Origin of the sequence: Pantoea sp. EABMAA-21 (assembly GCF_030053335.1) — a bacterium.
Classification (GTDB): Bacteria; Pseudomonadota; Gammaproteobacteria; order Enterobacterales; family Enterobacteriaceae; genus Pantoea; species Pantoea communis.
The window spans coordinates 173015-228315 of record NZ_JASGBX010000009.1; the positions used below are offsets into that span (position 1 = coordinate 173015).

Consider the following 55301-nt stretch of genomic DNA (forward strand, 5'->3'; position numbering starts at 1 on the left):
CACCTGGCTGGCGGATGAGCCGATTGCGCTGAAACAGCCGAACGGTTCCATCTGGAAACCGATGAACGACGACAAGCGTTTCAGCGGCAAAGTGATGCTGGTGGATGCCTTAACCAACTCCATGAACGTACCTACCGTAAATCTGGGGATGACATTGGGTCTGCCTTCGGTGGTGGATACCTGGACGAAGCTGGGCGTGCCGAAAGATCAGCTTAATCCGGTGCCAGCGATGTTACTGGGAGCACTTAACCTGACACCGATCGAAGCGGCACAGGCGTTCCAGTCGATCGCCAGCGGCGGTAACCGCGCCGACCTGTCGGCGGTACGTTCGGTGATTGCTGAAGATGGCACGGTGTTGTACCAGAGCTTCCCGCAGGCGCAACGCGTTGAACCGGCGCAGGCTGCTTATATGACCTTGTACACCATGCAGCAAGTTGCCGATCACGGCACCGCCCGTGCGCTGGGCGCGCGTTACCCGAATGCCCATCTGGCGGGTAAAACCGGTACCACCAATGATCTGATCGATAGCTGGTTTGCGGGTATTGATGGCAAAGAGGTCGCGATCACCTGGGTTGGCCGCGACAACAACCAGACGTCGAAGCTGTACGGTGCGAGCGGTGCGATGCAGATTTATCGCCGTTATCTCGACAACCAGGCGCCGATGCCGCTGGTGCTGACACCGCCAGAAGATATCACGCAGATGAACGTCGACTCTGCCGGTAACTTCGTGTGTGGTTCTGGTAGCAGCACCTGGCGTTCACTGCCGGTGTGGACGTTAGATCCTAACGCGCTGTGCCAGCAACAGCAGCAACAGATCCAGCAACAGCAGCAGATCCAACAGCAGCAAGAGTCGCAACCTCAGCAGCAGTCACCTCAGCAGCAGCAGGGTGAGCAGAAAGATGCTGACGGCGTGGCGGGCTGGATCAAGGATATGTTCGGCAGCAAATAGTTAGCTGCAGAAAACTGAGGGCGCTACGGCGCCCTTTTTCATGCCTGTGATTTGTTAATCGCGATCATGGACATGCACGATCTGGTGGCAAACGCACCGCCATCAGGCATTACATCTTGCGGATCTCGCCAAACTTCGCCTAAAATCCGTGCGTCTAATAATCATTCTCGTTTGTATTCACCTGCGTCGTTTTCTTTCCGAGAGATCCTTTTATGAATACGCGAATTTCAAATCCTTGTTCTGCCCGTGCTGCGACTTCCCGCCGTACGCTCGCTTTATTAATTTCTTTAACTCTGGGTACGCTGAACGCACAGGCGCTGGCAGAAGATACCGTGGTGGTGACCGCCAATGGCGGCAACACCGTCGCGCAGGAAAGCGCATGGGGTCCGGCTCCTACCATTGCCGCGAAACACAGTGCTACCGGCACCAAAACCGATACGCCGATTGAGAAAAACCCACAGTCGGTTTCGGTGGTGACGCAGGAAGAGATGGCGATGCACGCTGTAACCAGCGTAAAAGGTGCGTTTAACTACACGGCTGGCGTGCTGACGGGTAACCGCGGCAGCTCAAGCGTAATCGATGCGCTTTCAATTCGTGGCTTTAGCGAAACCAACACTAACCAATATCTTGATGGCCTGAAGCTGCAGGGGGATAACTACTCCGAGTTCGCTATTGATCCTTACTTCCTTGAGCGTGCGGAACTGCTGCGTGGCCCGGTTTCCGTGCTGTACGGCAAAAGCAACCCAGGCGGCGTGGTGTCACTGGTGAGCAAGCGCCCGACGCAGGAAACACTGCGTGAAGTGCAGTTCCAGATGGGCACCGATAACCTGTACTCAACGGGCTTCGATTTTGGCGGTTCGCTGGATGATGACGGTGTATATAGCTATCGCCTGACGGGTCTGGCTCGCAGCGCCGACGCGCAGCAGGAGATGAACAAAGAGAAGCGCTACACCATCGCGCCTTCGTTCAGCTGGCGTCCTGATGCCAATACCCGCTTTGACCTGCTGACCTACTTCCAGAATGAACCGGAAACCGGTTATTACGGCTGGTTGCCGCGTCAGGGCACCGTGGTAGGCATTACCCGCCCGGACGGTAGCAGCTATAAACTGCCAACCAACTTTGATGAAGGCGAAGACAGCAACAAGATCTCGCGCAACACCAAGATGGTGGGTTACAACTTCGAGCACAGCTTTAACGATACCTGGACGGTGCGCCAGAATCTGCGTTATGCGGATTTGAGAACCAATTACCGCAGTATTTATGGTAATGGCTTCAACGCTGCCACCAATGAAATTACCCGTGGTTCGGCGGTGTCAGATGAGAAGTTAAATCAGTTTGCGGTAGATACGCAGGCACAGGCCAAATTTGGCACTGGCGCAGTGGATCATACTTTGCTGATGGGTGTGGATTACCAGCGCACCCGTAATGATATTGATGCGGCGTTTGGATCAGCATTCCCAATTAGTGCGTTCAATCCTCAGTATGGTAACGATGCGCTAGATGGTGCTGCGTTCCCTTACCAATATCTGAATCGCCAAGAGCAAACCGGTCTGTACTCTCAAGATCAGATGGAATGGAACCGTTGGGTGCTGACCTTAGGTGGACGTTACGATTATGCGATGACTTCAGCACTGAATCGTAACGGCAATACCGAAGTGAAAAATCACGATCAGGCCTTCACCTGGCGTGGTGGTCTGAACTATGTGTTTGATAACGGCATTGCGCCGTACTTTAGCTACAGTGAGTCCTTTATTCCGAATTCTGGGACTACCGCCTCGGGCCAGCCGTTTGATCCATCGCGTGCTAAGCAGTATGAAGCCGGTGTGAAGTATGTTCCTAAAGATCGTCCGGTTGTCGTAACTGCTGCGGTGTATGAGCTGACCAAAACCAAAAACCTTACCGCCGATCCAAACAACCTTAACTTCAGCGTACAGAGCGGTGAAATCCGTTCTCGCGGTGTTGAATTGGAAGCCAAGGCAGCACTGAACGCCAACATCAACATGACTGCGTCTTACACCTATACCGATGCCGAATACACTGAAGACACAGTGCTGAAAGGTAGAACACCAGTGCAGGTGCCGAAGCATATGGCATCGCTGTGGGGGGATTACACCTTCCACGAAACGGCATTGTCAGGTGTGACACTGGGTGCGGGTGTGCGTTATGTAGGTGAAAGCAAAGGGTTATATGCAGAGAATACGCAGAATGGCAGTAACTCAAACCAAAACTTCGACGTAGCGGGTTACACCACCGTCGACGCAGCGCTGAAATATGACCTCGGCCGTTTCGGTCTGCCGGGCTCTTCTGTGGGTGTTAATATCAACAACCTGTTCGATCGTGAATACGTTGCCAGCTGCTATCGTGATTACGCCTGCTACTGGGGTGCTGAACGTCAAATCGTTGGTACCGCCACCTTCCGCTTCTGATTCGTCAGGGCGAATATGTTGTGATTTTGGGCGGCCTCAGGGCCGCCCCCTTCAGAATCAGATCGGTTTTGTGCTAATTAACCAGGGATCACCATGCAGCATCCGCACCACGAAGAAACCACCTTCACGCTGGATAATGTCAGCTTTCGCGTACCTGGACGCACGTTGCTGCATCCACTTTCACTCACCTTTGCGCCGGGTAAAGTGACGGCGCTGATTGGCCACAACGGCTCGGGTAAATCCACCTTGCTGAAAATGCTGGGGCGTCACCATGCGGCAAGTGAAGGTCAGGTGCTGTTGAACCGCGATGCGGTGGAGAACTGGGGCAGCAAAGATTTTGCGCGCCAGGTGGCCTATTTGCCGCAGCAGTTACCGGCGGCAGAAGGGATGACGGTGCGTGAGCTGGTGGCGATTGGTCGTTATCCGTGGCACGGTGCGCTTGGGCGCTACGGCCAGGAAGATCACGATCGCGTGGAAGAAGCGATTACGCTGGTGGGCTTGAAACCGTTCGCCGGGCGTCTGGTGGATAGCCTGTCAGGCGGCGAACGCCAGCGCGCGTGGTTAGCGATGCTGGTGGCGCAGAACAGCCGATGCCTGCTGCTGGATGAACCCACTTCCGCACTGGATATTGCGCATCAGGTGGATGTGCTAGCTCTGATTCAACGTCTCAGCCGCGAGCGTGGCTTGACGGTGATTGCGGTACTGCACGACATCAACATGGCGGCGCGCTATTGCGATCGCCTGGTGGCGCTGCGCGGCGGCGAAATGATTGCGGAAGGCGGGCCTGATGTCATCATGCAGGCCGATGTGCTGGGCAATATCTACGGTATTCCGATGGGCATCTTGCCCCATCCACAAGGCGGTGCTCCCGTCAGTTTTGTTTACTGAGGCCTCGCCATGTTCGACATTTCACGCCGTCGCTTGCTGACGGCGCTGGCACTGACGCCACTGATGAACGTTGCCCCATTGCGTGCGGCAACACCCGATCTGCAGCGCATCCTGGCGCTGGAATGGCTACCTGTTGAGCTACTGATGGCGCTCGGTGTATCGCCGCTCGGTGTGGCTGATTTGCGTAACTACCACATCTGGGTTGGCGAGCCGCAGCTGCCTGCCAGCACCATCGATCTCGGTTTACGCACCGAACCCAATCTGGAGTTGATGACGCAACTCGAACCTTCGCTGATCCTGCACTCCAACGGCTATGGCCCAGGATTGGATAAGCTCGCACGTATCGCGCCCACCATGGGCTTTGATCTGAATAGCGGGGACGGTAAACCGTTAAGTACTGCCCGTAAATCACTGCATGCGCTCGGTGCCCGGCTGGGCCGGGAAGCGCAGGCGGTACAGCATCTGCAATTCCTGGATGAGCAGCTAGCGGCAGCGCGCGAACGTCTCAAACCCTGGGCAGATCGTCCGGTGCTGCTGATGTCATTGATGGACAGCCGTCACGCCATCACGTTTGGCACCAACAGTCTGTTCCTCGAAGTGATGGAAATCCTTGGCCTGAGTAACGCCTGGCAGGGTGAAACCAATTTCTGGGGCAGTGCCGTGGTTGGGCTTGAGCGGTTAGCCGATGTCGGCGATGTGCAGGTGATCTGTTTTGATCACGATAACGATCGTGACATGCAGCAGGTGATGAAAACTGCGCTGTGGCAGGCGCTGCCGTTTATCCGCGCGGGCCGCTTCAAGCGTGTGCCTGCCGTCTGGTATTACGGCGCGACCTATTCAGCGCTGAAATTTGTTCGCGTGCTGGAACACGCGCTGGAGTCGCACTGATGCGCCATCGTCTCTTTCCTGTGATGCTGCTAAGCAGCATGTTTTTACTGGCGCTGGCGCTGACCTTTATCAATCTGCGTGACGCGCTGCCAACGGCGCAGTGGTCACAAGCCTTCTTTGCGCCGGACATCAACAGTATCCAACAGGTGGTGTTCCATCACAGCCTGTTATCGCGTCTGGCGCTGGCGCTGTTGGTGGGGGCGGGTCTCGGATTGGCCGGTTTACTGTTTCAGCAGGTGCTGCGTAATCCGCTGGCGGAACCGACCACGTTGGGTGTGTCATCCGGTGCACAGCTCGGTATTACGGTCGCCACGCTCTGGCATTTACCGGGTGGTGAGCTGACACAGCAATTTGCTGCGATGGCGGGCGCAGTGCTGGTGGGCATCCTGGTATTTGGCGTGGCCTGGGGCAAACGGCTGTCACCCGTGACACTGATCCTCGCCGGGCTGGTCCTGAGCCTGTATGCCGGTTCGGTGAATCAAATCTTTGCCATCTTCAATCATGATCAGCTGCTGAATATGTTCTTGTGGAGCACCGGCACACTGAATCAGATGGATGGGCACAACGTCGCCATGCTGTGGCCGCGTCTGCTGTTGGCTTTTGTCGTGGCGCTGGCATTGCTGCGCCCCTTGACGCTCATGGGGCTTGATGACGGCGTAGCAAAAAATCTCGGTCTGGCACTGTCTGCTGCGCGTGTCGGCGCACTCGCTCTGACGATTCTGTTAAGTGCGCAATTGGTGAACGTCGCCGGGATTATCGGTTTTATCGGGCTGTTTGCACCACTGCTGGCGAAAATGCTCGGGGGGCGTCGCTTACTCAGCCGTATGCTGCTGGCTCCGCTGATTGGTGCCTTACTGCTGTGGCTGGCCGATCAGTGCGTATTGTGGCTGACCAGCCACTGGCGCGAGGTTTCCACCGGCACAGCGACCGCGTTAATTGGCGTACCGATTCTGCTGTGGCTGTTGCCGCGTTTACGTACCGGCTCGGTTCCACCGGCGATGAATATGGGCGACAAGGTGCCGGCAGAGCGCCAGAAGGTGGTGCTGTGGTGTGGCATTGGCCTTGGGGTGCTGGCGCTGCTGAGCGTTATCGGCATCTCCTTTGGTCGTGATGCACACAGCTGGACGTGGGTGAGTGGTGAGATGCTGCATCAACTGCTGCCGTGGCGTGCACCTCGCGTGCTGGCGGCGTTAGTCGTGGGGATGATGCTGGGTGTTGCAGGTGCGTTGATTCAGCGCCTCACTGGCAACCCGATGGCCAGTCCGGAAGTGTTAGGCATCAGTTCCGGCGCGGCCTGTGGTGTGGTTGTGATGATGTTCTTTGTGCCGGGTGACGCCGTGGCGTGGTTGCTGCCCGCTGGCGCATTAGGCGCGGCGCTGACGCTGCTGGTCATTATGCTGGTCGCCAGTCGCGGAGGTTTCTCACCGGAGCGTATGTTGCTGGCGGGCATGGCGCTTAACAGTGCGTTTGTCACCTTACTGATGGTGTTAATGGCGAGTGGCGATCCGCGCATGGGCGGCCTGCTAAGCTGGATTTCCGGTTCGACGTACAACATCAATATGCCGCAGGCAGTGCAAAGCGCCGTGGTGGGTATCGTATTTATTGCGCTCGCGCCACTGGCGAGCCGCTGGCTCACACTGCTGCCGCTGGGTAGTGCGACGGCACGTTCAGCGGGTATGGCATTAACAGGTTCGCGTCTGGCCCTGCTGCTGCTGGCGGCGGCGTTAACGGCTACGGCGACCTTGACCATCGGCCCGTTGAGTTTTGTCGGTTTGATGGCGCCGCATATCGTGCGCATGCTGGGCTTCAGGCGCGCATTACCGCAGGTGTTGATGGCGGGATTATTAGGCGGCGGATTGATGGTGTTTGCAGACTGGTGCGGCAGGATGCTGGCCTTCCCGGATCAGATCCCTGCAGGTTTAATGGCGACCTTCTTCGGCGCGCCGTATTTTATCTGGCTGTTGCGTCGCGCATAAACGCGCAACCTACGTCAATCGGCGCTTACAGGGCAGCTGCGCATAATTGTGCAACCTAACGGAAATGGGTGTATGCGTGTAGCTGAGCATAACGATGTGCCTTTAGGGGACGTTGTGCCTCAAGGGACAGCCGGGCACATCAATGAAGGGGCGCCATTCCTGGCGCCCGCTAATGGCTTACAGCTTCGCAAAGCTGCGGCGTGCCGCATCAATGGTGCGCTGAATATCTTCCTGGCTGTGTGCCAGCGACATAAAGCCCGCTTCAAAAGCAGAAGGTGCGAGGTAAACACCTTCTTCCAGCATCAGGTGGAAGAAGCGCTTAAAGCGCTCAACGTCGCATTTTGTCACGTCGGCATAGCAGGTTACGCTTTCGGCATCGGTAAAGAAGATACCGAACATGCCGCCAACGTGGTTGATCACCAGCGGAATGTTTTCTGCTTTTGCCGCTGCCAGCAAGCCTTCAGACAGTTGGGTGGTGAGGTCGGTCAGAGTGCTGTGCGTGCCCGGTTGAGCAATCTGCGTCAGGCAAGCAAAACCGGCCGCCATGGCAATCGGGTTACCGGAAAGCGTGCCCGCCTGGTAAACCGGACCCGTTGGTGCCAGTGCAGCCATCACATCACGACGACCACCAAATGCGCCCACCGGCATGCCGCCACCGATGATTTTGCCGAGACAGGTCAGATCCGGCGTGACATCGTAATAAGCCTGAGCACCGCCCAGCGCCACACGGAAGCCGGTCATCACTTCATCGATGATCAGCAGCGCACCAAACTCATCACAGAGTGCACGCAGGCCCGGCAGGAAGTCCGGTTGCGGTGGGATGCAGTTCATATTGCCCGCAACGGGTTCAACGATGATACAGGCGATATCTTCTGGATATTGCTCGAAGGCTTCGCGTACTGACGCCAGATCGTTGAAAGTGCAGGTCAGGGTGTGTTTAGCGAAATCAGCCGGAACACCCGGCGAGTTCGGTTGGCCCAGGGTCAATGCGCCGGAACCCGCTTTCACCAGCAGACAGTCGGCGTGGCCGTGGTAGCAGCCTTCAAATTTGACGATCTTGTCACGATGGGTAAAGCCACGAGCCAGACGAATCGCGCTCATGGTGGCTTCGGTGCCGGAGTTCACCATGCGCACCATATCCATACTTGGCACCAGCTCACACACCAGCTCGGCCATTTTCACTTCCATTTCGGTTGGGGCACCGAAACTCAAACCACGAGATGCCGCTTCAATCACCGCATTGCGGATATTGGCGTTGTTATGCCCCAGCACCATTGGGCCCCATGAACCGACATAGTCGATGTAGGCTTTGCCATCGGCGTCATACAGATAAGCGCCGTCGGCGCGTTCGATGAACAGCGGCACGCCGCCCACACCGGTAAAAGCACGTACCGGGGAGTTCACACCGCCAGGGATCAGGCGTTGCGCTTCGGCATACAGGTTTTCAGACTTACTCATTGCTCGGCTCCTGCTGTTCTGGAAAAAAATTCTGGCGCCATTCTAAGGGAAGAGTCGCCCGATTAGAAAGGCAAGCGGGTGCGAAAGCCTTTTAAAGCTATACTTTAGCGCAGCGCAGGCGGCACACAGTGTCAAGCGCAGTACTTGATTGCACTGGGCGGCTGGCAGATAATAGTGAAATTAAGGTCGTTTTCTGACCTGGACGTTTACCCGGAGTAAAACATGAGTGACGACGTAGCAGCGCTGCCTTTGCAATTCACTGAAGCAGCAGCGAAAAAAGTGAAAAATTTGATCGCGGATGAAGAGAATCCTGAGCTGAAACTGCGCGTGTACATCACCGGTGGCGGTTGCAGTGGTTTCCAGTACGGTTTTACTTTTGACGATCAAATGAATGACGGCGACATGACCATTGAAAAGCAAGGCGTGGCGCTGGTGGTTGATCCAATGAGCCTGCAGTATCTGGTGGGCGGTTCGGTTGATTATACCGAAGGTCTTGAGGGTTCACGTTTTATCGTGACAAACCCGAACGCGAAAACGACTTGCGGTTGTGGTTCTTCCTTCAGCATCTGATCCCCTTTTCTGACCGCCGTTCTGGCGGTCAGAACGTTACCACTCTACGGTCACTAATCGTGACGACTCACGACGCTTCGCATCGCGCTTTAACACGCTTTCGGTCACGCGCGGCTGTGCACTGAAGTGACGTCCACAATCAATCGATGGCAATGTTTGTTCGCTTTGCCGTGAGATATCGCAGCGGGAAAATATGGTCAACGTGACGGCAATAGAGCCGGTGGAGGTCGCCGCGCCAATTGGCGCAGCCATCGCAAGCCCTATGGCCAGGAGCAGTGCTCTGGTCATTGATAATTCCTGGTGAAGTCAAAAGTTGCGCGGTGCGCAAAAAGGGCACTGAGCATACGTGGCCGCAGTGCCTTGTATTTTGATTTTCGACAATTTTTGCCGAATCTTTAATCTTTTTTGGTGCTATTTTTCGCCGGATGTAAATCTGCACACAGCTGTTTGGCTGCCAGCAAGATACGTGGACCCGGTCGACTCAGCCAGTCATCGTTAATGGCAATCACCGGCACCGTCAGTTGTGGCTGCCAGAATTTCACGATATTCGCGGCTTGCGCGGGGCCACCGCCGATCACAATCGCCTGAGGATGACGTGCTAATACTTGCTCACGACTCACCTGCGGCCAGCTGACACGGCTGTCGGCAAAGATATTTTTGCCACCGCACAGGGTGATTACCTCGTTTTGCAACGTATTACGCGATGCAGTAAACAGCGGCTGTTGACCAAACTGCAAAAACAGAGGGATCGGCGTGCGTTGTTGATACTGTTTACGCAGATCATCCTCTTGCTGGCGCAGCGCCTGTGCGGCAGCCGCCGCCTGCTGAGGTTGTGGACTCCACGGTTTGAGCGCTGCTAACGCATCAATCATCTGATCAATGGTCTGCGGATCAATCCATTCGACTTTAATGCCCAGACGTTGCAGTTGGTCGATCTGCCGCTGTGGATTACCACCGCGCCAGGCCAGCACCACATCCGGTTTCAGTTGCAGGATGCGCTCGACTTTGATGCCCTGCCAGTTTGCCACCTGCTCCAGCTGATTGGCCTGCGCCGGGAAATCCGAATAAGCACTCACCGCCACCGGCGTAATGCCCGCTGCAAAAGCCAGTTCGGTCAGATGGGGCGATAGCGTGATAACGCGTGGGGCAGCAGCAAACAGGCTATTGCCGATCAGCAATAGCCCCAGCAGCAGATATTTAGCCACGCGCCAGCTGTGCCAGCAGGTTTTCAACCATCAGTGACGATTGTTTAGCGGCAACGACGAGGAACTCATCAAAGCTCAGGTGGGATTCTTTATCTGCGACATCGGAAATCGCGCGCACCACCACAAACGGCACTTTGAACTGATGGCAAACATGACCGATGGCGGTGGCTTCCATCTCCACGGCGATCGCCTGTGGGAAGGTGGTGCGAATGCGTGCCAGAGGTTCAGCACCGTTGATGAAGGCATCACCGCTGACCACTAAGCCGCGCACCGCGTTGAGATCCAGCTGCTTAATCACTTGCTCCGCAGCGGCGATCAGTTTTTCATCCGCCACAAAGGCTGCCGGGCAACCGGCCATCTGGCCAGGTTCGTAACCAAAAGCGGTGACGTCGGCATCGTGATAGCGCACTTCATCGGAAACCACGATATCGCCCACTTTCAGTGAAGCGGCCAGACCACCCGCAGAGCCGGTATTGATCACCAGGTCGGGTTTGCACAGCTCCAGCAACAGGGTCGTGCCGAGCGCCGCCGCGGTTTTACCAATGCCTGATTTCAGCAGAGCAACCTCAACACCGTTCAGCGTGCCGGTATAAATTTCACAACCAGCCAGCGTCAGCGTCTGACGGTTTTCGATTTTGTCACGCAGCAGGGTGACTTCCTGCTCCATCGCGCCAATAATGCCTGCTTTCATAAAGAATCTCGCTGTAGTTATGGATGTAAAGCTTAAAAGTGAGGCATAGTCTACCATGGCTGGCAGAGGATGAATTCACCAAAAAATAAGGGGTAATGATGGCGCCGATCAATTTCAAAAATAAGATCAGTTTCACCCGCCCTTATACCAGCCGCAAAGATCCAGAGGGCGAATACTTTATTACACGGCACTTTGAGAGTGACCGTGGCCGCATCATCAATTCTGCCGCGATCCGCCGCCTGCAACAAAAGACTCAGGTTTTTCCTCTGGAGCGTAATGCAGCGGTGCGTTCACGTTTGACCCACTCGCTGGAAGTGCAGCAAACCGGGCGCTATATCACCAAAGAGATCCTGCAATACCTGAAAACGCAGGGCGGTGGACTGGCAAATTACGGGCTGGAGGAGTTTGAAGGCGCGTTTGAGAGTCTGATTGAGATGGCCTGCCTGCTGCATGATGTGGGTAATCCGCCGTTTGGTCACTTTGGTGAAGCCGCGATCAATGACTGGTTTGACGACAATCTGCCTCTTGAACTCGTGGACCCGCTGGTGGCGGGCGTGGCAGATGAGCATCAGCGCACTGATTTTGACCAGCTAAATGCAATGATTCGTCAGGATTTGTGCCACTTCGAAGGCAATGCGCAGGCGATTCGCCTGGTGCATACGCTGCTGCAGCTTAATCTTAGCTATGCGCAGGTGGCCTGTATTTTAAAATATACCGCCCCCGCATGGTGGCAGGGCGATAAGCCGGCAGAATTTAGCGTGCTGATGAAGAAGCCGGGCTTTTATTTGTCCGAGCGTGAATATGTCGCTGACTTACGCGCAGCCACCGATATTAAAGAGCATCATCGCTATCCACTCACCTGGATTATGGAAGCCGCTGACGATATCTCATACTGTATTGCCGATTTAGATGATGCGGTCGAAAAAGACATTTTTGATGTTGAGACCTTGTATAAGTCTCTGCTCAAAGCCTGGGGGACGGTAAATAGTGGTGATGCGTTCAGTCGCACAGTGAGCGAGGCATGGAAAGAAGCCAACCAGAAAAAACGCCGTAGCCTGAGCGATCAATTTTTCATGTCATTACGGGTTAACGTGCAAAATGTGTTGGTTAGCCATGCCGTGCGCCGTTTTGTCGATAATCTCCCGGCTATTTTTGAAGGAAACTTCAATCATGCGCTGCTGGAAGATGACGGTGATGAAGGCCGTCTGTTGAAATTATTTAAAACCGTGGCGCGCCAGCAGGTATTTAATCATCCGGAAGTTGAGCAACTCGAATTACAAGGTTATCGGGTAATAAAAGGGTTGCTGGAAATCTATCAGTCATTAATGTTGCTGGATTATGAACAATTTACTACGCTGATGAACGACGATTTTCTGCCGAAATATCCGATAGAAACGCGACTGTTCCATAAGCTTTCAGGAAAACATCGCAAAGCTTATCAGCAGCAGATGCGTACACTGATTGTCGAGCATAAATATCAACGTTTGTTGTGGGAGCGTTATTACCGTTCGCGCTTGATTCAGGACTATATCAGCGGAATGACAGACAATTATGCGTGGGATGAGTATCGTCGTTTGATGGCCGTGGAATAAGCCGAGTTTTGTAAAGATGAAGAATAAATTTTTACCTTTGCCCAAAACTTTATTAGGAACTTCGCGCTAAAAACTTAATCTCACCATCACGACCACAGCAATGGTCTGGCCGTAAATCTTAGAGAGACACAGACAAATGAAAAAAAGCACATTAATGTTAAGTGCGCTGGCGCTTAGTCTGGGCATGGCATTGAGCCCTGTCAGTTTCGCGGCGGAAAGTGCTTCCTCCTCGAACCAACAGTTGCCAAGCCTGGCGCCGATGCTGGAAAAAGTGATGCCTTCCGTGGTGAGTATTAGCGTTGAAGGCAGCACCACGGTGAAAACCCCGCGCATGCCGCAGCAATTCCAGCAATTCTTTGGTGATAACTCGCCATTCTGTCAGGACGGTTCGCCATTCCAAAGCTCGCCAATGTGCCAGGGCGGCGGTGATGGTAGCCAGGGCGGTGACAACGGCGGCGCCAATACTCAACAGCAAAAATTCCGTGCACTCGGTTCGGGTGTCGTGATTAATGCCGATAAAGGCTATGTCGTCACCAACAACCATGTGGTAGATAACGCCACCAAAATTCAGGTGCAGCTGAGCGATGGTCGTCGCTATGACGCCAAAGTGATTGGCAAAGATCCACAGTCTGATATCGCTCTGATTCAATTGCAGGACGCGAAAAACCTGACGGCAATTAAGATCGCGGACTCCGATGACCTGCGCGTCGGTGATTACACTGTCGCAATCGGTAACCCGTACGGACTCGGTGAAACAGTAACCTCCGGTATCGTTTCAGCGTTGGGCCGCAGCGGCTTGAACGTCGAGAACTACGAAAACTTCATCCAGACCGATGCTGCCATCAACCGCGGTAACTCCGGTGGTGCGCTGGTGAACCTGAACGGTGAACTGATCGGGATTAACACCGCGATTCTGGCGCCAGACGGCGGCAATATCGGTATCGGCTTTGCTATCCCAAGCGCGATGGTGAAAAACCTGACGGCGCAGATGATCGAGTATGGTCAGGTGAAGCGTGGCGAGCTGGGCATTATGGGTACCGAGCTTAACTCTGAGCTGGCGAAAGCGATGAAAGTCGATGCCCAGCGCGGTGCCTTTGTGAGCCAGGTCCTGCCTAACTCGGCAGCGGCAAAAGCGGGTGTGAAAGCCGGCGATGTCGTGGTGTCGATGAATGGCAAACCGCTGACCAGTTTTGCCGCGCTGCGTGCAGAAGTGGGTTCACTGCCGGTAGGCACTAAACTGCAGCTGGGTCTGTTACGTGACGGTAAACCGGTGACGATTACGGTTGAACTGCAGCAGAGCTCGCAGGAAAAAGTGCAGTCCGCCACGATCTACACCGGCATTGAAGGTGCCGACCTGAGCAACATCGACAGCAACGGCCAGAAAGGCGTGCGCGTGGATAATGTGAAGGCAGGCAGTGCTGCAGCGCGTATTGGTCTGAAGAAAGGTGACGTGATTAGGGGCGTTAACCAGCAGGCGATTGCCAACCTTGGTGAACTGCGCAAAATCCTCGACACCAAACCGTCCGTGCTGGCCCTGAACGTGCAGCGTGGCGACAGCAGCCTCTATCTGCTGATGCAGTAAGTCTGGGATGATTGAACACTGGCGAGCTTCGGCTCGCCTTTTTTGTTTTTGTCAGGCACAGCTGCGCGATTGGCTAGCATCAACACCTTTTTAGTGTGGTCCACATTGTGCAGATGTCCGTTTCGCAATGTGACGCCTACCGCAATTCCCGTATTCTCTATCCGGCTATGTGCAGTTGCACAATGCCAGCCGTGCGTGGGATGCGTATTCTGTCAATTCTTCCCTTTCTCTGGAGTGATTGATGGCCACCTATCATCTCGATGCGCGACTGGCTCAGGATATTGTTGCCCGCACCATGCAAATTATTGACAGTAATGTCAACGTGATGGATGCACGCGGCCGCATTATTGGCAGCGGCGATCGTGAGCGTATTGGCGAATTGCACGAAGGTGCGTTGCTGGTGTTATCGCAGGGAAGGGTAGTGGACATTGATGAGGCCGTGGCGAAACATCTGCACGGCGTGCGTCCTGGCATCAACCTGCCGTTGCGCATTGATGGTGAGATTGTCGGTGTAATTGGCCTGACCGGCCAGCCGGCAGCGCTGCGTCACTACGGTGAACTGGTGTGTATGACCGCCGAAATGATGCTGGAACAAGCGCGGCTGTTGCACATGCTGGCGCAGGATAGCCGTTTGCGCGAAGAGCTGGTGCTGAACCTGATTCGTAGCGATACGCTTTCACCGGCGTTGAGCGAGTGGGCGCAGCGCCTGGGCATCGATCTCAATCAACCGCGCGTGGTGGCGGTGGTGGAAGTCGACAGCGGCCAGCTTGGCGTTGACAGTGCGATGTCGGAATTGCAGCATTTACAAACTCTGCTGACAACGCCGGATCGTGACAACCTGATTGCTATCGTTTCACTCACTGAAATGGTGGTGTTGAAGCCGGCGCTCAACGCCCACGGCCGTTACGATCAAGACGATCACCGCCGTCGCGTGGATCAGTTATTACAGCGTATGAAAGAGAGTGGGCAGGTGCGAATGCGCATCGCGCTGGGTAATTTCTTTACCGGTCCCGGCAGTATTGCGCGTTCCTACCGTACGGCGCGCACCACCATGATGGTGGGTAAACAGCGCATGCCGGAACAGCGCAGCTTCTTCTATCAGGATTTGGTGCTGCCCGTACTGCTGGATAGCCTGCGCGGTGGCTGGCAAGCGAATGAACTGGCGCGCCCGTTGGCGAAACTCAAAGCCAATGATAATAATGGATTATTGCGACGTACGCTGGTGGCGTGGTTCAGTCATAACGTGCAGCCAAGCGCCACGGCACGCGCACTATTTATCCATCGTAATACGCTCGAGTATCGCCTGAACCGCATCTCCGAGCTGACCGGATTAAACCTCGGCAATTTTGACGATCGATTGCTGCTGTATGTGGCGCTGCAACTGGATGAACAGAGCTAATCCTTAGCAGGGCCAGGAGAGGAAGATGCCCCGTTTGAATGTGCGCCTGATCTGGCTGTTGGCCGGCTTGCTGATGACCGCGACCTGTCATGCCAAAGCTGTTTCGCTGGCCTTTTTATCTGGCGAAGAGATGCAACAGACGCGAACTGCGCTGCAAAATCATCAGGCTGCGCCACAGACTGAGCAGGCGTGGCAGCAACTCAAGCAGGCTGCCGATCGCGCGCTTAATCAGCCCAATCCCAGCGTGACGCAGAAAGGGATGTTACCTCCCAGCGGTTCCCGCCATGATTATCTCAGCCTGAGTGCCTACTGGTGGCCGAATCCCGACAAGCCCAATGGCTTGCCATGGGAACGCCGTGATGGTGCGGTCAATCCGGCGAGTAAAAACGACCAAAGCGATGGTGTGCGTCTGGCTCGTTTCACCGCAGACGTGCAGGCATTGGCGCTTGCCTGGTATTTCTCCGGCGAAACCCGTAATGCAGCCAAAGCCCAATCGATGATTCGCAGCTGGTTCATCGATCCCACCACCCGCATGAATCCCAATCTTAATTATGCTCAGGGTGTGCCGGGTAAGGCTGAGGGCCGACACACCGGTGTGCTGGATGGGCGTTACTTTGCCACGCGCATAGTGGATGCACTGCAGCTACTGCACGATTCGCCCGGCTGGCACCCGCAGGATCAGGCTGCGATACATGCATGGTTTAGCGATTATCTCGGCTGGCTATTGCACAGTCAGTTGGCACAAGGCGAGCGTGATGCACCTAATAACCATGGCAGTTGGTATGCCGCACAGGTGGCGGGCATCGCGTGGTATTTGCATCAACCTCAGGTGATTAAGCAGATGGTGGTTTTAGCTCAGGATAAAATCGCCGGGCAAATTCGTACGGACGGAACGCAGCCAATGGAACTGGCACGCACACGCTCGTTCCACTATAGCTATTTCAATTTGCAGGCTCTGACCAGCCTCGCGCAACTGGCACAGCGAAGCGGCGCGGGCGATCTTTGGCACTATCAACAGCAGAGCGGTTCATTGTTGAGTGCGCTGAATTATATGGCACCGTTTAGTGATGACAGCAAAACCTGGCCATGGAAAAATCGCGATCGTGTCAGTCTGCGCTTGATTCCACTGCTCTCGCTCACGGATCGCAGCCTGAACAGCGACCGTTTTCAGCCCTGGATTCATCGCGCGATCGAAACGCAATCGACGGCCCCTATCAGCCCAGCAGCGCGCGGTTCGGAAAGAGAAGCGCTGCGTGATCTGTGGTTGTTATCGCGCCCACCCACGTATCGGTGAGGGGAAAGTTATAGCCGAGGCTGTGTGCTGTTAAGCATTAGATTCATCGACGCCCTGTGCGCCGCATCGGCATCGCCGATCATGATCGCTTCATAAATCTTGCGGTGTTCGTCCAAAAAAATATCCTGCGCGCTGGAAGGCCAGGTAAAAAAGCATTTAAAAATGGTTTCCAGCAAATTACCGAACGGGATGTAAAAACAGTTGTCGGTAGAGTGAAAGATCAGGCGATGAAAGGCACTGTCTGCCTCCAGCCAGCGAGCAAGATCGAATGAACTTGCGGCGCAAACGGCGATCATTTCGCGGAATAACACAGAGAGTTCAGTGCGCTGTGCCTGAGTGGCGTGTAGCGCAGCCAGTCGGGCGGCCTGCGGTTCAATGGCCTCACGGAAGGCCAGAAACTGTTGGTACATCTCCGCCGTTGATTCAATGCCCTGCATCCATTCCAGCAGTTGCACATCAAGCAAATTCCAGTAAGTGCGGTCGCGCACGTGCGTGCCGAGCTTAGGCCGCGATTCTAATAATCCCTTTGAAGATAACAGCTTGAGCGCTTCACGCACGGCAGTTCTGCTGACGCCAAAGTGGCTGCACAGCTCGATTTCGCTGGGCAGAACATCACCAGCCTTTAGCGTTCCAGAGAGAATTTTCTGCGCGAGGTCACCGGCGATATGAACATCCAGACCGCGCTGTCCTGAGGTGATGGCTGCAAATTGCATGGTTTTTGTGATACCTGAAGTCAGACATAACCCGATACTAGCCAGGGATTATGAATTCAGATAGGTGAAACAGGCCCAGATAAAACTGAATTAAGGCAAAAAAAAGGCCAGCATAAGCTGGCCCTGGGAATGCGGGGGAGGAAATTAACGACCGTTGCGGGTCAGTTGATCCAGATCGGATTCAATTTCAGCGATCTTATTGGATACCACGTTTTCCAGATGACGCAGATCAGCAAGGATTTTGCGTTTCAGATCGACTTCAACCTGATCGCGCTGGCAAATCTGGTCCAGTTCGTCGATCACGTAACGCAGGTTCGGGCTGATTTCCTGTACTTCTTTATAGCCCTGGCTGGTGTGATCGGCGACGACAGTTTTGCGCTGACGCGGGTATTTGAATTTCACGCTTTTGGCGAAGAATTCACCTTTGTCTTTACGGAAGTAGATTTTCAGAATGTCGTTGCTGGCTTCCTGACGCAGGCTGTAACGGTCGATGTCTTCAGGAGAGCTGATACCTAAGCTTTTCAGGTTGTCGTACATAGCGTTTATATTCCATCTAAGAGTGGGTGAGCGCGCAGGACTATCATCATCATTCGGGATGCGGCAGATACGCAGCAACCGGAACGCTTACGGCATACTTAATCAACTGTAGACACAAAAACCGGGATGAACAGTGCGCGACCGGAGTTAACTGGCGCGGATTATGAACTGTTTGAAAAATAAACGCACCAGTTAATTCGCGGCGCGAAGCAGGTTGTTTGGGTGAGAGTGTAAAGAAAAAATTACGGGCCCGAATACAGGCCCGTTGGCAGGGTAACCGGACTAATTTCCGACTTAGTCGATGGTACGCAGCAGTTCGTTGATGCCGGTTTTCGCCAGCGTTTTAGCGTCCACTTTCTTCACAATTACGGCGCAGTACAGGCTATAGCTACCATCTTTAGACGGCAGGTTGCCCGATACCACCACTGAACCCGCTGGCACGCGGCCGTAATGCACTTCGCCAGTTTCACGATCGTAGATTTTGGTGCTCTGACCGATGTAAACGCCCATGGAGATCACTGAACCTTCTTCCACGATCACGCCTTCAACGATTTCAGAACGTGCGCCGATGAAGCAGTTGTCTTCGATGATGGTTGGGTTAGCCTGCAGTGGCTCCAGAACACCGCCGATGCCGACGCCGCCAGACAGGTGAACGTTTTTGCCGATCTGCGCACAAGAACCCACGGTGGCCCAGGTGTCAACCATGGTGCCTTCATCAACGTAAGCGCCGATGTTGACGTAAGAAGGCATCAGCACGGTGTTACGTGCAATGAACGCGCCCTGACGCACGGCAGCAGGGGGGACAACGCGGAAGCCCGCATTTTTGAAGCGTGCTTCATCCCAGTTCGCGAACTTCATTGGGACTTTGTCGTAGAAACGGGTTTCTGCGCCTTCCATCACCTGGTTGTCATTGATGCGGAACGACAGCAGCACTGCTTTCTTCAGCCACTGATGCGTTACCCACTCTCCGTTGATCTTTTCAGACACGCGCAGTTCGCCGCTATCCAGCAGGCCAATAACCTGTTCGATGGCTTCACGGGTCACGCTGTCCACGCTGGCTGGCGTGATATCGGCGCGGCGCTCAAAGGCAGATTCAATAACGCTCTGTAACTGTTGCATAATAATTTCCTGAGTCTGTCATACGGGTGCCAGCGTCGCGCTGACACAGAGAATTAAGTCGATAAATCGATTGCGGTCACACTTTATCGTTTGGATTGAGGGCCTCTGTCAACCGTTGTTGCAGCACATTGCGCATTTCGACATCAAGTGCGCGCCGTTCGCTGTCCGCCAGGATGAAAAGATCCTCAACTCGTTCGCCAATCGTACTGATGCGCGCGCCGTGCAGAGAAACGCCGAGGTCGGCAAACACTTCCCCTACACGCGCCAGCAAGCCTGGTTGATCCAGCGCGACCAGCTCCAGATAGCTACGACGATCGGTGTGCGTCGGCAGGAAATTCACTTCGGTATCGACACTGAAGTGCTTGAGGCGAGCAGACTGGCGACGTGTTCGCGGCGGCACCCATTCGGTTTGGGTAATCGCTTGCTCCAGTGCCTGCATAATCATCGGATGACGATCGGCGGCCAGCGGACTGCCATCCGGTTCCAGCACAATAAAGGTATCCATCGCCATGCCGTCGCGGCTGGTAAAGATCTGAGCATCGTGCACACTCAGGTTTCTGCGGTCGAGTTCACCGGCTACTGCGGCAAACAGGTGAGGGCGGTCCGGGCTCCAGATAAAGATTTCAGTCCCGCCGCGAGTGGCCTGCGGGCTGACCAGCACCAGCGGCTTTGTAAGGTCATGGTCGATCAGATGACGCGCGTGCCATGCCAGTTGATTCGGCGTGTGACGCAGGAAATAGTCAGCACGGCAGCGGCTCCAGATATGGTGCAGGCGCTCTTCGTTAAGGTTTTCCATCCGTAACAGCGCGAGAGCCTGTAAGCGATGATGACGCACGCGTTCGCGCAAGTCCGGGCTGTTTTCCATACCGCGACGCAGCTGTTTTTCGGTCGCGAAGAACAATTCACGCAGCAGGCTCTGCTTCCAGCTGTTCCACAGACTTTCGTTAGTGGCGCAGATGTCGGCCACGGTGAGACACACCAGATAACGCAGGCGGTTTTCATTCTGCATGACTTCAGCGAATTGCTGAATCACCGTCGGGTCCTGAATATCACGGCGCTGGGCGGTGACCGACATCAACAGATGATGGCGCACCAGCCAGGCCACCAACTGCGTTTCCCGCGAGTTGAGCCCGTGCAATTCGGCAAAATCAAGCGCGTCCTGCGCCCCCAGAATCGAGTGGTCACCGCCGCGCCCTTTGGCAATATCGTGCAATAAGGCAGCCATCAGCAGCAGTTCGATCTGTGGCAAACGCGGCCAGAGTTCTACACACAATGGGTGCATCGGACGCGTGGCTTCGTTGGCGAAACTTTCCAGCTTTTGCAGGACGCGAATGGTGTGCTCATCCACCGTGTAAGCATGGAACAGGTCAAACTGCATCTGGCCGACAATATTGCCCCACAGCGGCGTATACGCCCAAAGGACACTGTGGCGATGCATCGGCACCAGCGCCCGCTTTACCGCGCCCGGATGGCGCAGAATCGCCATAAAGGTGTCACGCGCTTCGGCAATCTGGCACAGCGGCTGCTTCAGATGACGACGCGCATGGCGTAAATGACGTAGCGTGGTGGAGTAAATGCCGGTGATGTTCTCATTACGTACCATCACATAGAACATGCGCAGAATGGCCTGCGGTTCACGTTCGAACAACGTGGGGTCACGCAGATCAATCAAATTGCCGCGCAGCTGGAAATCATCATCAATGCTGCGCGGTTTCTCGGTGGTGGAGAGCGCGAGGATCGCTTCATCAAACAGCTGCAGCAGCATCTGATTGAGCTCACCAATGCGGCGCGTCACCCGGTAAAAATCTTTCATCATGCGCTCAACCGGCTCATTGCCTTCGCCGAGATAGTTGAGCCGCTGTGCCACAGTGAGCTGGCGATCAAACAACAATCGATTGTCGTAGCGTGTGAGCGTTAAGTGCAGCGCGAAGCGAATTCGCCAGAGGAACTCCTGGCATTCATTGATCTCATTACGTTCGGCTTCCGTGATAAAGCCAAAACCGACCATTTCATCCATGGTGGTGGCACCGAAATGGCGGCGCGCCACCCACTGTAAGGTGTGGATGTCGCGCAGGCCGCCCGGGCTGCTTTTAATATCGGGTTCGAGATTGTAGCTGGTGCCGTGGTAGCGCTGATGACGTTCCTGCTGCTCTTCAATCTTGGCCGCGAAAAAGCGAGAGGACGGCCAGAAGCCATCGCTGAAAATGTTCTTCTGCAACTCAAGGAACAGGGCGACATCGCCTGTCAGCATGCGGGATTCGATCAGGTTGGTCGCGACGGTAAGATCGGACAACCCCTCCAGTAAGCACTCTTCCAGCGTGCGCACACTGTGGCCAACTTCGAGTTTTAAATCCCACATCAGCGTCAGGAGTTCGCTGGTGCGTTGCGCGGCCGCATCATCCAGTGGCTGGCGGCTGAGTATCAAGACATCGATATCGGAGAGCGGATGCAGTTCACCACGGCCATAGCCGCCCACCGCAACCAACGCAATCTCTTTCATTTTATCGAAGCCGTAGAAGCGCCACAGTCGGCGCAACAGACGATCGATAAATAGCGTGCGGGCATCAATCAGTGATTCAACGTCAGTACCGGCATCAAAGGCCATACCGAGATGCTGCTGGAATTGCTCCAGATAGAGTTTTAATTTGTCACGCGTCAGGGCTTCATCGGGCCAGCTGGCGGGGGAATCAGTCAGGCCTTTGTGTACTGCTTCGGTCACGCTACCACTCATCGACATGCCTCGTAAGCGCCATAAAAAAGGCCGGCATTATGCCGGCCTGGTACTGTCTTGAAGAACGTTACGCGTTGTTTTCGAGCACCGCAGCAATGGTGTCATCTTCACGCAGCGTAAGAATCTCACAGCCGTTTTCTGTCACCACAATAGTATGCTCATACTGCGCGGACAAGCTGCGATCTTTGGTTTTTACGGTCCAGCCATCCTTCATGGTGCGGATACGATAATCACCGGCATTGACCATCGGCTCTACGGTAAAGGTCATCCCCGCCTGCAACACCACGCCGCCGTCATCGGCATCATAGTGCAACACTTGTGGTTCTTCGTGGAAACCTTTGCCGATCCCGTGGCCGCAGTATTCACGTACCACAGAGAAATCCTGTGCTTCAACATATTGCTGAATCGCACGGCCCAGCTCGCGCAGGCGGATGCCCGGTTTAACCAGACGCAGTGCAATGTAGAGGCTTTCCTGGGTGACACGGCACAAGCGCTCGCCTTGAATAGTCGGTTTGCCGACGATGAACATCTTCGAGGTATCGCCGTGATACTCGTCTTTGATCACCGTGACGTCAACGTTGACTACATCGCCATCTTTTAAAACGCGGTCATCGCTCGGGATGCCGTGGCACACCACTTCATTAACCGAAATACACACCGATTTCGGGAAGCCGTGATAGCCAAGGCAGGCTGAGATAGCCTGCTGCTTATTCGTGATGTGATCGTGGCAGAGGCGGTCGAGTTCACCTGTGGTCACACCCGGCACCACGTGCGGGGCGATCATTTCCAGCACTTCAGCAGCCAGACGGCCCGCCACGCGCATTTTTTCGATTTCTTCAGGGGTTTTGATTGAAATGGCCATTAAATAATCCGCAATTGCCGACATTTTCGACAATAATGAGTTCTGTGGCAGTCATGTTAGCAGTCAGTCATTAGGCTGCCAAATCGGGATGACTCCTCGCTCACGCTGCTAACAACTGTTGGCGTATTCCTGCGCGTTATGGTATAAAGCGCGCCGACGATTCTCTGTCACCTTCGTTTTGTTGGCTGGCAGGAAACGCATAAAACTCATTATGTGTACTAAAACACACATGTATCGACACATACGCCGGGGTGCCTTGAAAGAGGTCGGTTGTATGGGATACATGGAGGCCCAACCCCAATCATACTTTAGAGGTAATCATGGCAACTGTTTCAATGCGCGACATGCTCAAGGCTGGTGTTCACTTTGGTCACCAGACCCGTTACTGGAACCCGAAAATGAAGCCATTCATCTTCGGTGCTCGTAACAAGGTTCACATCATCAACCTTGAGAAAACTGTACCAATGTTCAACGAAGCTCTGGCTGAGTTGCAGAAGATCTCTTCACGTAAAGGCAAAATCCTTTTCGTTGGTACTAAGCGCGCTGCTGCCGAAGCGGTAAAAGAGTCAGCTCTGAGCTGCGACCAGTTCTTCGTTAACCACCGCTGGTTGGGTGGTATGCTGACCAACTGGAAAACTGTTCGTCAGTCAATCAAGCGTCTGAAAGATCTGGAAACTCAGTCTCAGGACGGTACTTTCGACAAACTGACCAAAAAAGAAGCACTGATGCGTGCTCGTGAACTGGCCAAGCTGGAAAACAGCCTGGGCGGTATCAAAGATATGGGCGGTCTGCCGGATGCACTGTTCGTTGTTGACGCTGACCACGAACACATCGCAATCAAAGAAGCAAACAACCTGGGTATCCCAGTATTTGCTATCGTTGATACCAACTCTGATCCAGATGGCGTTGATTTCGTTATCCCAGGTAACGACGATGCGATCCGTGCTGTAAGCCTGTACCTGACTGCTGTTGCGACCACCGTGCGCGAAGGCCGTTCACAGGATCTGGCTGAGCAGGCTGAAGAAGCTGCTGAAGCTTAATAAGGTTCGCTCTTTCTAAGAGCCCTTAGACATCAGATGTTATCTGTTAAGGGGGCCGCACAGGCCCCTTTTATTTATCTAAGTTTGTCACGCTTCTTTCGGGTAAGCGGGGCAGAGTAAATTTTCCGCAACAAGTTTCTGACAGTGTTAACGCACACAGAGACGAATCGAGGATTCTGGAATGGCTGAAATTACCGCTGCATTGGTAAAAGAACTGCGTGAGCGTACTGGCGCAGGCATGATGGATTGCAAAAAAGCGCTGACCGAAGCGAACGGCGACATCGAGCTGGCGATTGAGAACATGCGTAAATCTGGCGCGATCAAAGCCGCTAAGAAAGCAGGCAACGTTGCTGCTGACGGCGTGATCAAAACCAAAATCGCTGATGGTTTCGCAGTGATTCTGGAAGTTAACTGCCAGACTGACTTCGTTGCTAAAGATGCTGGATTCCAGGCTTTCGCTGACAAAGTGCTGGATGCAGCTGTTGCTGGTAAAGTGACTGATGTTGAAGCTCTGAAAGCGCAGTTCGAAGAAGAACGCGTAGCGCTGGTTGCTAAAATCGGTGAGAACATCAACATCCGTCGTGTTGCTATCCTGGAAGGTGCTCAGCTGAACAGCTACCAGCACGGCGCACGTATCGGCGTAGTGGTTTCTACCACCGGTGCTGATGAAGAGCTGAGCAAGCAAGTTGCGATGCACGTTGCGGCAAGCAAGCCAGAATTCGTTAAGCCAGAAGACGTGTCTGCTGATGTGGTTGAGAAAGAGTACCAGGTTCAGCTGGACATCGCCATGCAGTCTGGCAAGCCTAAAGAAATCGCAGAGAAAATGGTTGAAGGCCGCATGAAGAAATTCACCGGCGAAGTTTCTCTGACCGGTCAGGCTTTCGTTATCGATCCAAGCAAAACTGTTGGCCAGGCTCTGAAAGAGAAAGGCGCAGACGTGATTAACTTCATCCGCTTCGAAGTGGGCGAAGGCATCGAGAAAGTTGAAGCTGACTTCGCAGCAGAAGTTGCTGCAATGTCCAAACAGTCTTAATGCTCCGAAAGAACCGCCGGAAGGCGGTTCTTTTTTGTCTGCGTTTTGCGTGGACCACTTTTCAGTCTCATCCCAATAGCTTTTTTCGTTCGCTAAGCGGATGATCGATCAGATTTAACTTCTCATTCATCATATCTTCCAGGAAGAATTGACCATGGCGACCAACGCAAAACCTGTATATCAACGTATCCTGCTAAAACTGAGTGGCGAAGCACTGCAAGGTGCCGAAGGTTTTGGTATTGACGCGAGCGTGCTTGACCGTATGGCGCAAGAGGTGAAAGAGCTGGTTGAGCTGGGCATCCAGGTGGGTGTGGTTATTGGTGGCGGTAACCTGTTCCGTGGCGCTGGCCTGGCACAGGCAGGCATGAACCGTGTGGTCGGCGATCACATGGGTATGCTGGCAACCGTGATGAACGGTCTGGCAATGCGAGACGCATTGCACCGTGCGTATGTTAACGCGCGTCTGATGTCCGCGATTCCGCTGAATGGCGTATGTGATAACTACAGCTGGGCAGAAGCGATCAGCCTGCTGCGCAATAACCGCGTGGTGATTTTCGCCGCCGGTACTGGCAACCCGTTCTTTACCACTGACTCCGCCGCTTGTCTGCGTGGCATCGAAATCGAAGCCGATGTGGTATTGAAAGCCACCAAAGTTGACGGTGTTTATTCAGATGATCCGGTGAAAAACCCGGACGCGACGCTGTATGAACAGCTGACCTATGGCGAAGTACTGGATAAAGAGCTGAAAGTGATGGATCTGGCGGCCTTTACATTGGCTCGCGACCATCAACTGCCGATCCGCGTCTTCAACATGAACAAGCCTGGCGCACTGCGTCGCGTAGTGATGGGTGAAAAAGAAGGCACTCTGATTACGCATTAATACCCGACGCAAGATAAAATAAGGTATATTCTGTTGGCGCGATGCAGTGGCATCGCGCAGCTTTCAGGATGATCGATGTTTATCGATACCACTTCCGGGCTGCCCGGAGATGGCCAGGTCAAACCGAATCCAAGGGTTTTAACGTGATTAACGACATTAAAAAAGATGCCGACACGCGCATGGAAAAATGCGTGGAAGCATTCAAAAACCAAATCAGCAAAGTGCGCACCGGTCGTGCTTCGCCTTCACTGCTCGACGGCATTATGGTGCCTTACTACGGTACACCTACGCCATTGCGTCAGCTGGCTAGCGTCACGGTAGAAGATTCTCGTACGCTGAAAATCAACGTGTTTGACCGCTCACTGAGCCCGGCCGTTGAAAAAGCGATTATGGCATCTGACCTGGGTCTGAACCCAAGCTCAGCAGGTACCGATATTCGTGTGCCACTGCCAGCGCTGACCGAAGAGCGTCGTAAAGATCTGATCAAGGTCGTGCGTGGTGAAGCGGAGCAGGGGCGTGTTTCTGTTCGTAACGTGCGCCGCGATGCTAACGACAAGATCAAAGCGCTGCTGAAAGACAAAGAGATCAGCGAAGACGACGAACGTCGCTCGCAGGATGAGATCCAGAAAATGACCGATGGCTATATCAAAAATGTTGATGTCGCATTGGCCGAAAAAGAAAAGGAACTGATGGATTTCTAATTCCATCTACTGCCTTTAAAAACGCCGTTCAGAGACGTTGTGCGACTCTGGCGGCGTTTTACATTGTGCCTGGCGCTGTTGCAGGCACGATCCACGACGTCACAGGGATAGCATGATGAAGCGATTAACTCTGCTGGGTTCCACCGGCTCGATTGGTACCAGCACACTGGCAGTCATCGCAGCCAATCCAGACTTGTACCAGGTCACCGCGTTGGTGGCGGGTCAAAACGTAGCGCTGATGGCTGAACAGTGTCAGCAATTTACCCCACGCTATGCGGCGATGTCTGATGAAGCCTCCGCACAAGCGCTGCGTGAGCGACTGAGAGCATTGAATCTTCCTACCGAAGTGCTCTCCGGCGTTCAGGCGGCTTGCGAGCTGGCGGCACTCGATGAAGTGGATCAGGTGATGGCGGCTATTGTTGGCGCCTCCGGGCTGCAACCCACACTTGCCGCAATTCGTGCTGGCAAAACCGTTTTACTCGCGAACAAAGAGTCACTTGTCACGTGCGGCCGCCTGTTTATGGAGGCTGTGCGTCATCACAAGGCACAGCTGTTGCCGGTCGACAGCGAGCACAACGCCATTTTTCAGAGTTTACCCGCTTCCATACAGCATCAGTTGGGGTACGCTGATCTGCGAGAGAATGGCATTGATTCTATTCTCCTTACGGGATCGGGTGGTCCTTTTCGTGACACGCCATTAGCGGATTTGGCCGCTATGTCGCCAGATCAAGCGTGCGCACATCCGAACTGGTCAATGGGGCGTAAAATCTCCGTTGATTCGGCCACCATGATGAATAAAGGTCTTGAATACATTGAAGCCCGCTGGCTATTTAATGCCACTGACGCACAGATGGAAGTCATCCTGCATCCGCAGTCGGTGATTCACTCCATGGTGCGTTACTGCGATGGCAGTGTGCTGGCGCAGCTAGGGTCGCCTGATATGCGAACCCCTATCGCGCACAGCATGGCATGGCCAGCACGTATTTCGGCCGGCGTAACGCCACTCGATTTCACGCGAATGAAGTCACTGACGTTTGCTGAGCCGGACTATGAGCGCTATCCCTGCCTGAAGCTGGCAATCGATGCTTGCTCAACAGGGCAGGCCGCCACCACCACGCTGAATGCGGCAAACGAAGTGGCCGTTGCGGCATTTCTGCAGCATCAGATTCGCTTTACCGACATCGCCGCCATCAACAGCGAAGTGCTGACGTCCCTGATATGCCAGGAGCCGGGCAGCATTGAGGATGTGATGGAGATCGATCGGTTAGCGCGTATCTGTGCCACAGAATTGCTACCACGCTTTCGTTTAGCAGGTTGATACTTCCCGCTATTTGTTCGCTCAGGGTGAAAATGGTATAGTCGCTCGCTCGCGTTTTTCGGCCCGACATTGTTTCGATGTCATCTGGTAGCGATGCCGGGGTTTGCCGCAGGCGCAATGTATTCAGAAACCACAGCATTTCTGATGAAAGGAATTATTACGCGTTATGTCGTCCAACAATCACAACACAATCGATGACGAGTCGTACTGCACGCCACGTCACGTGGCCATCATTATGGATGGTAATGGTCGCTGGGCAAAAAATCAGGGCAAACTGCGTATTTCAGGCCACAAAGCCGGGGTAAAATCAGTACGCCGGGCCGTCAGCTTTGCGGTCAGCCATAAACTGGAAGCGCTCACGCTCTATGCGTTCAGCAGTGAAAACTGGAGCCGACCGGTACAGGAAGTGACGGCCTTAATGGAATTGTTTGTCTGGGCGCTCGACAGCGAAGTCAAAAGCCTGCACAAGCATAACGTGCGTCTGCGCGTGATTGGCGATATCAGTCGTTTCAATAATCGTATTCAGGAACGCATTCGTCGCGCCGAGGAACTGACTCAGCAAAATAATGGACTCACCCTCAACATTGCTGCCAACTATGGTGGCCGTTGGGATATTATCCAGGGTGCCAGAAAACTGGCTGAACAGGTTCAGGAAGGTTTATTACGTCCTGACCAGATAACCGAAGAAAGTCTGGCTCCCTATCTGTGTATGCAGGAGCTGGCGCCGGTGGATTTAGTGATAAGGACCGGGGGAGAGCATCGGATTAGCAACTTCCTGCTGTGGCAGATTGCCTATGCTGAGTTTTGGTTTACCGATGTTCTTTGGCCTGATTTTGATGAACACGTTTTTGAAGGTGCACTGAATGCATTCTCTTCGCGGGAGCGACGCTTTGGCGGCGCGGCACCAGGCGGCGCCTGAGCAATCTGGGGGTAACCTTTGCTGAAGTCTCGTCTGATCACCGCGTTTATTCTGATTCCGCTGGTGATCGCTGCTCTGTTTTGGTTACCGCTGTCCGGATTTGCGATTACCACTATCATCATCTGTATGCTTGCCGCCTGGGAATGGGGGCAGCTGGCGGGTATGAAGACACGTCAGCAGCGTATCTGGCTCGCCGTGTTATGCGGTTTATTGCTCTCAGTGATGCTGTTCACCCTGCAACCCTATCAACGCAATCTGCACCAGTTCCAGATGGAGGGCTCACTTTGGGCCGCGCTGGGATGGTGGATTGTCGCCCTGTTTCTCGTGCTGTTTTATCCTGCCTCTGCGGCGTTGTGGCGCACTTCGCGCCCACTCCGCGTGTTATTCGGCATCCTGACCGTGATTCCCTTCTTCTGGGGCATGATGGCGCTGCGCCAGTATCATTACGATACCGATCACTTTGCGGGAGCATGGTGGTTGCTGTTTGTGATGCTGCTGGTCTGGGGCGCAGATTCTGGCGCTTACATGTTTGGCCGTTTGTTTGGTAAACATAAGCTGGCGCCAAAAGTGTCACCGGGTAAAACCTGGGAAGGCTTCTTTGGCGGCCTGCTGTCATCCGCGATTATCGCCTGGCTGTTTGCGCTGCTGGCTCCGCTTTCTGTGGCGCCGGGTACGCTGATTATCTGTGCCGTTATTGCTACGCTGGCTTCGGTTCTGGGGGATCTGACCGAGAGCATGTTCAAACGTGAAGCGGGCATCAAAGACAGCGGTAACTTGATTCCGGGTCACGGTGGTATCCTCGATCGTATCGACAGCCTGACCGCTGCGGTGCCGGTTTTTGCCTGCCTGCTGCTGCTGGTGTTCCGCACCCTCTGAGGATTAGCGACAATGTTGAGCATACTCTGGAGTTTTGTCGCCTTTATCGTGGCACTTGGCGTACTGATCACCGTGCACGAATTCGGCCACTTTTGGGTCGCCCGCCGCTGCGGTGTTAAAGTCGAACGTTTCTCGATTGGCTTTGGCAAAGCGTTGTGGCGTCGTAGCGATCGTCAGGGCACGGAATACGTCATTGCCCTGATCCCGCTCGGCGGCTACGTCAAAATGCTCGACGAACGCGTAGAGAGCGTTCCCGCTGAACTCCGCCATCAGGCCTTCAACAATAAAACTGTGCTGCAGCGTGCTTCGATCATCGCGGCCGGCCCCATTGCTAACTTTATCTTTGCCGTCTTCGCTTATTGGGTCGTCTTTATCCACGGCGTACCCGGTGTGCGTCCGGTTGTTGGCGAAATTCTGAACGGTTCCGTCGCGGCTGAAGCGCAAATTACCTCCGGTATGGAACTTAAAGCGGTAGATGGTATCGAAACGCCTGATTGGGATGCAGTGCGCATGGCGCTGATCGGAAAAATCGGCGACAGCAGTACCACGCTTACCGTCTCGCAATTCGGTGAAGATGCCACGCAGCAGAAGCAGGTCGATTTGCGCGAATGGCAGTTCGAACCGGATAAACAGGACCCGGTTGTGGCATTAGGGATTCGTCCTCGTGGGCCACAAATCGAAACGACCTTAGCTGAAGTGCAGGCAAATTCGCCGGCCAGCGCTGCCGGTTTGCAAGCAGGCGACAGGATCGTTAAAGTCGATGGTCAGCCGTTAACACAATGGCAGGCTTTTGCGGCGCAGGTGCGCGATAATCCGCGCAAAAACATGGCGCTGGATGTGGAACGTAACGGCGAACTCGTGGCGTTGACGTTAACGCCAGAAGCGAAACCGGGCAATGAAGCGGAAGGCTTTGCGGGAGTGATTCCGCGCGTCATTCCGCTGCCGGATGAGTATAAAACGGTTAGGCAGTATGGGCCCTTTGCCGCTATCGGTGAAGCCAGTGTCAAAACCTGGCAACTGATGAAGTTAACGGTCTCAATGCTGGGCAAGTTGATTACCGGGGATGTGAAGCTGAATAATCTGAGCGGGCCAATTTCGATTGCGCAAGGTGCAGGGTTATCAGCGGAATACGGGGTGATTTATTATCTGATGTTCCTGGCGCTGATCAGCGTCAATCTGGGGATCATCAACCTGTTCCCTCTGCCGGTATTAGATGGTGGACATCTGCTCTTTCTGGCGATCGAAAAGATCAAAGGTGGACCGGTGTCCGAGCGAGTTCAGGACTTCAGTTATCGCATTGGCTCAATTCTGCTGGTGTTATTAATGGGGCTTGCACTTTTCAATGATTTCTCACGTCTGTAATAGCTGGACTGCGGACAGGCGCGGGATGTGTTAGGAAAACGCATAACAACGATGGCGATGAAAAAGTTGCTCATAGCGTCGCTGCTGTTTAGCAGCGCCACCGTTTACGGTGCAGACGATTTCGTAGTGAAGGACATTCATTTCGAAGGTCTCCAGCGAGTCGCCGTCGGCGCGGCTCTGCTCAGCATGCCCGTACGTGTCGGTGATACCATTTCTGACGATGACGTCAGAAACACCATTCGCTCTCTGTTCGCCACCGGCAACTTTGAAGATGTTCAGGTTCTGCGTGATGGAACAACCCTGATTGTTCAGGTGAAAGAGCGTCCGACCATTGCCAGCATCACTTTCTCCGGCAACAAAGCGGTGAAAGAAGATCAGCTGAAGCAGAACCTTGAAGCTTCTGGTGTGCGCGTCGGTGAAGCACTCGACCGCACCACACTTTCTTCGATTGAGAAGGGCCTGGAAGACTTCTACTACAGCGTCGGTAAATACACCGCCAGCGTGAAAGCGATTGCGACACCGCTGCCCCGTAACCGCGTGGATCTGAAATTCGTCTTCCAGGAAGGCGTGTCAGCTCAGATTCAGCAGATCAACATCGTTGGCAACAAAGCCTTTAGCTCTGACGAATTGATCTCGCGCTTCTCACTGCGTGATGAAGTGCCATGGTGGAACGTGGTTGGCGATCGTAAATACCAGAAACAAAAGCTGGCCGGGGATCTTGAGACCCTGCGTAGCTTCTATCTGGATCGCGGTTATGCGCGCTTCAACATCGATTCCACTCAGGTGAGCCTGACGCCAGATAAAAAAGGCATCTACATCACTGTGAACATCAACGAAGGCGATCAGTATAAGATTGCCGGCGTGATCGTGAACGGCAGCATGGCGGGCCACTCTGCGGAAATCGAAAAGATGACGCGTATTCCATCGGGTGAGCTGTACAACGGCACCAAAGTTACCCAGATGGAAGACGACATCAAAAAACTGCTGGGTCGTTATGGCTATGCCTATCCGCGTGTGGTGACACAGCCGGAAATTAACGATGCAGACAAAACCGTTAAACTGCATATCAATGTGGATGCCGGTAACCGTTATTACGTGCGCAAAGTGCGCTTCGAAGGTAACGATACGTCGAAAGATTCCGTGCTGCGCCGTGAGATGCGTCAGATGGAAGGCGCATGGTTGGGCAGCGACCTGGTTGATCAGGGTAAAGAGCGTCTGAACCGTACCGGTTACTTTGAAACCGTCGATGTGGACACGCAGCGTGTGCCAGGTTCTCAGGACCAGGTGGATGTAGTTTATAAGGTTAAAGAACGTAACACCGGTACCTTCAACTTTGGTGTGGGTTACGGTACTGAAAGTGGCGTCAGCTTCCAGGTAGGTGTGACCCAGGAAAACTGGCTCGGCACCGGTAATACCGTTGGCATCAGCGGTACTAAAAACGATTACCAGACCTATGCTGAATTCTCACTGACCGATCCGTATTTCACGGTCGACGGTGTGAGCCTGGGTGGTCGTGTCTTCTATAACGACTTCAAAGCGGACGATGCTGACCTGTCTGACTACACCAACAGAAGTTATGGTGTGGATGGCACTTTGGGCTTCCCGGTTAATGAAAACAACACATTGCGTGTCGGCCTGGGTTATGTGCATAACGACCTGTCCAACATGCAGCCGCAGGTTGCGATGTGGCGTTATCTGGACTCGGTTGGACGCCATCAGGGTCTGAATGATGATGGTGATTTCTCTGCAGATGACTTCACCTTCAACTACGGTTGGACGTATAACACGCTGGACCGTGGATTCTTCCCAACCAAGGGTAACCGTACCAACCTGAACGGCAAAGTGACCATTCCGGGTTCCGACAACGCCTTCTACAAAGCGACGTTGGATAGCCAGCAGTACGTGCCACTGAACCGTGATGGCACCTGGGTGGTGCTGGGACGTGGCCGTGTAGGATATGGTGACGGGCTCGGTGGAAAAGAGATGCCGTTCTATGAGAACTTCTACGGCGGTGGTTCAAGTACGGTTCGTGGCTTCCAGTCCAATACCATTGGTCCGAAAGCGGCTTATCTGAACGATCACTCGTCCACCTGTAATCTGACCGATGCTAACGGTATCTGTAAGTCAGATGACGCGGTGGGTGGTAACGCTATGGCGATTGCCAGCCTTGAGCTGATCACGCCAACGCCGTTCCTGAGCGAGAAATACGCTAACTCAGTCCGTACTTCGGTGTTTATGGATGCCGGTACCGTCTGGGATACCAAATGGCAGAACACTGCAGAAACGCGTGCGGCGGGCATTCCGGACTACAGCGATCCGAATAACATTCGTGTCTCTGCGGGTGTCGCCCTGCAATGGATGTCGCCATTAGGTCCGCTGGTATTCTCATATGCTCAGCCGATGAAGAAAGTCGAGGGAGACAAGTCAGAGCAGTTCCAGTTTAACATTGGTAAAACCTGGTAAGGCTCTGAACAAGGAAGTGAAAATACCGTCTTGCATCCGTGTCGCGCTCTGTCGTGACACGCTGCAAACACACACGTTGAGGTAAGGAGTTTATAGTGAAAAAGTTGTTCTGTGCTGCTGCTCTGGGTGTTGCTTTAGCTGCTTCTGCGGGTGCCCAGGCGGCCGATAAAATCGCCGTTGTGAACCTGAGCCAGGTATTCCAGCAGTCTCCGCAGCGTGCCGCTGTTGCTAAACAGCTTGAGGGCGAGTTCTCAAGCCGTGCTTCTGACCTCCAGGCGCAGCAGCAGAAAATCCAGGGTGAAATCCAGGATCTGCAGCGCAATGCGTCAACCATGAAGGCCAGCGACCGCACCAAGAAAGAGAAGCAGATTGCTTCTGAGCGTGCTGCTTTTGAACAGAAAGCGCAGGCTTTCGACAAAGACAACCAGACTCGTCAGATGCAGGAGCGTAACAAGCTGCTGGCTAAAATCCAGACCGCTGTTCAGTCTGTAGCGAAAAGCGATGGTTACGATCTGGTGCTGGATTCTCAGGCCGTTCTGTACTCTTCTGCTGATGCTAAAGACATTACTGCTGACGTTGTAAAACAGGTTAAATAATCGATGTCATCAATTCGACTGGCTGATTTAGCCCAGCAGTTGGATGCAGAATTGCACGGAGATGGCGATATCGCCATCTCCGGCATTGCTTCTATGCAATCCGCCACCACTGGTCAAATCACTTTTCTTGCAAACAGCCGCTACCGCGAGCAGCTCGCTCATATCCAGGCTTCAGCCGTGGTGCTGACGGAAGCGGATCTGGAGTGGTGTAAAACCGCTGCCCTGGTGGTGAAAAATCCTTACTTAACGTACGCTCGCATGGCACAACTGCTGGACACAACGCCGCAGCCCGCGCAGAATATCGCGCCCAGTGCGGTGATCGATCCGACAGCGACGCTGGGTAAGAACGTTTCGGTGGGCGCGAATGCGGTGATCGAGTCTGGCGTTGAGCTGGGCGACGACGTCGTGATTGGCGCAGGATGTTTTGTCGGTAAGCAGACGCGTATCGGTCGCGGCTCACGTTTGTGGGCTAACGTGACGATTTACCATGAGATCGAGATTGGTCAGGATTGTCTGATTCAGTCGGGTACCGTGATCGGTGCCGATGGTTTCGGGTATGCTAACGACCGTGGCAATTGGGTGAAAATTCCACAGCTGGGAACCGTGGTAATTGGTGATCGCGTTGAAATTGGTGCTTGTACCACCATCGATCGCGGTGCACTAGATAACACTCTGATCGGCAATGGTGTTATCATAGACAACCAGTGTCAGATTGCGCACAACGTTGTGATTGGAGATAACACGGCCGTTGCGGGCGGTGTGATCATGGCGGGTAGTCTGAAGATTGGACGTTATTGTATGATTGGCGGCGCCAGCGTCATTAACGGCCATATGGAAATCTGTGACAAAGTGACCGTAACGGGCATGGGGATGGTAATGCGCCCGATCACAGAGCCTGGGGTATACTCATCGGGTATCCCACTGCAACCCAACAAAACCTGGCGTAAAACGGCAGCGCTGGTGATGAATATCGATGAAATAAGCAAACGCTTAAAAGCCATCGAACGTAAGGTCGGCAAAGACGACTAAACGCATCGCTCGCGACCCGCTTTCATAATAAAGCAGCGTGCCTTCTTGCGACTTCGGCTTACCCCGAATGCGTGTGAGGAGGTCTCTCAGGAAAGCGTTACGCCACCGAACTGATTTGCGGCCTGCGGAGGATCATTTTGATCTGTGCAGGCCGTGTTATTATTGCCATCAGATTTTTTAGGACAGGAAGAGTATTTTGACAACTGAAACGCATACTCTGAAAATCGAAGAGATTTTAGAACTGCTGCCGCACCGCTATCCGTTCTTGCTGGTTGACCGCGTGCTGGAATTTGAAGAGCATAAATATCTGCGTGCGGTGAAGAACGTTTCTGTTAATGAACCGTTTTTCCAGGGACACTTTCCTGGTAAGCCGATTTTCCCAGGCGTTCTGATTCTGGAAGCAATGGCGCAGGCAACCGGTATTCTGGCGTTCAAAAGCGTTGGAAAACTGGAACCCGGCGAGCTGTACTACTTCGCCGGTATCGACGAAGCCCGCTTCAAACGTCCAGTGGTACCGGGCGATCAGATGATCATGGAAGTGACCTTCGAGAAAACTCGTCGTGGTCTGACGCGCTTCAAAGGCGTGGCAACTGTAGACGGCAAGATTGTCTGTGAAGCGACCATGATGTGTGCCCGTAGCCGGGAGGCATAATTAGTGATTGATTCAACCGCCAATATTCATCCCAGTTCCGTTATTGAAGAAGGTGCCGTCATTGGCGCCAATGTTCACATCGGCCCGTTCTGCTTTGTCGGCGCTAACGTGGAAATTGGTGAAGGTACGGTGCTCAAATCGCACGTGGTGGTGAACGGCCACACGCGTATCGGCAAAGACAATCAGATCTATCAGTTTGCTTCGATTGGTGAAGTGAACCAGGACCTGAAATATGCCGGTGAACCGACCCGTGTTGAAATCGGCGATCGCAACCGCATCCGCGAGAGTGTGACTATTCACCGTGGCACTACGCAGGGTGGCAACCTCACTAAAGTCGGCAGTGATAACCTGCTGATGGTCAATGCGCATATCGCGCATGATTGCGTCATTGGTAACCGTTGCATCTTTGCCAACAACGCCACGCTGGGTGGCCATGTCACCGTGGATGATTTCGCGATTATCGGCGGGATGACGGCAGTCCACCAGTGGTGCACCATTGGTGCACACGTGATGGTTGGCGGTTGTTCAGGCGTCGCGCAGGATGTCCCACCGTACGTTATTGCGCAGGGTAACCACGCGACCCCGTTCGGTATCAACATCGAAGGCCTCAAACGCCGTGGCTTTAGCAAAGAAGCACTGCACGCGATTCGCAATGCGTACAAACTGCTGTATCGCAGTGGTAAAACGCTGGATGAAGTGAAACCAGAGATTGAAGAGCTGGCAAAACAACACAGCGAAGTGCAGCCTTTCTATGACTTCTTTGCCCGTTCGACGCGTGGATTGATTCGTTAATCCATGTCAGTGCGTCCCTTAACGATTGCCCTGGTCGCCGGAGAAACCTCCGGCGATATTCTTGGTGCAGGCCTTATCCGTGCGCTCAAAGCGCGTCATCCTGATGCCCGCTTTGTCGGCGTTGCCGGTCCGCTGATGCAGGCCGAAGGCTGTGAAGTCTGGTATGAGATGGAAGAGCTGGCGGTGATGGGCATTGTTGAAGTGCTCGGCCGCTTGCGCCGCTTGCTGAAAATTCGCAAGGATTTAACGCAGCGCTTCACCGAACTCAAGCCTGATGTCTTCGTCGGCATTGATGCGCCAGATTTCAATATCACATTGGAAGGCAGCCTGAAGCGCGCAGGAATTCGCACCATTCATTACGTCAGTCCTTCCGTCTGGGCGTGGCGACAAAAACGCGTGTTCAAAATTGGCCGCAACACCAACCTGGTATTGGCGTTTCTGCCGTTTGAAAAAGCGTTTTACGATCGATTCAACGTACCTTGCCGCTTTATCGGCCACACCATGGCAGATGCCATGCCGCTGCAGCCAGACAAATCTGCGGCGCGACGTGAGTTAGGCATCGCGGAGGATGCGATCTGTCTGGGCTTGCTGCCGGGTAGCCGTGGTGCAGAAGTGGAAATGCTGAGTGCGGATTTCTTGCGTGCGGCGCAGTTATTGCGTCAGCGTTATCCCGCGCTGGAAATCGTGGTGCCGCTGGTCAATGCCAAACGCCGCGAACAGTTTGAACAGATTAAAGCTGAAGTGGCGCCCGAGCTACCGATGCATTTGCTGGATGGCAAAGGCCGTCAGGCGATGATCGCCAGCGATGCGGCGATTCTCGCATCCGGCACTGCTGCGCTGGAGTGCATGCTGGCGAAGTGTCCGATGGTGGTCGGTTACCGCATGAAACCCTTTACCTTCTGGCTGGCGAAGCGTTTGGTGAAAACGCCTTACGTTTCACTGCCCAATCTGCTGGCGGGTCGGGAGTTGGTCAAAGAGCTGTTGCAGGAAGAGTGCCAGCCAGAGGCACTGGCGGCTGCGCTGGAACCTCTGTTGCATGCCGGACCAGAGCGCGATGACCTGCTGAACACCTTCAACGAGTTGCATCAACAGATTCGCTGGAATGCTGATGAGCAAGCCGCGGACGCCGTACTGGAGATTGCCAATGACTGAGTTTATCTACCCAAACGCACAGCGCATTGCTGGCGTGGATGAAGTGGGGCGAGGTCCGCTGGTAGGCGCCGTTGTCACCGCAGCAGTCATCCTCGACCCCGCGAATCCGATTAAAGGGCTGGCCGACTCAAAGAAGCTTTCCGAAAAGCGTCGGCTGGCGCTGTATGACGAGATCAAAGAGAAAGCGCTAGCCTGGAGCCTCGGCCGGGCGGAGCCTGAAGAGATCGACCAACTCAACATTCTGCACGCCACTATGCTGGCGATGCAGCGTGCGGTAGCGGGTCTGCCTGTTACGCCTGATTTTGTGTTGATCGATGGCAACCGTTGTCCGGCATTGCCCATGCCATCGCAGGCGGTGGTGAAGGGCGATAGCCTGGTACAAGAGATCAGTGCAGCCTCGATCATCGCGAAAGTTACGCGCGATCGTGAAATGGCCGAGCTGGATCTGTTGTTCCCGGAATATGGATTTGCCCAGCACAAAGGCTACCCAACTGCGTTGCATATGGAAAAATTGACGCAGTTTGGTGCCACGCCACATCATCGTCGCAGCTTTGCCCCGGTGCGAAATGCCCTGATTGATGCTGATGTGCTGGCCGCGCGTCAGCCGACTGCGCTTTAATAGCCTGACGCTGTTTTAATCGGAAACTGATATGGCTGAACCTCGTTTTATACATCTGCGCGTACACAGCGACTATTCGATGGTCGATGGCCTGGCGAAAACTAAGCCATTGGTCAAGAAGGCGGCTGCGCTGGGTATGCCGGCGATTGCGATTACCGATTACATCAACCTTTGCGGGTTGGTGCGTTTTTACGGCAGTGCGCACGATGCAGGCATCAAACCGATTATTGGTGCGGATTTCCACGTCGCCAGCGAGTTGATGGGCGATGAGCTGACACAACTCACGGTCCTTGCCGCCAACAACACCGGTTATCAGAACCTTACGTTGTTAATTTCGCGTGCCTATCAGCGTGGATATGGCATTGCCGGACCGATTATTGACCGTGACTGGCTGGTCGAACTGGGTGAAGGCATCATTCTGCTCTCCGGTGGACGCAAGGGCGATGTTGGCCGCAGTCTACTGCGCGGCAACAGTGCGCTTGTGTCGCAGTGCCTCAGTTTCTATCAGGAACATTTCCCCAATCGTTATTACCTCGAGCTGACACGTACCGGACGCGCCGATGAAGAGGCTTATCTGCATGCCGCCGTTGAGTTAGCGATTGCCGAAGGTGTGCCGGTGGTGGCCACCAACGAAGTCTGTTTCCTCAACGAAGAAGATTTTGACGCCCATGAAATTCGCGTGGCGATTCATGATGGCTTCACGCTGGACGATCCAAAACGCCCACGTCATTACAGTCCTCAGCAATATATGCGCAGCGAAGAGGAGATGTGCGAGCTGTTCTCGGACATCCCGGAAGCGCTGGAAAACAGCGTAGAGATTGCTAAGCGTTGTAACGTCACGGTACGCCTGGGTGAATACTTCCTGCCGCAATTCCCCACCGGGGAAATGACGACTGAAGATTTCCTCGTCATGAAGTCTCGTGAAGGGCTGGAAGAGCGTCTGGAATTCCTGTTCCCGGATGACAAGGTGCGTGCAGAGAAGCGGCCAGAATATGATGAACGTCTTGAGATTGAACTCAACGTTATCAATCAGATGGGCTTCCCTGGCTACTTCCTGATCGTGATGGAGTTTATCCAGTGGTCGAAGGATAACGGTATCCCGGTTGGGCCGGGCCGTGGTTCGGGTGCAGGCTCTCTGGTCGCGTATGCGCTGAAAATCACTGACCTCGACCCGCTGGAATTTGATCTGCTGTTCGAACGCTTCCTCAACCCGGAACGTGTCTCCATGCCCGACTTCGACGTCGATTTCTGCATGGAGAAGCGCGATCAGGTGATCGATCACGTTGCCGAGATGTATGGGCGCGAAGCGGTTTCGCAAATCATCACCTTCGGTACCATGGCGGCGAAAGCGGTTATCCGCGACGTAGGACGTGTGCTGGGTCATCCGTATGGCTTTGTGGATCGCATCTCCAAATTGATCCCGCCGGATCCCGGCATGACGCTGGAAAAAGCCTTTGAAGCGGAACCGCAGCTGCCGGAAATCTACGAGGCAGATGAAGAGGTCAAAGCGCTAATCGATATGGCGCGCAAGCTGGAAGGTGTCACACGTAACGCCGGTAAACACGCCGGTGGGGTGGTTATCGCACCGACCAAAATCACTGATTTTGCGCCGCTTTACTGTGATGAGAATGGCCAATTCCCGGTAACCCAGTTTGATAAAAATGATGTGGAATACGCCGGCCTGGTGAAGTTTGACTTCCTCGGCTTGCGCACGCTGACCATCATTGACTGGGCGCTGAAGATGATTAACCCGCGCCGCGCCAAAGAAGGGTTGGAGCCGATTGATATCGCCGCCATCCCGCTGGATGATAAGAAAAGCTTCGATATGCTGCAACGCTCGGAAACCACAGCGGTTTTCCAGCTTGAATCACGCGGCATGAAAGATCTGATCAAGCGTCTGAAGCCGGACTGCTTTGAAGATATGATTGCACTGGTGGCACTGTTCCGCCCGGGACCGCTGCAATCGGGCATGGTTGATAACTTCATTGACCGTAAGCACGGCCGTGAAGAAATTTCGTACCCGGATATTCAGTGGCAGCACGAAACCCTGAAGCCGGTACTGGAACCCACCTACGGCATCATCCTGTATCAGGAACAGGTGATGCAGATCGCTCAGGTGCTGTCGGGTTATACCCTGGGTGGCGCGGATATGCTGCGCCGTGCAATGGGTAAAAAGAAACCCGAAGAGATGGCCAAACAACGTTCGGTGTTCCAGGACGGTGCAGAAAGCATGGGTGTTGACGGTGAACTCTCGATGAAGATCTTCGATCTGGTAGAGAAGTTTGCGGGTTATGGCTTTAACAAGTCGCACTCTGCAGCCTATGCTTTAGTGTCTTACCAGACGCTGTGGCTGAAAGCGCACTACCCGGCAGAATTTATGGCAGCAGTAATGACCGCCGATATGGACAACACCGAGAAGGTCGTTGGCCTGGTGGATGAGTGCTGGCGCATGGGCCTGAAAGTGCTGCCGCCCGATATCAACTCCGGCTTGTATCCGTTCCATGTGAATGATGAAGGCGAAATCGTCTATGGTATCGGCGCCATTAAAGGCGTGGGTGAAGGGCCGATTGAAGCCATCATCGAAGCACGTAACGAAGGCGGCTACTTCAAAGAGCTGTTTGATCTCTGCGCTCGCACCGACACGAAAAAGATTAACCGTCGTGTGATGGAAAAGCTGATCATGTCGGGAGCTTTTGATCGCCTTGGTCCGCATCGTGCAGCCTTGATGAGCGCGCTCAGCGATGCATTGAAAGCTGCGGATCAGCACGCAAAAGCGGAAGCGACCGGACAAGCAGATATGTTTGGCGTGCTGGCCGAAGAGCCTGAACAGGTGGAGAAGTCATACACCAACATCACGCCATGGCCGGAACAGATTCAACTGGACGGTGAGCGTGAGACGTTGGGTTTGTATCTCACCGGCCACCCAATTAATCAGTATCTTAAAGAAATTGATCGCTACGTTGGCGGTATGCGCCTGAAGGACATGCATCCGACGGATCGTGGTAAAGTAACCATCGCGGCGGGGCTGGTGATTGCCGCTCGCGTGATGGTCACGAAACGCGGCAACCGAATTGGTATTTGTACTCTCGACGATCGCTCTGGTCGTCTGGAAGTGATGTTATTTACCGATGCGTTAGATAAATACCAGCAGTTGCTGGAGAAAGACCGTATCCTGATCGTCAGTGGACAGGTCAGCTTTGATGACTTTAGCGGTGGCCTTAAAATGACCGCTCGAGAAGTGATGGACATCGACGAAGCGCGGGAAAAATACGCGCGCGGACTTGCTATCTCGCTGACGGACAGGCAAATTGATGACCAGCTTTTAAACCGTCTCCGCCAGTCTCTGGAGCCTCATCGCTCCGGGACCATTCCGGTGCATCTCTATTATCAGAGAGCAGATGCGCGGGCGAAGCTGCGCTTTGGTGCAGCGTGGCGTATTTCGCCCAGCGATCGTTTACTCAACGATTTGCGGTCGTTAGTAGGATCGGAGCAGGTGGAACTGGAGTTTGACTAAAACAGGAACATTATGAGTCTTAATTACCTGGATTTTGAACAGCCAATCGCAGAACTGGAAGCGAAAATCGACTCGCTGAAGTCAATTGGCCGTTCGGATGAGAAACACGATATTAATCTGGATGAAGAAGTGCAGCGTCTGCGCGAAAAAAGCGTTGAGCTGACCCGTAAAATCTTCTCCGATTTAGGTGCATGGCAGGTTGCGCAGCTCGCGCGTCACCCGCTGCGCCCTTACACGCTGGACTATGTCCGCAACGCGTTTGATGATTTCGATGAGTTGGCTGGCGACCGCGCTTATGCCGATGACAAAGCGATTGTCGGCGGTATTGCCCGTCTTGATGGTCGTCCGGTGATGGTCATTGGCCATCAGAAAGGCCGTGAAACCAAAGAGAAAATCCGTCGTAACTTCGGTATGCCAGCACCAGAAGGCTATCGTAAAGCGCTGCGACTGATGGAAATGGCTGAACGCTTCAAAATGCCACTGATCACCTTCATCGACACCCCGGGTGCATACCCTGGTGTGGGCGCCGAAGAGCGTGGACAATCAGAAGCCATCGCACGCAACCTGCGTGAAATGTCAGGTCTGAAAATTCCGGTCATTTGTACCGTGATTGGCGAAGGCGGTTCCGGTGGTGCGCTGGCAATTGGCGTGGGCGACAAAGTGAACATGCTGCAGTACAGCACCTACTCGGTGATTTCACCGGAAGGCTGTGCTTCTATTCTGTGGAAAAGCGCTGATAAAGCGCCATTGGCTGCGGAAGCGATGGGCATCACCGCCGATCGCCTGAAAGAGCTGAAGCTGATCGACTCGATCATCCCTGAACCATTGGGCGGCGCGCATCGTCAACCAGTGGATATGGCGGCAAGCTTGAAAAAGCAACTGCTGGCGGATCTGGCCGATCTCGACGTACTGAGCACGGAAGAACTGCTTAACCGTCGTTATCAGCGCCTGATGAGCTACGGCTACGCGTAAGCTGGCTTGCTCATCAAGAAAAGCGGACTCCGGTCCGCTTTTTTTATGCCCGCTAATTACTGAGCAAGATCGTTCAGAAGGCTATGCATTGGGCAGCAAAGACAATCTAATCAGCCAAAAAACCTTTTTATAATCAAAGTGTCCATTCAATCATGAACTCACCTGAATATTGAGTGGGATCAAACAGACGACGATGAATTGGGCAGCCATGACGTTCTAACCGGGCAGAGAAGGCTAGCCCGATGAGCAAAGCGTCCGGGCCATGGACGGCCCGGCCGAGCTGCATGGATGCGTTGTTCCTTTGCGATCGGGCTGGCCTTTTCTGGCCCTCGCACCCAATTGACAGCAATCCCCCCTAAACAACAACAACGTATTCCAGAACATTCACCTCTCACTTTTCGCTATCCTTATTTAGTGCCATAACACCACAGGAGGTGAGCATTGAATATTATCGCGATCATGGGACCGCACGGCGCGTTCTACAAAGATGAACCGATTCGTGAACTGGACGCAGCCCTCAAGCTGCAAGGGTTCCAGACCGTCTATCCCAACAATGCCAGCGACCTGCTGAAACTGATAGAACACAACCCGCGTATCTGCGGCGTAGTTTTTGACTGGGACGATTACAGTCTGGCGCTGTGTAGCGACATCAACCAGCTCAACGAATATCTGCCGCTGTATGCCTTTATTAACACCCATTCGCAGATGGATGTCAGCATTAACGAAATGCGCATGGCGCTGCAATTCTTTGAGTACGCGCTCAATGCCGCTGACGACATAGCATTGCACATTCGGCAGTACACCGATGAGTACATCGATAAAATCATGCCGCCGCTCACCAAGGCGCTATTCACCTATGTGAAAGAGGGCAAATACACCTTCTGTACGCCGGGCCACATGGGCGGCACCGCCTTCCAGAAAAGCCCGGTGGGCAGCCTGTTCTATGACTTCTTTGGTGCAAACACGCTCAAGGCGGATGTCTCCATCTCCGTCACCGAACTGGGGTCTCTGCTCGATCACACCGGCCCGCACCTCGAAGCAGAAGAGTATGTGGCGCGTACTTTTGGCGCTGAACAAAGCTATATGGTGACCAATGGCACCTCAACCTCAAACAAAATTGTTGGGATGTACGCTGCACCCGCAGGAAGTACGGTGCTGATTGACCGTAACTGCCACAAATCACTCACCCATTTGCTGATGATGAGCGACATCATCCCGATTTGGCTCAAGCCGACGCGTAATGCGCTGGGCATTTTAGGGGGGATCCCGCAGCGGGAATTCACACGCGACAGCATTCAGCAGAAAGTTAATCAGACACCACGCGCCAGTTGGCCGGTGCATGCCGTCATCACCAACTCCACTTACGATGGCCTGTTGTATAACACCCAGTACATCAAAGAGACGCTGGATGTGCCGTCGATTCATTTCGATTCGGCTTGGGTGCCGTATACCAACTTTCATCCCATCTACAGCGGCAAAAGTGGTATGAGCGGGGAGCGTATTCCCGGCAAGGTGATTTATGAAACGCAGTCAACGCACAAACTGCTGGCGGCGTTTTCGCAGGCCTCGCTGATTCACATCAAAGGTGATTACGACCACGACACCTTTAATGAAGCCTACATGATGCACACCACCACATCGCCGAGTTACGCGATTGTCTCATCGATCGAAACGGCGGCGGCGATGCTGCGCGGTAATCCGGGAAAGCGATTGATCAATCGCTCAGTTGAGCGCGCTTTGCACTTCCGTCGTGAGATTCAGCGACTGCGTGAAGAGTGCGATGGCTGGTTCTTCGACATCTGGCAGCCTGAGCAGATCGATGAAGCTGAGTGCTGGCCGATCCAGCCAGGCGAAGAGGACTGGCATGGATTCACCCATGCCGATCGTGATCACATGTACCTCGATCCGATCAAAGTCACCATCCTGACACCCGGAATGAGTGAATTGGGGAAAATGGCGGATGAAGGCATTCCGGCGGCGCTGGTGGCGAAGTTCCTCGATCAGCGCGGCGTGGTGGTAGAGAAGACCGGTCCGTACAATTTGCTGTTCCTGTTCAGCATCGGCATCGATAAAACCAAAGCCATGAGCGTGTTGCGTGGTCTGACTGAATTCAAACGCGCCTACGATCTTAATTTGCGGGTGAAAAACATGCTGCCGGATCTCTATGCCGAAGATCCCGATTTCTATCGTAATATGCGGATCCAGACATTGGCGCAGGGCATTCATAATCTGATTCGACAACACGATCTGCCACGCCTGATGCTTAAGGCTTTCGACGTTTTACCTGAATCAAAAATGACGCCGCATCAGGCCTTCCAGCGCCAGGTGCAGGGGCAAGTCGAAACCGTCGATATCCGTGAGTTAGTGGGCCGGGTCTCTGCCAACATGATTCTGCCTTATCCTCCGGGCGTGCCGTTGGTGATGCCGGGCGAGATGATCACGGAGGAGAGCCGCGCGGTGCTCGATTTTCTGCTGATGCTCTGCACGATTGGACGGCACTATCCTGGATTTGAAACCGATATCCATGGTGCAACGCTCACCGACGATGGGCGCTATCTGGTGCGCGTGCTCCGTGAGGAAAACAGCCGTTAACTTCGGACAATTGCCTCTTTTCAGCGCGCTACCGAGCACGTAGGCTTAGCGGCTGATTCTTTAGGAGCCGCTATGCTGCAGATAAAACAGATCCACCACATTGCCATTATTGCCACCGATTATCAGCGCAGTAAGGCGTTTTACTGTGACGTGTTAGGTTTTGATTTGCTGGGTGAGTATTACCGCGCCGAGCGTGATTCGTGGAAAGGCGATCTGGGACTGAACGGGGTTTATACCATCGAACTGTTCTCGTTCCCCTCGCCGCCGCCACGCGTCAGTGGGCCGGAAGCCTGCGGTCTGCGTCATCTGGCGTTTTGTGTTGATGATGTTGAACAGTCGATTGCCGCGTTGGCTGCGAAAGGCGTGGTGTGCGAACCCATCCGCATTGATGCCCTGACTGGCAAAGCGTGCACTTTCTTTCCGGATCCAGACGGTTTGCCGCTGGAGCTGTATCAAGCGTAAACTAGCCACCGCTGCGGGCCGCAATCAGGCGGTTCGCGTTGACGGATTACGCTATGTCCTTTTCCCATCTTGCTTCGTTACTGAAACCCGACGCCCGCTGTGTGCTGGCGTTCAGTGGCGGGTTGGATTCCACCGTACTGCTGCATCAGCTGGTGAGCTGGCAACGCCTGATGCCACAGCTGCAGGTGCGCGCGTTGCACGTCCATCATGGATTAAGCCCAAATGCGGAGCGCTGGGCGTCACATTGCCTGCAAATCTGTCAGCAGTGGCAGATTCCCTGCGAAGTGTTGCGCGTTCAGGTGGATGGTCGTGTAAAGGGCATTGAGGCGGCGGCCCGTGAAGCACGCTATCAGGCGTTATTGCAACAGCTGCAACCCGGTGAGCACTTACTTACGGCTCAGCACCTTGACGATCAGTGTGAAACGCTGTTGTTGGCGTTAAAAAGGGGCAGTGGTCCAGCAGGATTGGCGGCGATGCCCATCCAGCGTCAGGTGGGAAAACATTCGCACCTGCGCCCATTGCTGGATATCAGTCGTCAGCAACTCGAAACCTATGCGACGGAGCACCGCTTACGCTGGATCGAGGATGAAAGTAACGCCGACAGCCGCTATGACCGTAATTTTCTTCGTCAGGACATTCTGCCGTTGCTGCAGACGCGCTGGCCACATTTTAGCGCCGCCAGCGCCCGCAGTGCCGCGTTGTGTGGTGAGCAGGAACAATTGCTGGATGAACTGCTGGCAGAACAGTTGGCCCAGCTCACTGATGAACAGGGCGCACTGCATTTTCCGCCATTGCTGACGATGAGCGAAGCGCGGCGCCATGCGCTTTTGCGTCGCTGGATTGCACAGCAGGGCGGCGCGATGCCTTCACGTGATGCCTTAAAACGTATCACCGATGAAGTGATGTGTAGCCGTGAAGATGCCAATCCCAGCCTGAGTTTTGCTGCCTTTACACTCCGCCGGTATCGACAGCGGCTGTATTGGCTTAACGCGCATGCATCGCTGAGTCAGCACTCGCTAACCTGGCATGATCGTGAACAACTGCTGCGGCTGCCCGAGAATTTAGGCGTATTACAGGCAAACCCGGCGATCGCCACCTTGCGTCATCCCACCGAGGACGAATCGATCAACGTTCGTTTTCAGGCCAGCGGCTATTATCATCTGCTGGGCCGCGCCGGAGGCCGCGAGATAAAAAAATTGTGGCAGGAATTAGGTGTGCCACCCTGGCAGCGGGAGCGTATCCCCTTGATTTACTACAACCAGACGCTGATCTGTGCACCGGGAATCTTTGTCACCCACGAAGGTGCGGCCAGTCATGAGCAAGGCTGGCAAGCGATCTGGTTACAACAACAATAAGATGGAGAGCAATGATGAAACACTGGATGGCGGCAGCATTGCTGGCCGCAGCGTTGCCGGCTTTTGCCGACGGCGATGTGAATGCAGGCGCGCAAAAAGCAGCAACCTGCCTGGCGTGTCATGGTGCGGAAGGGAAAAGTGCTGTGCCGCTTTATCCCAATCTTGCCGGGCAACATGCGCCTTACCTGCTGCACTCCTTGCAGGCATATAAAAAAGGGGAGCGTAGCGGTGGTCAGGCAGAAGTGATGAAAGCGTTTGTGGCAGGATTGAGCGATCAGGATATGGAAGATTTATCGGCGTATTACAGTTCGCTGAAGCCGTAAGCGAGGGGGGCGGGATAGCATTCCCGCCCGAATGTGGTAGTTATTCGTCTTCGCTAACGATGACGGTGCCCAGCTCGGGATGACTGAAGCTGGCGATATGGTCAAGACGCAGTTCGCGGGTTTCACCGGAGAGATCGACCGTCAGGTACTCCACGTTTTTACGTGAGACCATGTCAACGGCTTTCGCCTTAAGCTGATCGCCGTTTTTTAACTCCAAAGACAGCGTCCAGTGTTTGGTGCAGGCGAGCTCGAGGCTATCGTAGTCATCGCAGTTGATGGGTTTGTAGGCTTCATTCGTCAACATAGTCGCTCACCAATAAGTTAGCAGCAGCATAAGCTGCTTGTTCCCTGACAGAAGAGTTTAGCGCAGAATTAGCGGCAATATCGTTGAGTGCGTTTAGCGCGCAACCTATCGCGTCTGGCACATACCCCAGGTCGCCACTGCCGATTTCGGCATACTTCTGGCGAACTAACTCACAATACTTTTGCACATACACCTCCTCAGCAGAGCTTAAATACTCTGGTTGATAAGCGACTATATCACAGGATTTTCATGGAAATCAGCCAGGGGAAGCCGCGATCTGTACAAAGAAAAGTGTAAAAGTGACACACAGCGCTGGCCTTAAGCAGGAAGGCGGCGCACAAAAGGTTAAGTTGATGAACAGGTTATTCCGCGACACAACATCGTTCTTAAAGGCAGGTGACAGATGATCGTGCTGTCGCGTTCAGTTTCACTTGCAGACAACGAGGTCGAGCTCAGTGCCATTCGTGCACAAGGTGCGGGCGGGCAGCATGTGAATAAAACGTCTACTGCTATCCATCTGCGTTTTGATATCCATGCCTCTTCGCTGCCACCGTTCTACAAGGAACGCCTATTGGCTGCGAGCCACCATTTGATTACGACAGAAGGCGTGGTGATCATCAAATCTCAGGAGTATCGCAGCCAGGAAATGAATCGCGAGGCGGCCCTGCAGCGGCTGATCAATCTGATTCGTGAGTTAACCACGATGGAAAAAACCCGGCGGGCGACACGACCCACGCGTGCATCTAAAGAGCGGCGGCTCGAGGGGAAATCACGGCGCAGTAATGTGAAAGCGATGCGGGGAAAAGTGCAATGAAAAACGCCTCCAGCTGGAGGCGTTTTAGTCTTACTTGTTCAGCGCTTTTGCCAGGAACTCGACAATATCGTGTTGTTTGATCATTTGCTTCTCGCTGGATGAACGCGACTTGTACTCGATCTCTTCGTTATCGAGGTTACGGTCACCGATGACGATAGTATGTGGCACGCCAATCAGTTCCATATCAGCGAACATCACGCCTGGGCGCTCTTTGCGGTCATCCAGAATCACATCAATGCCTTTGGCACGCAGCTGGCTGTAAAGCTCTTCAGCCAACTCTTTCACACGGAACGATTTCTGCATGTTCATTGGCAAAATCGCCACTTCGAACGGTGCCAGCGCGGCTGGCCAGATGATGCCGCGTTCGTCATGGTTCTGCTCAATGGCCGCGGCGACAACACGGGTGATACCAATGCCGTAGCAACCCATGGTCATGATCTGGTTGCGGCCCTCTTCACCCTGTACTGCCGCTTTCATTGCGTCAGAGTACTTGGTACCCAGCTGGAAGATGTGACCGACTTCGATACCACGTTTGATTTGCAGCGTGCCTTTGCCATCCGGGCTTGGATCGCCTTCAACCACGTTACGGATATCTTCTACGCGCGCTTCTGGCAGATCGCGCAGCCAGTTGATGCCGGCAAAGTGCTGACCATCAATGTTGGCGCCTGCAGAGAAATCGCTCATCTTGGCAACGGTGCGGTCAGCAATCACAGGCATGCTTAGACCAACCGGGCCGATAGAACCAAAACCTGCGCCAACGGCGGCGCGAATCGCTTCTTCGCTGCCCATCTCCAGCGGAGAGGCAACGATATCCAGATGCTCGGCTTTGATTTCGTTGAGTTCATGATCGCCGCGAACCAACAAGGCAACCAGCGCATGGCCGCTCTCTTCCGCACCTTTCACAATCAGCGTTTTCACGGTTTTTTCTACCGGGATCTGATGTTGCTCAACCAATTCGGCAATCGTTTTGGCATTTGGCGTCGCGAACTGCGTCATCGCCTGAGTCGCAGCCGGACGTTCGCCCGCTGGCGCCAGTGCTTCGGCTTTTTCGATGTTAGCGGCGTAATCGGATTCGCTGGAGAAGATCACATCATCTTCACCGCTCTGCGCCAGCACCTGGAATTCGTGAGAGCCGCTACCGCCAATCGAACCGGTATCCGCTTGCACCGCACGGAAATCCAGCCCCATACGGCTGAAGCTCTGGCTGTAAGCGCGATACATTGCATCATAGGTTTCCTGTAAGGATTCCTGTGAGGTGTGGAAGGAGTATGCATCTTTCATGATGAACTCACGTGAGCGCATCACACCAAAACGAGGGCGCACTTCGTCACGGAATTTGGTCTGGATTTGATACAGATTCAGCGGCAGCTGCTTGTACGAGCTCAGCTCGTTGCGGATCAAATCGGTGACCACTTCTTCGTGAGTTGGACCTAACACGAATGGACGCTCGTGGCGATCTTTAATGCGCAGCAGTTCTGGGCCGTACTGCTCCCAACGGCCGCTCTCTTCCCATAAATCGGCAGGCTGAACCACCGGCATGGAGATCTCAATCGCACCCGCGTTGTTCATCTCTTCGCGTACGATGTTTTCAACTTTTCGCAGCACGCGAACACCGGTCGGCAGCCAGGTATAAAGACCAGAAGCCAGTTTACGGATCATACCGGCGCGCAGCATCAGCTGGTGGCTGATCACTTCCGCATCGGATGGCGTCTCTTTCAGAGTAGAGAGCAGATATTGAGTAGTACGCATTGATTACGATTCCAGTTGTACGGAAGGACACGGACAAAAAATTTTCTGGCGGCTAGTGTACCAGCGAGATCATTCACTCAAAAGCTTGTTTTAGCGTGGATCGAGAGCGATCACTTCTGTGCCGATCTCATCGATACGCCAGCGCACGTTAAAGTCGAGTAGCCAGGCAGCATATTCACGATCTTCCGCTTCACCTTTACGGTAAGCGGGGCGGGGATCCTGCGCTAAAACGTCAGCGATAAAACGTGCCAGATGGGGATAGTTGTTCTGCTGCTGGATTTGGTTTTGCGCCAGAGCAGAGAAACGCACGGGCATGGTGGCATCCGGTGCGCTCTGCGCGAAGCCGGCGCGGGCATCGGGCAGGGCTTCAGCAAACGGCAGGTAGGGTTTGATATCGACTACCGGTGTGCCATCGACTAAATCCAGACTACCGAGTTGCAGAATCACCTGCTGCTTTTCACATCGAATGCCTTTCAATTCGACCAGCGACATGCCGATGGGGTTAGGGCGAAAGGTGGATCGGGTGGCGAAGACTCCCATGCGTGCGTTGCCGCCTAAGCGAGGAGGGCGCACGGTTGGGCGCCAACCGCCTTCCATGGTCTGATGGAAAACAAACAGCACCCAAAGATGGCTGAAGGCTTCAAGCCCGCGCACCGCTTCTGGCTGATTATAAGGCGGCAGGAGATGCAACTCGCCGCCGCCATCCTGAACTAGCCCAGGCTGGCGCGGTACGGCAAATTTTTCTTTCCACGGCGAACGAATGACGCCGATTTGCGCAAAGGCAAAATCACTCATTGATTGGAAACTTTCAGTGCTGAGCCCTGGCAAATCGCCTGACGATAACAGCCCGGCGTGCTGGTGACGATTTCGCATTTATGCAGCAATATCGCGTTCGCTTTCATCCCGGCTGCTTTAATCTGCAGGCGCTTACGCGCGGTATTGATATTCGGTGGCGAATCCTGGCTGCTGCTTTGGCAATCATCGGCAGAGACTTCGCCCAGATCGCGGAACGGATTACTGACCAGATCGGTGGCATCGGTATAAATTTTTACCGGTGCAGGACGTGGAGCAGGCTTACGTTCTGGTTCGCTGGATGATGGTTGCGGGCGGGCGGGAGCACTGCTTATTGGGTGATATTCACGGACACACCCGGTTAGCATCAATGCTAACAAGCAGAGCGGTAAAAAACGCATGGCAACATCCTCAGTAGTAAAAAGTGGCGTTATTGAAACAAGGACGGGATTAAATAACAAGTCAGCAAAAAGAAAGGGCGGCCGAAGCCGCCCTGGATGGCATCAAAGGCGAAAATTACCAGCCTTTAACTGCACCACCGTTGAAGATTTTGTTCGCGGCTTCAGAAACTTCATCAGACTGATATGCCTGAACAAATTTCTTCACGTTTTCCGCATCTTTATTATCTTCACGGCTAACGATCAGGTTCACGTAAGGAGAATCTTTATCTTCGACAAAGATGCCATCTTTCGCAGGTGTCAGGCCAATCTGGCTGGCGTAAGTGGTGTTAATCACCGCCAGCGCAATCTGCTGATCGTCCAGTGAACGTGGAAGCTGTGGCGCTTCCAGCTCAACAATCTTCAGGTTTTTAGGGTTCTCAACAATATCCAGAGAGGTTGGCAGCAGGCCCACGCCATCTTTCAGTTTGATCAGGCCGACTTTCTGCAGCAGCAGCAGTGAACGACCGAGGTTGGTTGGATCGTTAGGAATCGCAACCTGTGCACCGTTTTGCAGTTCATCCAATGATTTGATTTTCTTTGAATACCCAGCAATCGGATAAACGAAGGTGTTACCCACTGGCACAAGCTTATAGCCACGGTCTTTGATCTGCTGATCCAGATAAGGCTTATGCTGGAAGGCGTTAACATCGATATCGCCTTTGCTTAATGCTTCGTTCGGCAGCACGTAATCGTTAAAGGTCACCAGCTCAACATCCAGACCGTATTTCTCTTTAGCGACCTTCACTGCGGTTTCAGCAACCTGCTGCTCAGCACCGACAATCACACCCACTTTGATGTGGTTTGGGTCTTTAGCTTTCTGATCGCATCCTGCCAGCGCAATTGCGCCAATCAGAGCACCCACAGCGGCAATCTTCTTAAATGTGAAAGACATATCCCTTCCTTAATAGAGGACTATTGATGTTGTTTACTTATTTATGTGACACAGCACGGACAATGCGGTCGCCACAGAATTGAATGAGATACACCAGAACAACCAGCAAAATCAGCACAGTATTCATCACAGTGGCGTTATAACCAATGTAACCATACTGATAGCCAATCTGACCCAAGCCACCTGCGCCGACCGCGCCACCCATGGCGGAATAGCCGACCAGCGTAATCAGAGTAATTGTAGCGGCATTCACCAGACCAGGCAGGGCTTCTGGCAGCAGCACTTTACGTACGATCTGCAGGGGAGTCGCGCCCATCGCGCGTGAGGCTTCGATTAAACCGGTTGGCAACTCTAACAGCGCATTCTCGACCATGCGCGCAATGAAAGGTGCGGCGCCGACTGTCAGTGGCACGATTGCAGCCTGCAAACCAATGGAGGTGCCGACAATCATGCGCGTGAAAGGAATCATCCACACCAGTAATATAATGAAGGGGATTGAACGGAAGATATTCACCACCGCTGAGAGCACGCGATAGAGTGTGCCATTGGCCAGAATTTGCCCTGGGCGAGTGACATACAGCAGCACGCCGACGGGCAGGCCGAGTACAAAACCAAAGAAACCAGAGACGAAGGTCATCATCAGCGTTTCCCAGACGCCACGCGTCAGTAACCACAGCATCGCTTCAGACATAACCCAGTACCTCTACTTTCACATGATTTTCTTTCAGCCAGGCAATCGCTGCCTGTGTGTCTGTTTCACTGCCATCCATCTCGGCCAGCATGATGCCGAACTTCACGCCGCCGGCATAATCCATCTGGGCACTGATGATGTTGTTATTCACATTGAAGCGACGAGCAGCTTCTGACAGCAGCGGCGCATCTACTGATTTGCCGGTGAACTCCAGACGCAACAGCGGGACGCTTTCAGCTGTGGCTTGCGGTGTCATACGTTGCTGGTAATCGTCTGGGATATCCAGATGCAGCGTCGATTGAATGAATTGCTGAGCCAGTGGCGTTTTAGGATGTGAGAACACTTCACTGACGCTGTCTTTCTCAATCAGTTCGCCATTACTGATAACAGCAACCTGATCGCAGATGCGTTTCACCACATCCATCTCATGAGTGATCAGCAGAATAGTGATCCCCAGACGGCGGTTGATGTCTTTCAGTAACTCTAAGATGGAACGCGTGGTTGCTGGGTCGAGGGCGCTGGTGGCTTCGTCGCACAGCAAAACTTTTGGATTCGTGGCCAGCGCACGCGCAATCGCCACACGCTGTTTTTGTCCACCCGAAAGATTCGCAGGCCAGCTGTCGTGCTTGTCCGCCAGTCCAACTAACTCCAGCAGTTCAGTTACGCGGTTTTTAATCTGCTCACGTGACAGGTCGCCCAATTCAAGCGGCAGCGCAACGTTACCGGCTACGGTACGTGAGTTCATTAGATTGAAGTGCTGGAAAATCATGCCAATCTGACGGCGTGTCAGCGTCAGTTTTGAGGAGGAGAGGGCAGTCAAATCCTGACCATCAACCAGAACGCGTCCTGATGTTGGACGCTCAAGCAAGTTAACGCAGCGGATCAGCGTACTTTTACCGGCACCGGAAGAACCGATGACGCCATAAATCTGTCCAGCAGGCACATGCAGGCTGACGTTGGAAAGCGCCTGAATGGTGCGTGAACCTTGCTGGAACACTTTGGTAATGTTTTCGAGTTTAATCATTAGTTTAATAGTTATCGTGTTGCGTTGTCCGTGGTGTATCGGGTTTCACGCGATTGCGCTGCGTGAAATTTGGATGGATGTTAAGGCATCCAGACGGCTAAATCAATCGAAGTCATTCAATCTGCCATTCTCTCTATATATGCAATCATGCGATACTGTGCGGCATTATTTGCAGCAGGAGTTTCTACGTGTCGAATAAAGTCCCCGCTATTTTCCTGGATCGTGATGGCACCCTGAATGTCGATCATGGTTATGTTCACGAAATCGATAATTTTGAATTCATCGATGGCACCATTGAAGCGTTACAGGTGCTAAAGAAGATGGGCTTCGCGCTGGTACTGGTGACCAACCAGTCCGGTATTGCGCGCGGCATGTTTACCGAAGACCAGTTTATGCAGCTCACCGAATGGATGGATTGGTCGCTGGCGGATCGTGATGTCGATCTTGATGGCATCTATTTCTGTCCTCATCTGCCAGATGCAACTGTAGAAGAGTATCGCCAGGTATGTGATTGCCGTAAGCCGCAGCCGGGTATGCTGCTCTCTGCGCAGAAGCATCTGAACATCGATATGACTGCTTCTTATATGGTAGGTGACAAAATAGAAGATATGCAGGCAGCTGCAGCAGCAGGTGTGGGCACGAAAGTGCTGGTGCGTACTGGTAAGCCGGTCACCGCTGAAGGCGAAAATGCAGCAGATTGGGTGCTTAACAGCCTGTCAGAGCTGCCTGGACGCATTAAAAAGGGCTGATTTAGGCGGTTTTGTGCAATTTTCAAGCGAACGAATAAAAACTTGAAAATTGCCCTTGCGCTTCCTCAGAACCTGCCTATAATGCGCCACCACTGAGACGGCAAAGCGGCAACGCAGACGGCTCAGCAGGGAGTGAAGAAATTCACCCCGCCGGAGAAAAACGCTGAAAAAAGTGTTTGACTCTGAAGGAGGAGAGCGTAATATACGCCACCTCGCAACAGCAGCTTAAGGCGCTGATTGCACCGCTCTTTAACAATTTATCAGACAATCTGTGTGGGCACTCGCAGGATTGATATCAGCGTCTCCGGACGTAAAA

Annotated in this window: 50 protein-coding genes (1 of these 50 cut by a window edge); 33 read left to right on the forward strand and 17 right to left on the reverse strand. The window is 53.8% G+C overall.

All coding sequences use genetic code 11. The features are described from left to right. The 5 genes from mrcB to fhuB form a co-directional block, all read left to right on the forward strand. Nucleotides 1-949: the end of a bifunctional glycosyl transferase/transpeptidase gene (gene mrcB, locus QMZ65_RS14930; protein WP_058960863.1), read on the forward strand. 1598 nt of this gene lie to the left of the window's left edge; 949 of the gene's 2547 nt are visible here — the last part of the coding sequence; its start codon lies beyond the left edge, outside the window; it ends in the stop codon at nucleotides 947-949. A 212-nt stretch (nucleotides 950-1161) separates the two neighbouring features. After that, on the forward strand, nucleotides 1162-3375 hold the full coding sequence (gene fhuA / locus QMZ65_RS14935; RefSeq protein WP_283216242.1) for a ferrichrome porin FhuA: 2214 nt from the start codon (nucleotides 1162-1164) through the stop codon (nucleotides 3373-3375). Nucleotides 3376-3468: 93 nt separating this feature from the next. After that, nucleotides 3469-4263 carry a Fe3+-hydroxamate ABC transporter ATP-binding protein FhuC gene (gene fhuC / locus QMZ65_RS14940; protein ID WP_283216243.1) on the forward strand — a complete coding sequence of 265 codons (795 nt, stop codon included), beginning with the start codon at nucleotides 3469-3471 and terminating at the stop codon, nucleotides 4261-4263. 9 nt (nucleotides 4264-4272) lie between these two features. Continuing rightward, nucleotides 4273-5151: a Fe(3+)-hydroxamate ABC transporter substrate-binding protein FhuD gene (gene fhuD / locus QMZ65_RS14945; protein WP_283216244.1), complete on the forward strand. Its 879-nt coding sequence runs from the start codon at nucleotides 4273-4275 to the stop codon at nucleotides 5149-5151. Then, nucleotides 5151-7127 carry a Fe(3+)-hydroxamate ABC transporter permease FhuB gene (gene fhuB / locus QMZ65_RS14950; RefSeq protein ID WP_097118382.1) on the forward strand — a complete coding sequence of 659 codons (1977 nt, stop codon included), beginning with the start codon at nucleotides 5151-5153 and terminating at the stop codon, nucleotides 7125-7127. The genes fhuD and fhuB overlap by 1 nt, the downstream gene beginning before the upstream one ends. 177 nt (nucleotides 7128-7304) lie before the next feature. On the opposite strand, the gene hemL is transcribed toward fhuB, so the two are convergent. Further along, on the reverse strand, nucleotides 7305-8585 hold the full coding sequence (gene hemL, locus QMZ65_RS14955) for a glutamate-1-semialdehyde 2,1-aminomutase (protein ID WP_283216245.1): 1281 nt from the start codon (nucleotides 8583-8585) through the stop codon (nucleotides 7305-7307). Nucleotides 8586-8807: 222 nt separating this feature from the next. Here hemL and erpA point away from each other — a divergent pair, with 222 nt between their 5' ends. Next, nucleotides 8808-9155 carry an iron-sulfur cluster insertion protein ErpA gene (erpA, locus tag QMZ65_RS14960; RefSeq protein ID WP_034829523.1) on the forward strand — a complete coding sequence of 116 codons (348 nt, stop codon included), beginning with the start codon at nucleotides 8808-8810 and terminating at the stop codon, nucleotides 9153-9155. A gap of 36 nt (nucleotides 9156-9191) precedes the next feature. Here the strand turns inward: erpA and QMZ65_RS14965 are convergent, their stop codons facing one another. From QMZ65_RS14965 to mtnN, 3 genes are all read right to left on the reverse strand, one after another. Next, the gene (locus QMZ65_RS14965; protein WP_034829521.1) at nucleotides 9192-9443 is read right to left on the reverse strand and encodes a hypothetical protein; all 252 of its coding nucleotides are present in this window, start codon (nucleotides 9441-9443) and stop codon (nucleotides 9192-9194) included. A gap of 107 nt (nucleotides 9444-9550) precedes the next feature. Beyond that, nucleotides 9551-10360: a vitamin B12 ABC transporter substrate-binding protein BtuF gene (btuF, locus tag QMZ65_RS14970; RefSeq protein WP_097118385.1), complete on the reverse strand. Its 810-nt coding sequence runs from the start codon at nucleotides 10358-10360 to the stop codon at nucleotides 9551-9553. Continuing rightward, the gene (mtnN, locus tag QMZ65_RS14975; protein ID WP_045813812.1) at nucleotides 10353-11051 is read right to left on the reverse strand and encodes a 5'-methylthioadenosine/S-adenosylhomocysteine nucleosidase; all 699 of its coding nucleotides are present in this window, start codon (nucleotides 11049-11051) and stop codon (nucleotides 10353-10355) included. The genes btuF and mtnN overlap by 8 nt, the downstream gene beginning before the upstream one ends. Nucleotides 11052-11149: 98 nt before the next feature. Between mtnN and dgt the strand changes: the two genes are divergently transcribed. The 4 genes from dgt to QMZ65_RS14995 all read left to right on the forward strand — a co-directional run bounded on the left by dgt (nucleotide 11150) and on the right by QMZ65_RS14995 (nucleotide 16918). Then, on the forward strand, nucleotides 11150-12643 hold the full coding sequence (dgt, locus tag QMZ65_RS14980) for a dGTPase (RefSeq protein ID WP_283216246.1): 1494 nt from the start codon (nucleotides 11150-11152) through the stop codon (nucleotides 12641-12643). Nucleotides 12644-12779: 136 nt separating this feature from the next. Continuing rightward, on the forward strand, nucleotides 12780-14225 hold the full coding sequence (gene degP, locus QMZ65_RS14985; RefSeq protein ID WP_034829511.1) for a serine endoprotease DegP: 1446 nt from the start codon (nucleotides 12780-12782) through the stop codon (nucleotides 14223-14225). Between the two features lie 241 nt (nucleotides 14226-14466). Next, nucleotides 14467-15624 (forward strand): CdaR family transcriptional regulator, encoded by a 1158-nt coding sequence (locus QMZ65_RS14990; protein ID WP_034829508.1) that lies wholly within the window; start codon nucleotides 14467-14469, stop codon nucleotides 15622-15624. 25 nt (nucleotides 15625-15649) lie between these two features. Then, nucleotides 15650-16918, forward strand: a complete 1269-nt coding sequence (locus QMZ65_RS14995; protein ID WP_283216247.1) for an alginate lyase family protein — start codon at nucleotides 15650-15652, stop codon at nucleotides 16916-16918. An 8-nt stretch (nucleotides 16919-16926) separates the two neighbouring features. On the opposite strand, the gene QMZ65_RS15000 is transcribed toward QMZ65_RS14995, so the two are convergent. The 5 genes from QMZ65_RS15000 to map all read right to left on the reverse strand — a co-directional run bounded on the left by QMZ65_RS15000 (nucleotide 16927) and on the right by map (nucleotide 22880). Then, nucleotides 16927-17631, reverse strand: a complete 705-nt coding sequence (locus QMZ65_RS15000; RefSeq protein WP_283216248.1) for a FadR/GntR family transcriptional regulator — start codon at nucleotides 17629-17631, stop codon at nucleotides 16927-16929. Between the two features lie 144 nt (nucleotides 17632-17775). Next, a complete protein-coding gene (locus tag QMZ65_RS15005) occupies nucleotides 17776-18168 on the reverse strand; it encodes a DUF3461 family protein (RefSeq protein ID WP_034829501.1) in 393 nt (130 codons plus the stop codon). Nucleotides 18169-18462: 294 nt separating this feature from the next. After that, the gene (gene dapD / locus QMZ65_RS15010; protein ID WP_038648942.1) at nucleotides 18463-19287 is read right to left on the reverse strand and encodes a 2,3,4,5-tetrahydropyridine-2,6-dicarboxylate N-succinyltransferase; all 825 of its coding nucleotides are present in this window, start codon (nucleotides 19285-19287) and stop codon (nucleotides 18463-18465) included. Between the two features lie 76 nt (nucleotides 19288-19363). Further along, nucleotides 19364-22018: a bifunctional uridylyltransferase/uridylyl-removing protein GlnD gene (gene glnD / locus QMZ65_RS15015; protein ID WP_058962066.1), complete on the reverse strand. Its 2655-nt coding sequence runs from the start codon at nucleotides 22016-22018 to the stop codon at nucleotides 19364-19366. 67 nt (nucleotides 22019-22085) lie between these two features. Then, nucleotides 22086-22880: a type I methionyl aminopeptidase gene (map, locus tag QMZ65_RS15020; protein ID WP_034829494.1), complete on the reverse strand. Its 795-nt coding sequence runs from the start codon at nucleotides 22878-22880 to the stop codon at nucleotides 22086-22088. A 320-nt stretch (nucleotides 22881-23200) separates the two neighbouring features. Here map and rpsB point away from each other — a divergent pair, with 320 nt between their 5' ends. The 21 genes from rpsB (at nucleotide 23201) to QMZ65_RS15125 (ending at nucleotide 47530) form a co-directional block, all read left to right on the forward strand. Next, on the forward strand, nucleotides 23201-23920 hold the full coding sequence (gene rpsB, locus QMZ65_RS15025) for a 30S ribosomal protein S2 (protein WP_034829491.1): 720 nt from the start codon (nucleotides 23201-23203) through the stop codon (nucleotides 23918-23920). A gap of 181 nt (nucleotides 23921-24101) precedes the next feature. Next, nucleotides 24102-24953: a translation elongation factor Ts gene (tsf, locus tag QMZ65_RS15030; RefSeq protein WP_034829489.1), complete on the forward strand. Its 852-nt coding sequence runs from the start codon at nucleotides 24102-24104 to the stop codon at nucleotides 24951-24953. 154 nt (nucleotides 24954-25107) lie between these two features. Further along, nucleotides 25108-25833, forward strand: a complete 726-nt coding sequence (gene pyrH / locus QMZ65_RS15035; protein ID WP_034829488.1) for a UMP kinase — start codon at nucleotides 25108-25110, stop codon at nucleotides 25831-25833. 143 nt (nucleotides 25834-25976) lie between these two features. Continuing rightward, nucleotides 25977-26534, forward strand: a complete 558-nt coding sequence (gene frr / locus QMZ65_RS15040) for a ribosome recycling factor (protein ID WP_034829486.1) — start codon at nucleotides 25977-25979, stop codon at nucleotides 26532-26534. Between the two features lie 115 nt (nucleotides 26535-26649). Then, a complete protein-coding gene (ispC, locus tag QMZ65_RS15045) occupies nucleotides 26650-27852 on the forward strand; it encodes a 1-deoxy-D-xylulose-5-phosphate reductoisomerase (RefSeq protein WP_283216249.1) in 1203 nt (400 codons plus the stop codon). Between the two features lie 166 nt (nucleotides 27853-28018). Continuing rightward, on the forward strand, nucleotides 28019-28771 hold the full coding sequence (gene ispU, locus QMZ65_RS15050; protein WP_034829480.1) for a (2E,6E)-farnesyl-diphosphate-specific ditrans,polycis-undecaprenyl-diphosphate synthase: 753 nt from the start codon (nucleotides 28019-28021) through the stop codon (nucleotides 28769-28771). 18 nt (nucleotides 28772-28789) lie between these two features. Continuing rightward, complete coding sequence (gene cdsA, locus QMZ65_RS15055) at nucleotides 28790-29647, forward strand: phosphatidate cytidylyltransferase (protein ID WP_034829478.1); 858 nt, start codon at nucleotides 28790-28792, stop codon at nucleotides 29645-29647. 12 nt (nucleotides 29648-29659) lie between these two features. Beyond that, nucleotides 29660-31009, forward strand: a complete 1350-nt coding sequence (rseP, locus tag QMZ65_RS15060) for a sigma E protease regulator RseP (protein WP_038648921.1) — start codon at nucleotides 29660-29662, stop codon at nucleotides 31007-31009. A 51-nt stretch (nucleotides 31010-31060) separates the two neighbouring features. Next, complete coding sequence (gene bamA, locus QMZ65_RS15065) at nucleotides 31061-33472, forward strand: outer membrane protein assembly factor BamA (RefSeq protein WP_283216250.1); 2412 nt, start codon at nucleotides 31061-31063, stop codon at nucleotides 33470-33472. A 95-nt stretch (nucleotides 33473-33567) separates the two neighbouring features. Next, nucleotides 33568-34068: an OmpH family outer membrane protein gene (locus tag QMZ65_RS15070; RefSeq protein ID WP_034829472.1), complete on the forward strand. Its 501-nt coding sequence runs from the start codon at nucleotides 33568-33570 to the stop codon at nucleotides 34066-34068. A 3-nt stretch (nucleotides 34069-34071) separates the two neighbouring features. Then, complete coding sequence (gene lpxD, locus QMZ65_RS15075) at nucleotides 34072-35097, forward strand: UDP-3-O-(3-hydroxymyristoyl)glucosamine N-acyltransferase (protein WP_045813806.1); 1026 nt, start codon at nucleotides 34072-34074, stop codon at nucleotides 35095-35097. Nucleotides 35098-35293: 196 nt separating this feature from the next. Further along, nucleotides 35294-35749 (forward strand): 3-hydroxyacyl-ACP dehydratase FabZ, encoded by a 456-nt coding sequence (gene fabZ / locus QMZ65_RS15080; RefSeq protein WP_013507953.1) that lies wholly within the window; start codon nucleotides 35294-35296, stop codon nucleotides 35747-35749. Between the two features lie 3 nt (nucleotides 35750-35752). Then, nucleotides 35753-36541: an acyl-ACP--UDP-N-acetylglucosamine O-acyltransferase gene (lpxA, locus tag QMZ65_RS15085; protein WP_034829465.1), complete on the forward strand. Its 789-nt coding sequence runs from the start codon at nucleotides 35753-35755 to the stop codon at nucleotides 36539-36541. A gap of 3 nt (nucleotides 36542-36544) precedes the next feature. Then, on the forward strand, nucleotides 36545-37693 hold the full coding sequence (lpxB, locus tag QMZ65_RS15090) for a lipid-A-disaccharide synthase (RefSeq protein WP_058962062.1): 1149 nt from the start codon (nucleotides 36545-36547) through the stop codon (nucleotides 37691-37693). Beyond that, entirely contained in the window at nucleotides 37686-38312 is a 627-nt protein-coding gene (rnhB, locus tag QMZ65_RS15095; RefSeq protein ID WP_034829460.1) for a ribonuclease HII, read from the forward strand. Before lpxB ends, rnhB begins: the two co-directional genes overlap by 8 nt. Before the next feature lie 31 nt (nucleotides 38313-38343). Next, nucleotides 38344-41826: a DNA polymerase III subunit alpha gene (gene dnaE, locus QMZ65_RS15100; RefSeq protein ID WP_058962060.1), complete on the forward strand. Its 3483-nt coding sequence runs from the start codon at nucleotides 38344-38346 to the stop codon at nucleotides 41824-41826. Between the two features lie 12 nt (nucleotides 41827-41838). Then, complete coding sequence (gene accA / locus QMZ65_RS15105) at nucleotides 41839-42798, forward strand: acetyl-CoA carboxylase carboxyl transferase subunit alpha (protein WP_034829454.1); 960 nt, start codon at nucleotides 41839-41841, stop codon at nucleotides 42796-42798. A gap of 441 nt (nucleotides 42799-43239) precedes the next feature. Beyond that, nucleotides 43240-45390, forward strand: coding sequence for a lysine decarboxylase LdcC (locus QMZ65_RS15110; RefSeq protein ID WP_097118392.1), 2151 nt, complete (start codon nucleotides 43240-43242; stop codon nucleotides 45388-45390). A gap of 72 nt (nucleotides 45391-45462) precedes the next feature. Next, nucleotides 45463-45852: a VOC family protein gene (locus tag QMZ65_RS15115; protein ID WP_058962058.1), complete on the forward strand. Its 390-nt coding sequence runs from the start codon at nucleotides 45463-45465 to the stop codon at nucleotides 45850-45852. A gap of 53 nt (nucleotides 45853-45905) precedes the next feature. Then, nucleotides 45906-47207 carry a tRNA lysidine(34) synthetase TilS gene (gene tilS, locus QMZ65_RS15120; protein WP_182057906.1) on the forward strand — a complete coding sequence of 434 codons (1302 nt, stop codon included), beginning with the start codon at nucleotides 45906-45908 and terminating at the stop codon, nucleotides 47205-47207. A gap of 14 nt (nucleotides 47208-47221) precedes the next feature. Next, nucleotides 47222-47530, forward strand: coding sequence for a c-type cytochrome (locus tag QMZ65_RS15125; protein WP_034829444.1), 309 nt, complete (start codon nucleotides 47222-47224; stop codon nucleotides 47528-47530). A 40-nt stretch (nucleotides 47531-47570) separates the two neighbouring features. Here QMZ65_RS15125 and rof read toward each other — a convergent pair whose 3' ends face one another. Both rof and QMZ65_RS15135 read right to left on the reverse strand, forming a co-directional pair. Then, a complete protein-coding gene (gene rof, locus QMZ65_RS15130) occupies nucleotides 47571-47834 on the reverse strand; it encodes a Rho-binding antiterminator (protein ID WP_038648888.1) in 264 nt (87 codons plus the stop codon). Beyond that, nucleotides 47821-48021 (reverse strand): YaeP family protein, encoded by a 201-nt coding sequence (locus QMZ65_RS15135; RefSeq protein WP_013507964.1) that lies wholly within the window; start codon nucleotides 48019-48021, stop codon nucleotides 47821-47823. The genes rof and QMZ65_RS15135 overlap by 14 nt, the downstream gene beginning before the upstream one ends. A gap of 216 nt (nucleotides 48022-48237) precedes the next feature. On the opposite strand from QMZ65_RS15135, the gene arfB reads away from it, so the two are divergent. Next, nucleotides 48238-48648 carry an alternative ribosome rescue aminoacyl-tRNA hydrolase ArfB gene (gene arfB, locus QMZ65_RS15140; protein WP_097118394.1) on the forward strand — a complete coding sequence of 137 codons (411 nt, stop codon included), beginning with the start codon at nucleotides 48238-48240 and terminating at the stop codon, nucleotides 48646-48648. Nucleotides 48649-48678: 30 nt separating this feature from the next. Here arfB and proS read toward each other — a convergent pair whose 3' ends face one another. From proS to metN, 6 genes are all read right to left on the reverse strand, one after another. Beyond that, complete coding sequence (gene proS, locus QMZ65_RS15145) at nucleotides 48679-50397, reverse strand: proline--tRNA ligase (protein WP_097118395.1); 1719 nt, start codon at nucleotides 50395-50397, stop codon at nucleotides 48679-48681. A gap of 90 nt (nucleotides 50398-50487) precedes the next feature. Next, nucleotides 50488-51192 (reverse strand): tRNA (N6-threonylcarbamoyladenosine(37)-N6)-methyltransferase TrmO, encoded by a 705-nt coding sequence (tsaA, locus tag QMZ65_RS15150; protein WP_097118396.1) that lies wholly within the window; start codon nucleotides 51190-51192, stop codon nucleotides 50488-50490. Beyond that, nucleotides 51189-51590 (reverse strand): envelope stress sensor lipoprotein RcsF, encoded by a 402-nt coding sequence (gene rcsF / locus QMZ65_RS15155; protein WP_058962053.1) that lies wholly within the window; start codon nucleotides 51588-51590, stop codon nucleotides 51189-51191. The genes tsaA and rcsF overlap by 4 nt, the downstream gene beginning before the upstream one ends. A 115-nt stretch (nucleotides 51591-51705) precedes the next feature. Continuing rightward, nucleotides 51706-52521 carry a MetQ/NlpA family lipoprotein gene (locus tag QMZ65_RS15160; protein ID WP_034829430.1) on the reverse strand — a complete coding sequence of 272 codons (816 nt, stop codon included), beginning with the start codon at nucleotides 52519-52521 and terminating at the stop codon, nucleotides 51706-51708. A gap of 37 nt (nucleotides 52522-52558) precedes the next feature. Beyond that, nucleotides 52559-53212, reverse strand: coding sequence for a methionine ABC transporter permease MetI (locus QMZ65_RS15165; RefSeq protein ID WP_034829428.1), 654 nt, complete (start codon nucleotides 53210-53212; stop codon nucleotides 52559-52561). Continuing rightward, entirely contained in the window at nucleotides 53205-54236 is a 1032-nt protein-coding gene (metN, locus tag QMZ65_RS15170; RefSeq protein ID WP_097118397.1) for a methionine ABC transporter ATP-binding protein MetN, read from the reverse strand. The genes QMZ65_RS15165 and metN overlap by 8 nt, the downstream gene beginning before the upstream one ends. A gap of 188 nt (nucleotides 54237-54424) precedes the next feature. Here metN and gmhB point away from each other — a divergent pair, with 188 nt between their 5' ends. Beyond that, nucleotides 54425-54985 (forward strand): D-glycero-beta-D-manno-heptose 1,7-bisphosphate 7-phosphatase, encoded by a 561-nt coding sequence (gmhB, locus tag QMZ65_RS15175; protein ID WP_097118398.1) that lies wholly within the window; start codon nucleotides 54425-54427, stop codon nucleotides 54983-54985. Nucleotides 54986-55301 lie beyond the last annotated feature (316 nt).

Coding starts and splice junctions, on each gene's coding strand:
- fhuA (WP_283216242.1), top strand. CDS start 1,162: ATGAATACGCGAATTTCAAATCCTTGTTCTGCCCGTGCTGCGACTTCC.
- fhuC (WP_283216243.1), top strand. CDS start 3,469: ATGCAGCATCCGCACCACGAAGAAACCACCTTCACGCTGGATAATGTC.
- fhuD (WP_283216244.1), top strand. CDS start 4,273: ATGTTCGACATTTCACGCCGTCGCTTGCTGACGGCGCTGGCACTGACG.
- fhuB (WP_097118382.1), top strand. CDS start 5,151: ATGCGCCATCGTCTCTTTCCTGTGATGCTGCTAAGCAGCATGTTTTTA.
- hemL (WP_283216245.1), bottom strand. CDS start 8,585: ATGAGTAAGTCTGAAAACCTGTATGCCGAAGCGCAACGCCTGATCCCT.
- erpA (WP_034829523.1), top strand. CDS start 8,808: ATGAGTGACGACGTAGCAGCGCTGCCTTTGCAATTCACTGAAGCAGCA.
- QMZ65_RS14965 (WP_034829521.1), bottom strand. CDS start 9,443: ATGACCAGAGCACTGCTCCTGGCCATAGGGCTTGCGATGGCTGCGCCA.
- mtnN (WP_045813812.1), bottom strand. CDS start 11,051: ATGAAAGCAGGCATTATTGGCGCGATGGAGCAGGAAGTCACCCTGCTG.
- dgt (WP_283216246.1), top strand. CDS start 11,150: ATGGCGCCGATCAATTTCAAAAATAAGATCAGTTTCACCCGCCCTTAT.
- degP (WP_034829511.1), top strand. CDS start 12,780: ATGAAAAAAAGCACATTAATGTTAAGTGCGCTGGCGCTTAGTCTGGGC.
- QMZ65_RS14990 (WP_034829508.1), top strand. CDS start 14,467: ATGGCCACCTATCATCTCGATGCGCGACTGGCTCAGGATATTGTTGCC.
- QMZ65_RS14995 (WP_283216247.1), top strand. CDS start 15,650: ATGCCCCGTTTGAATGTGCGCCTGATCTGGCTGTTGGCCGGCTTGCTG.
- QMZ65_RS15000 (WP_283216248.1), bottom strand. CDS start 17,631: ATGCAATTTGCAGCCATCACCTCAGGACAGCGCGGTCTGGATGTTCAT.
- QMZ65_RS15005 (WP_034829501.1), bottom strand. CDS start 18,168: ATGTACGACAACCTGAAAAGCTTAGGTATCAGCTCTCCTGAAGACATC.
- dapD (WP_038648942.1), bottom strand. CDS start 19,287: ATGCAACAGTTACAGAGCGTTATTGAATCTGCCTTTGAGCGCCGCGCC.
- glnD (WP_058962066.1), bottom strand. CDS start 22,018: ATGAGTGGTAGCGTGACCGAAGCAGTACACAAAGGCCTGACTGATTCC.
- map (WP_034829494.1), bottom strand. CDS start 22,880: ATGGCCATTTCAATCAAAACCCCTGAAGAAATCGAAAAAATGCGCGTG.
- rpsB (WP_034829491.1), top strand. CDS start 23,201: ATGGCAACTGTTTCAATGCGCGACATGCTCAAGGCTGGTGTTCACTTT.
- tsf (WP_034829489.1), top strand. CDS start 24,102: ATGGCTGAAATTACCGCTGCATTGGTAAAAGAACTGCGTGAGCGTACT.
- pyrH (WP_034829488.1), top strand. CDS start 25,108: ATGGCGACCAACGCAAAACCTGTATATCAACGTATCCTGCTAAAACTG.
- ispC (WP_283216249.1), top strand. CDS start 26,650: ATGAAGCGATTAACTCTGCTGGGTTCCACCGGCTCGATTGGTACCAGC.
- ispU (WP_034829480.1), top strand. CDS start 28,019: ATGTCGTCCAACAATCACAACACAATCGATGACGAGTCGTACTGCACG.
- rseP (WP_038648921.1), top strand. CDS start 29,660: ATGTTGAGCATACTCTGGAGTTTTGTCGCCTTTATCGTGGCACTTGGC.
- bamA (WP_283216250.1), top strand. CDS start 31,061: ATGGCGATGAAAAAGTTGCTCATAGCGTCGCTGCTGTTTAGCAGCGCC.
- lpxD (WP_045813806.1), top strand. CDS start 34,072: ATGTCATCAATTCGACTGGCTGATTTAGCCCAGCAGTTGGATGCAGAA.
- lpxB (WP_058962062.1), top strand. CDS start 36,545: ATGTCAGTGCGTCCCTTAACGATTGCCCTGGTCGCCGGAGAAACCTCC.
- rnhB (WP_034829460.1), top strand. CDS start 37,686: ATGACTGAGTTTATCTACCCAAACGCACAGCGCATTGCTGGCGTGGAT.
- dnaE (WP_058962060.1), top strand. CDS start 38,344: ATGGCTGAACCTCGTTTTATACATCTGCGCGTACACAGCGACTATTCG.
- accA (WP_034829454.1), top strand. CDS start 41,839: ATGAGTCTTAATTACCTGGATTTTGAACAGCCAATCGCAGAACTGGAA.
- QMZ65_RS15115 (WP_058962058.1), top strand. CDS start 45,463: ATGCTGCAGATAAAACAGATCCACCACATTGCCATTATTGCCACCGAT.
- tilS (WP_182057906.1), top strand. CDS start 45,906: ATGTCCTTTTCCCATCTTGCTTCGTTACTGAAACCCGACGCCCGCTGT.
- QMZ65_RS15125 (WP_034829444.1), top strand. CDS start 47,222: ATGAAACACTGGATGGCGGCAGCATTGCTGGCCGCAGCGTTGCCGGCT.
- rof (WP_038648888.1), bottom strand. CDS start 47,834: ATGTTGACGAATGAAGCCTACAAACCCATCAACTGCGATGACTACGAT.
- arfB (WP_097118394.1), top strand. CDS start 48,238: ATGATCGTGCTGTCGCGTTCAGTTTCACTTGCAGACAACGAGGTCGAG.
- proS (WP_097118395.1), bottom strand. CDS start 50,397: ATGCGTACTACTCAATATCTGCTCTCTACTCTGAAAGAGACGCCATCC.
- tsaA (WP_097118396.1), bottom strand. CDS start 51,192: ATGAGTGATTTTGCCTTTGCGCAAATCGGCGTCATTCGTTCGCCGTGG.
- rcsF (WP_058962053.1), bottom strand. CDS start 51,590: ATGCGTTTTTTACCGCTCTGCTTGTTAGCATTGATGCTAACCGGGTGT.
- QMZ65_RS15160 (WP_034829430.1), bottom strand. CDS start 52,521: ATGTCTTTCACATTTAAGAAGATTGCCGCTGTGGGTGCTCTGATTGGC.
- QMZ65_RS15165 (WP_034829428.1), bottom strand. CDS start 53,212: ATGTCTGAAGCGATGCTGTGGTTACTGACGCGTGGCGTCTGGGAAACG.
- metN (WP_097118397.1), bottom strand. CDS start 54,236: ATGATTAAACTCGAAAACATTACCAAAGTGTTCCAGCAAGGTTCACGC.